The 56037-nt window shown below is 69.3% G+C and carries 58 protein-coding genes and 2 pseudogenes (1 of these 60 only partly in view); 24 read left to right on the forward strand and 36 right to left on the reverse strand.

Going from position 1 to position 56037, the window contains the following annotated elements; all coding sequences use genetic code 11:
• The coding region (locus CLM62_RS13980) for a PucR family transcriptional regulator ligand-binding domain-containing protein (protein WP_179382093.1) at positions 1-1156 on the reverse strand (1156 nt) is incomplete at its 3' end.
• Between the two features lie 102 nt (positions 1157-1258).
• Between CLM62_RS13980 and CLM62_RS13985 the strand changes: the two genes are divergently transcribed.
• The 4 genes from CLM62_RS13985 (at position 1259) to CLM62_RS14000 (ending at position 6111) form a co-directional block, all read left to right on the forward strand.
• Complete coding sequence (locus tag CLM62_RS13985) at positions 1259-2719, forward strand: sodium:solute symporter (protein WP_095750185.1); 1461 nt, start codon at positions 1259-1261, stop codon at positions 2717-2719.
• A gap of 75 nt (positions 2720-2794) precedes the next feature.
• A complete protein-coding gene (speB, locus tag CLM62_RS13990; RefSeq protein WP_095750186.1) occupies positions 2795-3811 on the forward strand; it encodes an agmatinase in 1017 nt (338 codons plus the stop codon).
• Positions 3808-5526 (forward strand): thiamine pyrophosphate-binding protein, encoded by a 1719-nt coding sequence (locus tag CLM62_RS13995; RefSeq protein WP_095750187.1) that lies wholly within the window; start codon positions 3808-3810, stop codon positions 5524-5526. The genes speB and CLM62_RS13995 overlap by 4 nt, the downstream gene beginning before the upstream one ends.
• 18 nt (positions 5527-5544) lie before the next feature.
• On the forward strand, positions 5545-6111 hold the full coding sequence (locus CLM62_RS14000) for a ClpP family protease (RefSeq protein WP_095750188.1): 567 nt from the start codon (positions 5545-5547) through the stop codon (positions 6109-6111).
• 48 nt (positions 6112-6159) lie between these two features.
• Here CLM62_RS14000 and CLM62_RS14005 read toward each other — a convergent pair whose 3' ends face one another.
• From CLM62_RS14005 to CLM62_RS14015, 3 genes are all read right to left on the reverse strand, one after another.
• Positions 6160-6771, reverse strand: coding sequence for a hypothetical protein (locus tag CLM62_RS14005; protein ID WP_095750266.1), 612 nt, complete (start codon positions 6769-6771; stop codon positions 6160-6162).
• Positions 6772-6938: 167 nt separating this feature from the next.
• The gene (locus CLM62_RS14010; protein WP_095750189.1) at positions 6939-7613 is read right to left on the reverse strand and encodes a nitroreductase family protein; all 675 of its coding nucleotides are present in this window, start codon (positions 7611-7613) and stop codon (positions 6939-6941) included.
• Positions 7614-7667: 54 nt separating this feature from the next.
• Positions 7668-9029, reverse strand: a complete 1362-nt coding sequence (locus CLM62_RS14015) for an MFS transporter (RefSeq protein ID WP_095750190.1) — start codon at positions 9027-9029, stop codon at positions 7668-7670.
• 148 nt (positions 9030-9177) lie between these two features.
• Here CLM62_RS14015 and CLM62_RS14020 point away from each other — a divergent pair, with 148 nt between their 5' ends.
• Entirely contained in the window at positions 9178-9639 is a 462-nt protein-coding gene (locus CLM62_RS14020) for a MarR family winged helix-turn-helix transcriptional regulator (RefSeq protein ID WP_095750191.1), read from the forward strand.
• A 743-nt stretch (positions 9640-10382) separates the two neighbouring features.
• Here the strand turns inward: CLM62_RS14020 and CLM62_RS14025 are convergent.
• The 4 genes from CLM62_RS14025 to CLM62_RS14040 form a co-directional block, all read right to left on the reverse strand.
• Complete coding sequence (locus CLM62_RS14025) at positions 10383-10643, reverse strand: hypothetical protein (protein WP_095750267.1); 261 nt, start codon at positions 10641-10643, stop codon at positions 10383-10385.
• 202 nt (positions 10644-10845) lie between these two features.
• Positions 10846-11298 (reverse strand): type II toxin-antitoxin system VapC family toxin, encoded by a 453-nt coding sequence (locus CLM62_RS14030; protein ID WP_095750192.1) that lies wholly within the window; start codon positions 11296-11298, stop codon positions 10846-10848.
• Positions 11295-11594 (reverse strand): hypothetical protein, encoded by a 300-nt coding sequence (locus tag CLM62_RS14035; RefSeq protein ID WP_143659067.1) that lies wholly within the window; start codon positions 11592-11594, stop codon positions 11295-11297. Before CLM62_RS14035 ends, CLM62_RS14030 begins: the two co-directional genes overlap by 4 nt.
• A gap of 9 nt (positions 11595-11603) precedes the next feature.
• Positions 11604-12047 (reverse strand): ATP-binding protein, encoded by a 444-nt coding sequence (locus CLM62_RS14040; RefSeq protein ID WP_306457907.1) that lies wholly within the window; start codon positions 12045-12047, stop codon positions 11604-11606.
• On the opposite strand from CLM62_RS14040, the gene CLM62_RS14045 reads away from it, so the two are divergent.
• Together CLM62_RS14045 and CLM62_RS14050 are read left to right on the forward strand one after the other, a co-directional pair.
• Positions 12046-12702 carry a GntR family transcriptional regulator gene (locus CLM62_RS14045; protein ID WP_095750194.1) on the forward strand — a complete coding sequence of 219 codons (657 nt, stop codon included), beginning with the start codon at positions 12046-12048 and terminating at the stop codon, positions 12700-12702. The two genes, CLM62_RS14040 and CLM62_RS14045, sit on opposite strands and share 2 nt — an antisense overlap.
• A gap of 355 nt (positions 12703-13057) precedes the next feature.
• Positions 13058-13267 carry a type II toxin-antitoxin system VapB family antitoxin gene (locus CLM62_RS14050; protein WP_095750195.1) on the forward strand — a complete coding sequence of 70 codons (210 nt, stop codon included), beginning with the start codon at positions 13058-13060 and terminating at the stop codon, positions 13265-13267.
• Positions 13268-13380: 113 nt separating this feature from the next.
• Here the strand turns inward: CLM62_RS14050 and CLM62_RS14055 are convergent, their stop codons facing one another.
• From CLM62_RS14055 to CLM62_RS14075, 5 genes are all read right to left on the reverse strand, one after another.
• A complete protein-coding gene (locus CLM62_RS14055) occupies positions 13381-14184 on the reverse strand; it encodes an endonuclease I family protein (protein ID WP_095750196.1) in 804 nt (267 codons plus the stop codon).
• Positions 14185-14460: 276 nt separating this feature from the next.
• Positions 14461-14895 carry a hypothetical protein gene (locus CLM62_RS14060; protein ID WP_257003838.1) on the reverse strand — a complete coding sequence of 145 codons (435 nt, stop codon included), beginning with the start codon at positions 14893-14895 and terminating at the stop codon, positions 14461-14463.
• A gap of 167 nt (positions 14896-15062) precedes the next feature.
• Complete coding sequence (locus CLM62_RS14065; RefSeq protein ID WP_095750198.1) at positions 15063-17246, reverse strand: glycosyltransferase family 39 protein; 2184 nt, start codon at positions 17244-17246, stop codon at positions 15063-15065.
• A 90-nt stretch (positions 17247-17336) separates the two neighbouring features.
• Positions 17337-17558, reverse strand: coding sequence for a DUF397 domain-containing protein (locus CLM62_RS14070; protein WP_095750199.1), 222 nt, complete (start codon positions 17556-17558; stop codon positions 17337-17339).
• Entirely contained in the window at positions 17555-17761 is a 207-nt protein-coding gene (locus CLM62_RS14075; protein WP_179382092.1) for a Scr1 family TA system antitoxin-like transcriptional regulator, read from the reverse strand. The genes CLM62_RS14070 and CLM62_RS14075 overlap by 4 nt, the downstream gene beginning before the upstream one ends.
• Positions 17762-17771: 10 nt before the next feature.
• Between CLM62_RS14075 and CLM62_RS14080 the strand changes: the two genes are divergently transcribed.
• From CLM62_RS14080 to CLM62_RS14110, 7 genes are all read left to right on the forward strand, one after another.
• The gene (locus tag CLM62_RS14080) at positions 17772-18023 is read left to right on the forward strand and encodes a hypothetical protein (RefSeq protein WP_373559139.1); all 252 of its coding nucleotides are present in this window, start codon (positions 17772-17774) and stop codon (positions 18021-18023) included.
• A 327-nt stretch (positions 18024-18350) separates the two neighbouring features.
• Positions 18351-18935 (forward strand): DinB family protein, encoded by a 585-nt coding sequence (locus CLM62_RS14085; protein ID WP_095750200.1) that lies wholly within the window; start codon positions 18351-18353, stop codon positions 18933-18935.
• Between the two features lie 434 nt (positions 18936-19369).
• Positions 19370-20221, forward strand: a complete 852-nt coding sequence (locus tag CLM62_RS14090) for a serine hydrolase (RefSeq protein WP_095750201.1) — start codon at positions 19370-19372, stop codon at positions 20219-20221.
• A gap of 102 nt (positions 20222-20323) precedes the next feature.
• Positions 20324-21340, forward strand: a complete 1017-nt coding sequence (locus tag CLM62_RS14095; protein WP_095750202.1) for an esterase-like activity of phytase family protein — start codon at positions 20324-20326, stop codon at positions 21338-21340.
• A 117-nt stretch (positions 21341-21457) separates the two neighbouring features.
• Entirely contained in the window at positions 21458-25183 is a 3726-nt protein-coding gene (locus CLM62_RS14100; protein WP_095750203.1) for an ABC transporter ATP-binding protein, read from the forward strand.
• A gap of 361 nt (positions 25184-25544) precedes the next feature.
• Positions 25545-25937 (forward strand): hypothetical protein, encoded by a 393-nt coding sequence (locus CLM62_RS14105; protein WP_095750204.1) that lies wholly within the window; start codon positions 25545-25547, stop codon positions 25935-25937.
• Positions 25938-26072: 135 nt separating this feature from the next.
• The gene (locus tag CLM62_RS14110; RefSeq protein WP_095750205.1) at positions 26073-27542 is read left to right on the forward strand and encodes a S28 family serine protease; all 1470 of its coding nucleotides are present in this window, start codon (positions 26073-26075) and stop codon (positions 27540-27542) included.
• A gap of 25 nt (positions 27543-27567) precedes the next feature.
• Here CLM62_RS14110 and CLM62_RS14115 read toward each other — a convergent pair whose 3' ends face one another.
• On the reverse strand, positions 27568-28212 hold the full coding sequence (locus tag CLM62_RS14115; protein WP_095750268.1) for a hypothetical protein: 645 nt from the start codon (positions 28210-28212) through the stop codon (positions 27568-27570).
• A 527-nt stretch (positions 28213-28739) separates the two neighbouring features.
• On the opposite strand from CLM62_RS14115, the gene CLM62_RS14125 reads away from it, so the two are divergent.
• Complete coding sequence (locus tag CLM62_RS14125; protein WP_095750207.1) at positions 28740-29369, forward strand: GNAT family N-acetyltransferase; 630 nt, start codon at positions 28740-28742, stop codon at positions 29367-29369.
• Between the two features lie 106 nt (positions 29370-29475).
• Here CLM62_RS14125 and CLM62_RS14130 read toward each other — a convergent pair whose 3' ends face one another.
• From CLM62_RS14130 to CLM62_RS14140, 3 genes are all read right to left on the reverse strand, one after another.
• Complete coding sequence (locus CLM62_RS14130; RefSeq protein ID WP_095750208.1) at positions 29476-30276, reverse strand: sugar phosphate isomerase/epimerase; 801 nt, start codon at positions 30274-30276, stop codon at positions 29476-29478.
• Positions 30277-30364: 88 nt separating this feature from the next.
• Positions 30365-31297, reverse strand: coding sequence for a helix-turn-helix domain-containing GNAT family N-acetyltransferase (locus tag CLM62_RS14135; protein ID WP_095750209.1), 933 nt, complete (start codon positions 31295-31297; stop codon positions 30365-30367).
• 218 nt (positions 31298-31515) lie between these two features.
• The gene (locus CLM62_RS14140; RefSeq protein ID WP_095750210.1) at positions 31516-32562 is read right to left on the reverse strand and encodes a LacI family DNA-binding transcriptional regulator; all 1047 of its coding nucleotides are present in this window, start codon (positions 32560-32562) and stop codon (positions 31516-31518) included.
• A 326-nt stretch (positions 32563-32888) separates the two neighbouring features.
• Here CLM62_RS14140 and CLM62_RS14145 point away from each other — a divergent pair, with 326 nt between their 5' ends.
• From CLM62_RS14145 to CLM62_RS14160, 4 genes are all read left to right on the forward strand, one after another.
• Positions 32889-34040: a Gfo/Idh/MocA family protein gene (locus tag CLM62_RS14145; protein WP_095750269.1), complete on the forward strand. Its 1152-nt coding sequence runs from the start codon at positions 32889-32891 to the stop codon at positions 34038-34040.
• Positions 34037-35206: a dihydrodipicolinate synthase family protein gene (locus CLM62_RS14150; protein ID WP_095750211.1), complete on the forward strand. Its 1170-nt coding sequence runs from the start codon at positions 34037-34039 to the stop codon at positions 35204-35206. Before CLM62_RS14145 ends, CLM62_RS14150 begins: the two co-directional genes overlap by 4 nt.
• Positions 35207-35241: 35 nt before the next feature.
• Positions 35242-36039 carry a sugar phosphate isomerase/epimerase family protein gene (locus CLM62_RS14155; protein WP_373559141.1) on the forward strand — a complete coding sequence of 266 codons (798 nt, stop codon included), beginning with the start codon at positions 35242-35244 and terminating at the stop codon, positions 36037-36039.
• Between the two features lie 331 nt (positions 36040-36370).
• Entirely contained in the window at positions 36371-36808 is a 438-nt protein-coding gene (locus tag CLM62_RS14160; protein ID WP_095750213.1) for a VOC family protein, read from the forward strand.
• A 20-nt stretch (positions 36809-36828) separates the two neighbouring features.
• On the opposite strand, the gene CLM62_RS14165 is transcribed toward CLM62_RS14160, so the two are convergent.
• On the reverse strand, positions 36829-37530 hold the full coding sequence (locus CLM62_RS14165) for a VWA domain-containing protein (RefSeq protein ID WP_095750214.1): 702 nt from the start codon (positions 37528-37530) through the stop codon (positions 36829-36831).
• A gap of 193 nt (positions 37531-37723) precedes the next feature.
• Between CLM62_RS14165 and CLM62_RS14170 the strand changes: the two genes are divergently transcribed.
• Positions 37724-38104 carry a hypothetical protein gene (locus CLM62_RS14170; RefSeq protein ID WP_095750215.1) on the forward strand — a complete coding sequence of 127 codons (381 nt, stop codon included), beginning with the start codon at positions 37724-37726 and terminating at the stop codon, positions 38102-38104.
• 7 nt (positions 38105-38111) lie between these two features.
• On the opposite strand, the gene CLM62_RS14175 is transcribed toward CLM62_RS14170, so the two are convergent.
• Entirely contained in the window at positions 38112-38312 is a 201-nt protein-coding gene (locus tag CLM62_RS14175) for a DUF397 domain-containing protein (RefSeq protein WP_095750216.1), read from the reverse strand.
• Entirely contained in the window at positions 38299-39123 is an 825-nt protein-coding gene (locus tag CLM62_RS14180) for a helix-turn-helix transcriptional regulator (RefSeq protein WP_095750217.1), read from the reverse strand. The genes CLM62_RS14175 and CLM62_RS14180 overlap by 14 nt, the downstream gene beginning before the upstream one ends.
• 281 nt (positions 39124-39404) lie before the next feature.
• Between CLM62_RS14180 and CLM62_RS50035 the strand changes: the two genes are divergently transcribed.
• Complete coding sequence (locus tag CLM62_RS50035) at positions 39405-39725, forward strand: hypothetical protein (RefSeq protein WP_095750218.1); 321 nt, start codon at positions 39405-39407, stop codon at positions 39723-39725.
• A gap of 8 nt (positions 39726-39733) precedes the next feature.
• Here CLM62_RS50035 and CLM62_RS53030 read toward each other — a convergent pair.
• Positions 39734-39973: pseudogene (locus CLM62_RS53030) on the reverse strand (hypothetical protein); the annotation flags it as partial.
• 252 nt (positions 39974-40225) lie between these two features.
• Here CLM62_RS53030 and CLM62_RS14195 point away from each other — a divergent pair.
• Entirely contained in the window at positions 40226-40663 is a 438-nt protein-coding gene (locus CLM62_RS14195; RefSeq protein ID WP_095750220.1) for an SUKH-4 family immunity protein, read from the forward strand.
• A 308-nt stretch (positions 40664-40971) separates the two neighbouring features.
• Here CLM62_RS14195 and CLM62_RS14200 read toward each other — a convergent pair whose 3' ends face one another.
• The 15 genes and pseudogenes from CLM62_RS14200 to CLM62_RS14270 all read right to left on the reverse strand — a co-directional run bounded on the left by CLM62_RS14200 (position 40972) and on the right by CLM62_RS14270 (position 52945).
• Complete coding sequence (locus CLM62_RS14200) at positions 40972-41376, reverse strand: gas vesicle protein K (protein ID WP_095750221.1); 405 nt, start codon at positions 41374-41376, stop codon at positions 40972-40974.
• Positions 41360-41623, reverse strand: coding sequence for a gas vesicle protein (locus CLM62_RS14205; RefSeq protein ID WP_095750222.1), 264 nt, complete (start codon positions 41621-41623; stop codon positions 41360-41362). Before CLM62_RS14205 ends, CLM62_RS14200 begins: the two co-directional genes overlap by 17 nt.
• Complete coding sequence (locus CLM62_RS14210; protein ID WP_095750223.1) at positions 41620-42435, reverse strand: GvpL/GvpF family gas vesicle protein; 816 nt, start codon at positions 42433-42435, stop codon at positions 41620-41622. Before CLM62_RS14210 ends, CLM62_RS14205 begins: the two co-directional genes overlap by 4 nt.
• Positions 42432-43001, reverse strand: a complete 570-nt coding sequence (locus CLM62_RS53035) for a gas vesicle protein (protein WP_373559140.1) — start codon at positions 42999-43001, stop codon at positions 42432-42434. The genes CLM62_RS14210 and CLM62_RS53035 overlap by 4 nt, the downstream gene beginning before the upstream one ends.
• A gap of 20 nt (positions 43002-43021) precedes the next feature.
• A complete protein-coding gene (locus CLM62_RS14220) occupies positions 43022-44185 on the reverse strand; it encodes an SRPBCC family protein (RefSeq protein WP_095750224.1) in 1164 nt (387 codons plus the stop codon).
• Positions 44178-44843: an ABC transporter substrate-binding protein gene (locus tag CLM62_RS14225; RefSeq protein WP_095750225.1), complete on the reverse strand. Its 666-nt coding sequence runs from the start codon at positions 44841-44843 to the stop codon at positions 44178-44180. Before CLM62_RS14225 ends, CLM62_RS14220 begins: the two co-directional genes overlap by 8 nt.
• A gap of 27 nt (positions 44844-44870) precedes the next feature.
• A complete protein-coding gene (locus CLM62_RS14230) occupies positions 44871-45134 on the reverse strand; it encodes a gas vesicle protein GvpG (protein WP_095750226.1) in 264 nt (87 codons plus the stop codon).
• 60 nt (positions 45135-45194) lie between these two features.
• Positions 45195-45908, reverse strand: a complete 714-nt coding sequence (locus CLM62_RS14235) for a GvpL/GvpF family gas vesicle protein (RefSeq protein WP_179382094.1) — start codon at positions 45906-45908, stop codon at positions 45195-45197.
• Between the two features lie 8 nt (positions 45909-45916).
• On the reverse strand, positions 45917-46372 hold the full coding sequence (gene gvpJ, locus CLM62_RS14240) for a gas vesicle protein GvpJ (RefSeq protein WP_095750228.1): 456 nt from the start codon (positions 46370-46372) through the stop codon (positions 45917-45919).
• Between the two features lie 40 nt (positions 46373-46412).
• A pseudogene (locus CLM62_RS14245) lies at positions 46413-46730 on the reverse strand (gas vesicle protein); the annotation flags it as partial.
• Between the two features lie 255 nt (positions 46731-46985).
• Positions 46986-47375: a D-ribose pyranase gene (gene rbsD, locus CLM62_RS14250; protein ID WP_095750230.1), complete on the reverse strand. Its 390-nt coding sequence runs from the start codon at positions 47373-47375 to the stop codon at positions 46986-46988.
• A complete protein-coding gene (locus tag CLM62_RS14255) occupies positions 47372-48274 on the reverse strand; it encodes a ribokinase (protein WP_095750231.1) in 903 nt (300 codons plus the stop codon). The genes rbsD and CLM62_RS14255 overlap by 4 nt, the downstream gene beginning before the upstream one ends.
• A gap of 129 nt (positions 48275-48403) precedes the next feature.
• Positions 48404-50353, reverse strand: a complete 1950-nt coding sequence (locus tag CLM62_RS14260) for a substrate-binding domain-containing protein (protein WP_095750232.1) — start codon at positions 50351-50353, stop codon at positions 48404-48406.
• Complete coding sequence (locus CLM62_RS14265; RefSeq protein ID WP_095750233.1) at positions 50343-51908, reverse strand: sugar ABC transporter ATP-binding protein; 1566 nt, start codon at positions 51906-51908, stop codon at positions 50343-50345. Before CLM62_RS14265 ends, CLM62_RS14260 begins: the two co-directional genes overlap by 11 nt.
• Positions 51905-52945, reverse strand: coding sequence for a LacI family DNA-binding transcriptional regulator (locus CLM62_RS14270; RefSeq protein WP_095750234.1), 1041 nt, complete (start codon positions 52943-52945; stop codon positions 51905-51907). The genes CLM62_RS14265 and CLM62_RS14270 overlap by 4 nt, the downstream gene beginning before the upstream one ends.
• A 325-nt stretch (positions 52946-53270) precedes the next feature.
• Here CLM62_RS14270 and CLM62_RS14275 point away from each other — a divergent pair, with 325 nt between their 5' ends.
• Entirely contained in the window at positions 53271-55511 is a 2241-nt protein-coding gene (locus CLM62_RS14275; protein ID WP_095750235.1) for an ATP-dependent RecD-like DNA helicase, read from the forward strand.
• Between the two features lie 286 nt (positions 55512-55797).
• On the forward strand, positions 55798-56037 hold the 5' end (the start) of the coding sequence (locus CLM62_RS14280; protein WP_095750236.1) for a citrate synthase. The gene runs 1050 nt beyond the window's last position; the window shows 240 of its 1290 coding nt (coding positions 1-240); it begins with the start codon at positions 55798-55800; its stop codon lies off the right edge, out of view.

Here is a 56037-nt window from a genome sequence, read left to right on the forward strand (position 1 = left end):
AGCCGGGCTGCGGGCCCGGTTCGCGCTCGGCCGGGGCGAGGACGCGTACGACGTCCTGCGCCAGGTCGACCAGCGGTGAGCCCAGCGCGGCCCCGAGCGCGGAGGCGGCGACGGCGTCGGGGGCCTGGGCGTCCGGCCGGGCGTGCACGACGACCCAGCGGTCTGCCCCACTCTCGCCTCCGCTCGAGCGAGGGGACCCCCATCCGAGAAGGGGGGCCACCTCTTCGGGCGCGGCACCCAGCAGCAGCCGTACCAGCGCGGAGGACCGGGCCGCGCCCGTACCGCTCTGGTGCTCGCCGGTGAGGAGGGAGAGCAGTACGGCGGCCACGGAGGCGATGGTGTGATCGCCGGGATCGCGGCGCGGGGCGGCCACCCCGAGCACGAAGCCCTGACCGGCGCCGAGGGCGTAGGCGGCGAGGTGGGTGCCGGCGACGGTGTCCGTGGCGGTGGAGGAGGAGCGGTCGGTGACCACCCGCGCCAGCCCCGCCAGCGCTCCCCGCACCTCATCCCCTTGCTCCCTCCCCGCCGCCGCGATCTTTGCCCCCTCCGGCCCGTACAGCACCGCCCGGCCGCCCACCCGCTGGGCGAGCTGCCGTAGGACCGCCGGGACCGGGTCGGGGCGGGAGGCCGCGGTGGCCAGGCTCTGCTGGGCCTCCGTGACGCGGCGCAGTTCCGTGTGCCGGGCCTGGGCCATCAGCTGCCAGACCGCGCGAGCCACACCCGAGAACGTGGTCTGCGGCGGCACCTCCAGCAGCGGCAGCTCGTACGCCTCGCAGGCCGCGACCAGCGCCCTCGGCACCGTGTCGTGCACGGGGGCGAGTCCGAAGCCGAGGGCGGCGCCGCCCGCCGCGACGATCCGCGACACGTAGTCGTCGAAGTACGTTCCGGAGCCCGCCGCCTCCGGAATGTGCACACCCGCCGTCAGCAGCAGCTCACCGCCCAGCAGGTACGGGTACGGGTCCGCCATCTCCGAGGTGTGCGCCCAGTGGATGACGAGGCCGGGGTCGGACGGCCCGGCGATCTGGCGCAGCGCCAGGTCGTCGCGGGCCAGGAGCGCCGAGAGGGGCACGGGCGGCGTGGGAGGGACGAACGGAGTGGGGGGAACGGACGGCGTGGGGGCAACGGCGGGGTCCGGCATGGTGGACGTTCCTTCCATCCAGCTCGGCTCGAATGGATGAAACGTACACTTCGCAGTCGCTTTCCGGCCACCTAGTGTCAGACCTCGTCACGCCACCGAGAGTGCGCGAAGGAGGCCCCCATGGCCGTCGACTACACCGTGATCGTCGTCTACCTGGCCGGCATGCTGGCGATGGGCTGGTGGGGCATGCGCCGCGCCAAGTCGAAGAGCGAGTTCCTGGTGGCCGGGCGGCGCCTCGGGCCCACCATGTACTCCGGCACCATGGCCGCCATCGTCCTCGGCGGCGCGTCCACCATCGGCGGCGTCGGCCTCGGCTACCAGTACGGCCTCTCCGGCGCCTGGATGGTCTTCACCATCGGCCTCGGCCTGCTCGCCCTGTCCGTCTTCTTCTCCGCCCGCATCGCCCGCCTCAAGGTCTACACCGTCTCCGAGATGCTCGACCTGCGGTACGGCGGCCGGGCCGGTGTGATCTCGGGCGTGGTCATGTGGGCGTACACGCTGATGCTCGCGGTGACGTCGACCATCGCGTACGCCACGATCTTCGACGTCCTGTTCGACATGAACCGCACCGTCGCGATCGTTCTCGGCGGCTCGATCGTCGTCGCCTACTCGACGCTCGGCGGCATGTGGTCGATCACGCTGACGGACATGGTGCAGTTCGTGGTGAAGACGATCGGGGTGCTGCTGCTCCTGCTGCCGATCGCCGTCGTCAAGGCGGGTGGCTTCGGCGCGATGAGGGACGAACTGCCGACCTCGTACTTCGATCCGCTGGGCATCGGCGGCGAGACGATCTTCACGTACGTGCTGATCTATACGTTCGGCATGCTCATCGGCCAGGACATTTGGCAGCGCGTCTTCACCGCCCGCAGCGACACGACCGCCAAGTGGGGCGGCACGGTCGCCGGGACGTACTGTCTCGTGTACGCCCTCGCCGGCGCCGTCATCGGTACGGCCGCCAAGGTCCTCTACCCGAAGCTGCCCAACGCGGACGACGCCTTCGCGACCGTCGTCAAGGACGAACTCCCCGTCGGCGTACGGGGCTTGGTGCTGGCCGCCGCCCTGGCAGCCGTGATGTCGACGTCGTCCGGCGCGCTCATCGCCTGCGCTACCGTCGCCAACAACGACATCTGGTCGCGGCTGCGGGGAGCAGTACGGCCCTCCACCGAGCAGCATGACGAGGTCAAGGGCAACCGCGCCTTCATCCTCATCATGGGCGTGGCGGTGATCTGCACGGCCATCGCGCTGAACAACGTCGTCGAGGCGCTGACCGTCGCCTACAACCTGCTCGTCGGCGGGCTCCTCGTCCCGATCCTCGGCGGGCTGCTGTGGAAACGCGGCACCGTGCAGGGCGCCCTCGCCTCCGTCGTGGTCGGCGGTCTCGCGGTCATCGGCCTGATGGCGGGCTACGGCATCCTCGCCAACGAGCCCGTCTACTACGGCCTGTTGTCCTCCCTGGCCGCGTACGTCGCCGTCTCCCTGGCGACCAGGCCCACCGACGCGGCGGTGCTCGCCGCCTGGCGCGAGCGGCTCGCCGGGCGGGTATCCGAACCTGTGTCCACTCCGGTCCCGGCTCCCCAGTAGAGTCGTACGACAAGTAGTGCATAGCAGTTCATACGCGATGAAGCGTATGAACCTCATGAAAGAAGGCATTACCCCATGAGCGGCAACGAGACGCCCCGCGGCCCCGTCGACTCCTCCCGCATACCGCGGTACGCCGGTCCCGCGACCTTCGCCCGGCTGCCGCGCCTCGACGAGGTCGGCCGCGCCGATGTCGCCGTGGTCGGCGTGCCGTTCGACTCGGGCGTCTCGTACCGGCCGGGCGCCCGCTTCGGCGGCAACGCGATCCGCGAGGCGTCGCGGCTCCTGCGCCCCTACAACCCGGCGCAGGACGCGTCACCCTTCGCACTCGCGCAGGTGGCGGACGGCGGCGACATAGCCGTCAACCCGTTCGACATCCACGAGGCCGTGGAGACGATCGAGGCGGCGGCGGACGAACTGCTGGGGACCGGGGCTCGCCTGATGACACTGGGCGGCGACCACACGATCGCGCTGCCTCTTCTGAGGTCGGTCGCCCGGAAACACGGCCCGGTGGCGCTGCTGCACTTCGACGCGCACCTCGACACCTGGGACACGTACTTCGGGGCGGAGTACACGCACGGGACGCCGTTCCGGCGGGCGGTGGAGGAGGGGATCCTCGACACGTCGGCGCTGTCCCACGTCGGTATCCGCGGCCCGCTGTACGGCAAGCAGGACCTGACCGACGACGAGAAGCTGGGCTTCGGCATCGTGACGTCGGCGGACGTGATGCGGCGCGGTGTCGACGAGGTGGCGGACCAGCTCCGGCAGCGCATCGGCGACCGCCCGCTCTACATCTCCATAGACATCGACTGCCTGGACCCGGCGCACGCACCCGGCACGGGCACGCCGGAGGCGGGCGGCATGACGTCGCGGGAGCTGCTGGAGATCCTGCGCGGCCTGGCGTCCTGCAACCTGGTCTCGGCGGACGTCGTCGAGGTGGCGCCCGCGTACGATCACGCGGAGATCACGTCGGTGTCGGCATCGCACACGGCGTACGAACTGACGACGATCATGTCCCGCCGGATCGCGCTGGAAAAGCAGGAAGTGCGGGAAAAGCAGGAAGCGCGGGAAGTGCAGGAGAAGGCAGCGAAGTGACCCACGACCACGACTTGGTGCTCCGCCCGACTCAGGCGCAGATCTCGGCTGCCCTGAACCCTCCCCCCGGCCGCAACGGCGGAGACCTGGTCGTGGAGACGCTGGCCGGGCTCGGCGCGACGACGGTCTTCGGCCTGCCCGGCCAGCACGCGTTGGGCATGTTCGACGCGTTGCGCCGCTCGGACCTGCGGTACATCGGCCTGCGGGTGGAGAACAACGCGGGCTTCGCGGCGGACGCGTACGGCAGGATCACGGGTGAGGCGGCGCCGCTGCTGCTGTCGACGGGGCCCGGCGCGCTGACGTCGCTTGCCGCTTTGCAAGAGGCGGCATCGGCCTCCGCCCCCGTCCTGGCGATCAGCAGCCAGATCCCGACGGCGGGTCTGGGCGGCGGCCGCCACGGCTACCTGCACGAACTCCCCGACCAGTCGGCCTCGTTCCGGGGCGTGGTGAAGTCGGTCCACACGGTCCGAAGCCAGTCCCAGATCCCGTCGGCGATCGCGGAGGCGTGGACGTCGGCGCTGTCCGCTCCGCACGGCCCGGTGTGGGTGGAGATCCCGCAGGACGTACTGCTGGCCGAGACGGCGATTCCGGTGGTGACGGGAGGCGACGCCTTCCCCGAGGAACTGCCCCCGCGCCCCGAACTGACCGCGGTGGCGGCGCACTTGCTGTCTCATGCCACCCGCCCGGCGATCATCGCGGGCGGCGGAGTGGTACGGGCGGACGCCTCGGGCAAACTCCGGAAACTCGCCGAACGCCTGAGCGCCCCCGTGGTCACGACGTACGGCGGAAAGGGCGCGTTCCCCTGGACGCACCCCCTGTCCCTCCAGTCCTGGCTGGAGGACCGCCACACGACGGACTTCCTGGAGGACGCGGACGTACTCCTCGTCGTCGGCTCGGGCCTCGGCGAACTCTCCTCCAACTACCACATGTTCAAGCCGCGCGGCCGAGTCATCCAGATCGAGGCGGACCTCGGCAAGCTGGAGTCCAACCACCCGGCGCTGGGCATCCACGCGGACGCGCGCCTCGCGCTTCAGGCGCTGCTGGAGACGGTGGAGCCGCGGGAGGACGAGACGGCTCCGGAGCGCGTACGGGAGTTGCTCGCCCGCGTTCGCGAGCGCATCGCCTCCCAGGAACTCACCCTGGAACAGGAGGTGCTGGCGTCGGTCCGCAAGGCACTGCCCGCCGACGCCCCGTCCTTCTGGGACATGACGATTCTGTCGTACTGGGCGTGGGCGGCCTTCGACGCCCGCCGCCCCAACACCATGCACTCGGCCCAGGGCGCCGGCGGCCTCGGCTACGCCTTCCCGGCGGCGCTGGGCGCGTCCGCCGCCGATCCCACCCGCCCGGTCCTGGCGGTCTCGGGCGACGGCGGCGCCCTGTACTCGATCGCCGAGCTGGCCACGGCCCGCCAGTACGCCCTGAACGTCACCTGGCTGATCATCGACGACGGTGGCTACGGCATCCTGCGCGAGTACATGACGGACGCGTTCGGCGAGACGATGGCGACGGCGACGGAACTGACCCGGCCGGACTATGTGGCGCTGGCGGAGTCGTTCGGGGTGCCGGGGGTCCGTACGTCCCCGGAGACCCTGTCGGACGACCTGGCGAAGGCGCTGGCGTCGCCGGGACCGTCGGTGGTCGTTCTTCCGGTGGTGTTGCGGATGTTCGCACCGACGCATCTGGGGTACGGGACCGGTCCCGAAGCGGCTGGTTAAAGTCGCCGCGTGCGCCGAATGAGCCCGCAGGAGCCTTCAAAGCGAATCATCACGCTTGATCAGGAAGTGAACGACGACGTAGCCAACCGCGTCACGGCGCAGTTGCTACGGCTTGCGGATGCCGATCCGGAAGCGGACATCCTGCTGTGCGTCGACTCTCCAGGCGGCTCGGTCACCGCTGGGATGGCCATCTACGACACGATGCAGTTTGTCAGTTGTGATGTGGCGACGTGCGTGACGGACCTTGCTGCGGGGGTGGGGCAGCTTCTGCTCTCGGCGGGCGCACAAGGCAAGCGCTACGCCATGCTGGGCGCCCGTATCGTGATGACGCGACCTCGCGAGGAGGGGGAAGGGGCGCGGGATGGCGACCCGCTCGCCCGGCTGCTTCGGAGGCTGGGGAAGCCGGCGGGAAGCCCGGCAATCCGCCATACGCAAAAGGTGGTTTCTGAACTGCTGGCCCGGCACACGGGAGGTGACCGATCGCGAATTCTTCGGGATTTGAACTCGGATCGGGAATTCGGTGCTGAAGAGGCGCGTATTTACGGACTCGTTGACACTGTTGTTCAACGGGGGCCTGGGCAGTGAGTCCTCCCCTGGTTCTTTCGTCCGTGGACATATGCGTGCGAGGCGGGATCAGTACAGGAAGCGGTGCAGCGGAGCGGACTCGGTCAGCAGCATGGTGACCCGGTGGGCGAGACGCTGCCACGCCTCATCCTGCGCGTATGTCAGCCTCACGTCCTCGCCGTCGGCTGCCTCCAGCGCCGCGAAGAGGGTGGCGGTATCAGCGTCGGGAGTGAGGTCCACCATCGAGAGCACGCGCGCCAGCGCACCGACCAGGCCGACCGCGGTCTCCTCAGCCGAAAGGACGCTGCCGCGGAGCGCGGCGGCGACGCCTGACGGGTCGGGAAGGTCCGGCGGTGCCACGAGGATCCCGGACAGCTCACGCAACAGCGCGTACAGCAAGTCGGTTTCTTTGGTAGGCAAGTTGGCGATGCGCAGGCCCTCGTGTTCCCAGCGACCGTTCGGCGTCCACACCCGCGGTCCCCGCGCCACCGCTTCGGCCAGTGTCTCCCGGATATGCCGGAAGGCCGCGAGCCCGTCCGCGAACAGCGCGTGATCACGCGCTCCACCGGCGGTTTCGGCCAAGGGCGCGAGCAAGTGTTGCTCTACCCGGTCGCACTGAGCATCGAGGTCGGGGTCCACGACAACGAGGCGAACTGACGTGCGCTGCTCCTGCTGCTCCATGTCGGACACTCTGCCAGTTGGCTCGGACAACCGTGAGTCGACTTGGCCTCGGACCTCGGCGCCGGCGTCAGCCCTCGCGGTCGCGGCCGTGTTCGGGCATAACGCCCGCGACCCACACCGTCCTGTCCTCGGATGTGTTGCTTGCGGCCAGCAGTTGCGGTGGTGTTCTACTGAGAGGGCCCAGCAGAGCTGTGCTTCCACTGGTCCCAGTGCAGGACCTGCTCGCTGGGAACTCGGCGGGCCGGCTTGAAGTCGGTGCCGATGGTGTAGGCCAGCGGGATGAACGCGGCCAGCATGATGTCTTCGTACGGCACGTTGAGAATCCCGGCGAGCTCCCGCTCCAGCGGTCCCTGGGCTGTAGTCCACACCGTTCCGAGGCCGCGTGCCCGGGCGGCCAGCATGAAACTCCACACGGCCGGCAGGATCGAGCCCCACGCCCCTGCCTGCACGGCCACCGGTGCGTGGTCGGTACGCCCTTCCACGCCGGGGATGACGAACGCGGGTACCCGGTGGATGTTCGCGGCCAGGTGGCGCAGGCCGTCGAAGACCCGCTCGGTAGAGCTGGAGTGGTAGTTCATGCGCCACACGTCGCGCTCGGTCAGGGGCTGGCCCGAGGCCAGGGGGAGGGCGCGCAGGAAGATGTCGGCCACGGCCCGCCGCTGGGTGGGTTCGGTGACGACGATGAAGTGCCAGCGCTGCCGGTTGCGGCCGGTCGGCGCTTGCGTGGCCAGGTCGACGCACTCTTCAATCAGGTAGTGCGGGACCGGGCGGTCCAGGTCGAGACGCTTGCGTACCGCGCGGGTCGTCGACAGGAGTTGGTCCGGGGTCAGGTCCAGGGTCACGGCTGCTTCCTCTGCATTGGATAGGTCGGACGGTGGGCGTCGCGAGGCGGCCGGTCAGGCGGGGGCCGGTGCCTCGCCGACCCGGGTGCGGTTGCGCAGGCCGAAGTGGGCCAGGGCGGCGCCGAGGAGGGAGAAGCAGCCGGCTGTGAGGAAGGCGATCCGGTAGCCGTCGATGCCGGACCCGGCCGTGGCCATGAGAGAGGCCAGTACGGCGACGCCGATTCCGGCCCCGATCTGAACGGCGGAGGTGATCAGCCCGGAGGCCAGGCCCTGCTGGTCCTCGGGAAGGGCGCCGACGGCTGCGATGTTGAGGCTGGGGAAGGACAGGCCGTTGCCCACACCGTGCACCACAAGCGCCGGCAGCAGCACACCGACGTAGTCTGCGTCTGCGCCGGCCCGCAGGAAGAGCAGGATCCCGGCGGCTTGGACCAGCATCCCCAGGGCTGCGGTCCGGCCCAGCCCCCACCGGCCGATCAGCCTTCCGGCCAGCTTGGCGGCCGCCATGATGGCGAGTCCCATGGGGGCGATGCCCAGGCCGGTCGTCAGCGCACCATAGCCGCGGACCTGCTGAAGGTAGAGGACCGCGGCGAACTGCCAGCCGATGGTCGCGCACGCCCAGGCCAGGGCGGCGAGGTTGGCGCCGGTCACAGCGCGCGACCGGAACACGTGCAACGGGACCAGCGGGAGCCGCTGCCGCGCTCGACAGCCACGAAGCCGACCAGGAGCACAGCGGCGGCCACGCCCGCAGGCCAGCTCGTCTCGGTGAGCGCGTACACCAGCGACAGCACCCCCGCGGTGACCGCGACCGCACCGACCGCGTCGAACTCCCGGGCCGCCCCGTCGGGTCGGCCGTCCCCCCGGCAGCGCCATCGGGGCGACGATCAGGACCAACAGGGCGATCGGCACCGGGAGGAAGAACACCAGCCGCCAGCTCACTTCGGTGAGCAGCCCGGAGGCAATGAGGCCGCCGCTGTAGCCGGAGGCGCCGGCCAGCGCGTAGACGCCGAGGGCACGGTTGCGCTGGGAGGCCTCGGTGAATGTCGTGGTGACCAGGGACAGGGCGGCCGGGGCGGTCAGCGCCGCGGCAAGCCCCTTGACCACCCGCGTGATGACGAGCAGCCATCCCTCCGACAGCAGCCCGCCGACCAGGCTCGCCGCGGCGAAGACAGCGAGGGAGAGCAGGAACATGCGACGGCGGCCTAAGAGATCCGCCAGTCGGCCGCCCAGCAGCAGGAAGCCGCCGTAAGTGACCGCGTACCCCGATACCAGCCACTGGAGCGTGCCTTCCGACAGTGAGAGGTCCCGTCCGATGGCAGGCAGGGCGACCCCCATCAGCGACAGGTCCATGGAGTCCAGGAACACCGCAGCACAGAGCAGCACCAGGGCCAGTTGCTTGTGGCCACCGGACTTGACCATGCCAGACCTCCATCTGAACCCAAACTATCTGCTTACAGATGATTGGCGAGCATACAAACCCAATGAGTGGCACGCAAACAATCTGCGTCCAGACGATTCTTGATAGGGTTGCCGGGTGACCGCAGCAAACGCGAAGGAGGTGGGCCGCATGTCGCCCAAGATCGCGGACCGCGAGGCCGTCTACTTCCCGAGGCTCGCTGCGGAGCGTCTGGACATCGCCCTGTGCCGGGCCTCGACCGCCGTCGCCCGCGCGGCAGAAGCCCGGGCGAACGAGTCGGGGATCGGCGTCGGGCAGCATCTGGTGCTCAAGATGCTCGCTGAGGTCGGCCCTTGTTCGCAGCGTGTCCTGAGTGACGAACTGCGTATCGACCGCAGCGTCATGGTGGGCATCTGCGACGGCCTGGAACGGGCGGGGCACGTACGACGCGAGCGGGACGCGGGCGATCGCCGCGCCTACGCCGTCACCCTCACCGACTCCGGCCGACGACTGCTCGCCCGCGCCGAGGAGGCCGTCCCCGGATTTCTCGACGACACCTTCAAGGACCTCACCTCAGCCGAACGCGAGCAACTCTCGGTGCTGCTCGGCAAGCTCCTACAGATCCATCCCTGAAGCAAGTGAGCCGTTTTCCAACCTCTCTAGCCGCTCGGCCAGTTGGGCTGACAAGCGAGTGAGCCCCTGGTAAATGGGTTTTCGACCAAGAAGACCCGTCTCCACCAGGGGCTTCGTGTGCTTGTCCACCCGTCCGGGCTCGACCTGTCCTGCTCTGCCCTGCGCTTAGGTCACAGCCAACGAACCGCATCTCTATGCGGTTACATCCCTTGCTACGACGTCGACCGGGACGCCTGCGTCGCGCGACTCCAACAAATGAGCCGGTCGGAGGTCTCTTCGTGAGGCTGGGTCCACAACCCGCACGCCCTGAGCAGCGGCAGCCGCCGCACGGACGCCCGTCCTCTGCGCCTCGTCCTTGTGACGAGAGGGCGGGCGGGTGACGGCCTTTGGGTGAATTCCGGGCTGCTGACCAGTACCGCGGGAGCGTCTGGTCATGTCCCGTCGGGCGGTGTAGCGACCTGGACTGGCGAACTCCGGATGGCCGGCACGAGGCCGACGACCGGGATCAAGGGGGAATTGGCAGATCTGTTCCACCCCCGCGAAGGAAAACCCCAGGTGAGGTGGCCGTGCCAGTGGAACAGATCTGCCAATTACTGGGTGAGCGTCCGGGCTCCCGCGCAGACGCGTCGTGCCCCGGGGCCGCGGCCTCGTGCAGCCGCCCGGACTCCGGCAGTCCAGATGGCTACACCACGCGGCGGGACGCCACCCAGCGTCTGGTCACTCTGGCTCTGAAACGGAGCGCGTCAGTCGCCGGACTGCTGCTCATGCCGATGGGTCCCACGGGCAAGCTCTTGCAGGATGTCGTGCTCAGTCTTCCCGGTCATCCGGGCCATCGTCCGCAGCAGCTGGGCGCACAGGGCCGCAGTGCCATCCATGAGGGTCTCGGTCGCCATGGGGTCCTCGCGTCGCCGTTCGGCGACGTACGCCGACAGCAGGTCGTCTCCGGACACGTAGGCGGTCATGAACTCGATGCCGGCGCGGATGCGGTCGTAGTCGCTACTCATGGGCCGAACGATCGCATAGAAGGCCGCCACGGTTGAGGAGTACCCCGCCGATGGGACCCCTCAGCGACGTCCGGTCAGCCGACCTTGGAGTCGGTGAGGCCGCCGCCGCGCCGCCCGCCCGGCGATTGTCGCGGGCAGGGGAGTACGGGCGGACGCCTCGGGCAGCTTCGGAACTCGCCGTCCTGCTCTGCTGGTCGGTGCACTACTCGCGAACCGGAAGCACGCTCAGTCTCTTCTCGGCCGTTTCCCGGGGAGCGATCACGTTTCGGTAGTGGTGATCCAAGGCCAGGATGACCGGCTGCGGCAATGCCCACGCCAAGGCGGCGTTGACCGCATCGGTCAAGCCGATGGCGTCGTGATCCGCGTACGTCCGCATCAGATGCTCGGCTTCGTCCAGGAGCGGCCACCCAACGGTGGCGAGCTTGAGTCGGTCCGTGCTCGCCCAGGCGCGCATACTGGCCAGAGCGTCCGCGGCGGCCTTACCGCTGATCTTCGTGGTGAGGTGGTAGTCCAGTTCGGCGAGGACGAACGGTGACACCACGAGACGGTCGACCAAGGAGAGTGCCTGAACGCAGGGCTCGTGGCGATCGTCCTTGCGGTTGTAGACGGCGAGGAGAACCGACGTGTCCGCCACGGCGAACGAGTGACGCTTCAACGGTCGCCTTCCTCGAACAGGTTCTTGCCGGAGGTGTCGGCCAAGTCGGAAGGACCGTCGAACATCGCGCGCTTCAGCGCTGCCATCGCTTCCGGGTCCTCGCCCAAGGCGGACGAGAAGGACAGCGGGATCCCGCGGGCGATGTGGTCCAGAGCAACCTGTTCCGGGGTACGCCCCTCCAGCAGCGCGAGGGTACGCAGGGTCTCAGCTTCGCTGCCGGTGTAGGTGAGGGTCACAGAGATGGCATCTTCCTGCGGGGCCGAGTGGTCGGGTGGGGGAGTGGAGGCGTCGGCCACGGGGTCTCCTCAGGTGCGCTGTTCGACGGGATGCGCGTAGATTCCGACAGTATCGCCGTAGTGCCTGGGCTCACCGACGCACAGCCAGTTCCGCCCAGGTCGCCTTACCGATTCCGTGAAGGCGCGGGCAGCATCCCCAGCGTTCAGCCAGAGCCTGTACGAGGGCGAGGCCGCGGCCATGGTGGCTGGGCGGAGCTCCGGACGAGCGTTACTCGCATCGGCCACCTCCACCCGCAGGCGTCCGTCGTAATGGGCGAAGCGCACGCCGATTTCCCGCCCGGCCGGAGACCGCGCGTGCTGGACAGAGTTGGCGACCAGTTCCGAGAGCAACAGTTCGGCGGTGTGGGCGACTTCGCCCTCGATCTTCCAGTCGGCGAGCTGTGTGCGCAGCAGCACGCGGGCGCGTCCGGCGCTGCGCGGGCTGCGGGCAAGCTGCCACTGAGCCTTCTGCATGGCAGGGTTTGCGGGCTGTCCGGGTGCGGTGTGGGCTGACACGGAGACCTCCACGGTAGAGAGCTGGAATCAGGCGGAGGGTGTCGTCGAAGCGCGCAAGGGCGCCGGGGTGTTCGTACGGGACTTCAAGCCCATCCGGCGCCGCGGCATCGAGCGCCTCGCTCATGCACAGTGGGGAGCGGGGCAGCCCATCTGGTCGGCCGATGTCGCCGGCCGTGAACTCGTCGTGGACTCGGTCGAGGTGACCGAGGAAGACGCTTCGGCGGTGATCGCCGGCGTCCTGGGTCTGGCGGAAGGGGCGCGGGTCTGTGTGCGTCGGCGCCGCTACACCCTTGACGGCAAGCCGGTTCTTCTCGCCACGTCGTATCTGGCGGCAGACCTCGTCACCGGCACGCCGATCACGCAACCCGACACGGGACCCGGTGGCCTCTACGCCAGGCTGGAGGAACTCGGGCGCAAGCCGGTCCGCTTCCGTGAGGAGATCCGCTCCCGCATGCCGAGCGGAGACGAGGCCGAGCGGCTGGCGTTGCCGTCCGGTGTGCCCGTGGTGCTGATCGCCAGGACCGCTTTCGATGCCCAGGGCGCTGCCGTCGAGGTGAACGACATGGTGTTGGACTCGGCCGCGTACGTACTGGAGTACGGCTTCGAGGCGTGAGCTGCTGGAGCGCCCACCGCGGCAGTCTGCTTACACCGACCGAGAAGCGCCGGCGTCAGTGGACGGCCCATTCATCGGTTGGCGCTCAGTCAGCGTTGTAGCCCGGTCCTGGAACGACAGAGAACGCGCACGACAGGAGGACGTCCCCGACTCGTTGCGCCGGGGGTCCGGGGGCCCGTACGACCCCTGAGACCTTGGAGCAGGATCTTGCGAAGACGCTGGGCGTCACCGGGAGCGTCGGTGGTCGTTCTTCCGGTGGTGTTGCGGATGTTCGCGCCGACGCATCTGAGGTGACGGGCTGCGGCATCAAGCCCCCAGCATGCTCGGTCTGCAGTTGGCACAGGGAGGATCCGGCATGGCGAACCTTTACCTGGAGATCGACGACGAAGTCCTCAGCGAGGCCGCGGAGGTACTGGGTACCAAGACCAAGCAGGACACCATCAATGCGGCCCTGCTCGATGTGGCCAAGCGCCACCGCAGACTGAAGGCGCTGGAGGAGCTGGCGACAATGGGCGAGGGTGGCGACTTCGACATCCTTCTCGACAAGGACAACTACCGTCGATGAGCCTGATGACGTCCGAGCTGTAGGTGCATTACGACGCGGACTTCGAGACGGTGGCGAAGGTGACGGGCCGGTCCGCACGCTGCGCCGGCCCGGCACCTTGGTGCACGAGCTCCCTACCAGATCGCCTCGACCCACTCCGGGTGGTCGATGAACGGGTTGCGGTTCTTCTGGTAGGTGTCGTAGATGAGCTGGTTGCGGCGTTCCTCGAAGGCGTCCGGCGGGTCCTCGTCGTTCCACTGCTTCAGGACCGAGAGGCGGCCGTGGAGGGGGACGCTGCCGTTGGTGACGGCGTCGTTGGGCTCGAGGTCGGGCCAGCTGTCGTCGCCCTCGTAGCGGACCGCCATGTAGAGGATCATGCGGGCCACGTCGCCCTTGACGGCGTCGCGGGGCTCGAAGGAGTTGGAGTCGGTGAGGCTGCCGCCGGAGTTGGTGAAGCTGCTGCCGCCGTTGTCGAAGTCCTTGTTGCCGCGGATGCTGTTGACCTGCACGTCCTCGGGGCGCAGGTGGTGCAGGTCCGTGCCGGGGCCGGCCGAGGTGCCGAAGTCGCCGTGGGACTGGGCCCACACGTGCTCGCGGTTCCAGTTGCCGGTGTTGCCGCCGTTCAGGGACTTGCTGCGAGAGATCCCGGAGTAGAGCAGCTTGACGTTGTTGCTGTTGTTCGGGTCCTGGTCGGTCGCCTTCAGCGCTTCCCAGACGGCCGAGTACGAGAGCTTCGTCTGGGGGGTGATGATCGTGTGCAGGGCCGACTTCAGGCTGGTACCCGTCTTGCCGATCGCGTTCTTGTAGTACGTCGAGTCGTACGCGGTGGTCGTGGCCACGGCCGGGGTTGCGGTCAGGGCCGGGGCGGTCAGGCCGACCAGTACGGCGGCGGTGGTCAGCGCCACGGGCTTCCAGCGGCGTATGCGTGTCGCCAGCATGTGGGGTGTCCCATCTACGCGGGTTGAATGGAGGCGGCAAACGGGAGAGTGACATGGACATGTGGCCGTGTCCATGGATGCTGCATGTCGATCAGGTGACCGGAAGTGGCAAATCGCCTCTTGTCTACGCGAGTTGACACGCCGAAACGGCCCCCGGCGAAGGCCGGGGGCCGTTGTGCGTGGAGCCGGTCCGGTGTCAGCCGAGAGCCTGGCTACCGCCAGTCTCGGAAACCTTTCGACAGGTATGCAGACGGCTCTCAGTTGGCCACACCTCGTCTACGCCTGGATCCACCGCCTCAGCGCCTCGACCGTGTCATCCGGCGTCGCGTTGAAGCACAACCGGATCCCGGGCGCCGCCTCGGTGAGGAGGTTGACCAGCCGCTCGAACAGCAGGGTGTTCTCCGGCAGCATCCGTACGCCACCGCCGATCATCGCCAAGCCGAACGCGTGCTCCTGGAGCTGCTCCCGGACGGTCGCCTCGGCGCGGTCCGGAGAGATGTCGATCAGGCACGGAACAGCATCGAACCCCGCTTCGCGCAGCGCCGCGTTCGCCGCCTCGATCCGGGCAGTGAGCACCGCCTCGTCGACACCGTCGGGCATCCGGCTGTAGTCGAGCGCACTCGGATGCAGACCGATGGACAGTACCTTCGTGTCGCCCGGCAACGGAGTCGAGGTCGACGGTCGGCCCATGGACGGTTCCTCTCTGCTCATGTCACGCTGATCTCCCCGGTGTATCACGGAAGTTGGGCAGAGGGTGCTCGGTTCGAGATCGGCAGATGATCTCGGCCTGCGCCCCCGGCACCCCGGCGCCAACGACCCGCTGGTGTGTGGACGGCTCCCGAGCGCAGCTCAGATCCACAGATCTTGACAATTACTCGTCAGCCGACGTCCGAAGCGTCCAGGCGGTAGATCGTCGACTGGTCGCTCTGCGAGGAGGAGGCCGAGTCGGAGCTCGCGCCGGCGCTGTACTCGCTCTCCTTCACCGCCGTCCCGTTCTTCTGCACCCACTCCGTGACCTCGGAGCTGACGTCGGACCCGCCGCCGGGACCGCCGCCCATGCCGCCCCCACCGATCTGGATGTAGTGCAGCTCGCCCTTCTTCACCAGCTCCTTCAGCTTGGCCAGGGTCATCGCCTTGTCGCTGCCGGACCAGCCCCACATGGAGATGACGGGCTCGCCGCTGCTCAGGATCAGCTGCGCCGCGCTCTGCGAACTCGACACCGCCAGCAGCCACTTGGCGCCGTCCTGGTGCTTCTCGAGGTACGAGACGAGCTCGCTGCTCGCGCCGCCCATGCCCCCGCCGAAGCCGCCACCATTGCCGCCACCCACGCCGCTGGGCTGCCCACCGGTGCCGCTCTGGTCTTCGGGCAGCTCGCCGTTGCCACCGCCGGGCACCATCTGACCGCCGCCCGGCGTCTCGCCGTTCTGCCCCTGCTGCCCTCCCGGGAAGCCGCCCGCCTGACCGGCCTGCGTACCCCCCGGCATCTCACCGCCCCCGAAGCCACCCCGGCCGCCGCCCCCACCGCCCGGGCCACCGAAGCCGCCCCCCGTAGAAGGCCCGGCCGTCGGGTTCGTACCGCCCATGCCGCCTCCGCCCCCCGAACCGGACGGCACCGACCAGGCGTACGCCGTCGGCCCCGCGACCGCCGCGACGATCGCCGCCGCCACCGAAGCCGCCAGCAGCCGCGCCCGATTGCCGGAGCGGAAGACCAACAGCCCCACGATCGCCAGCGCCATGACCGCCGCGATCGTCGGCCACAGCCAGGTGTACCAGCCGGAAGCGCGGCGCAGGAGTACGACGGCCCAGAGCGCCGTCACCGCCAGGCCCGCCGGCAGCACCCACGCCCACCGCCCGTCCGTCCGGAACGCACGCAGCAGCATCACTCCACCCCCACCGCACAGCGCCGCGATACCGGGCGCGAGCGCGGTCGTGTAGTACGGGTGCATCGTGCCCTCGGCCATGGCGAAGGTCAGGTAGTGCAGGACCGTCCAGCCGCCCCACAGCACCAGCGCGGCGCGCGTCAGGTCCGTACGCGGAGCGCGCCCGCACAGCACCAGACCGCCGACGCACGCGATCGCCGCGAAGGGGATCAGCCAGGAGATCTGGCCGCCGAGGATGTCGTTGAAGAGCCGGCCCAGGCCCGCCGTGCCGGAGAAGCCGCCGCCTCCGCCACCACCGCCCCCGCCGTTGCCCTCGCCGCCGAAGATCCGGCCCAGGCCGTTGTAGCCCATGATCAGGTTCCAGGCGGTGCCGTCCGTCGAGCCGCCGATGTACGGCCGCTCGGAGGCGGGCACGAGGGAGACCGCAGCCGCCCACCAGAAGCTGGAGACCGCGAGCGCGACGGCCGCGATCAGCAGGTTCACGATCCGCCTCGCCGGCTTGGGTTTGGCCGCGTACAGGTAGACGGCGAAGACGGCCGGCAGCGCGATGTACCCCTGCAGCATCTTGGTGTTGAACGCCAGCCCGAAGCACACCGCTGAGCCGACCAGCGGCAGCAACCTGCCGTTGTGGACCGCCCGCAGGGCCAGCGCCGCACCGCCGACCATCAGCAGGACCAGCAGCGTGTCGGGGTTGTTGTCGCGGTTGATGGCGACCGTGATCGGGGTCAGGGCGAGGACCAGCGCGGCGACGGCCGCGGCCGCGTGCCCGAACACCCGCTTCACGGACGAGTGCAGGATCCAGATCGTGCCGAGCGCGGCCACGATCATCGGCGCCATCATCTGCCAGGTGCCGTACCCGAAGATCCGGCACGACAGGCCCATGACCATCAGCGCGAGCGGTGGCTTGTCGACGGTGAGGAAGTTGCCCGCGTCGAGCGAGCCGAAGAACCAGGCCTTCCAGCTCTGCGTGCCGCTCAGCACAGCCGCGCTGTAGAAGCTGTTGAGGCTGGAGGAGGACAGGTTCCAGGAGTAGAGCACCGCCGCCAGGATCAGGATCGCGATCAGGGCGGGGAGGGACCAGCGTGGTGCCTTGTCCGGGGGCACCGCAGGTGGAGCCGCCGACGGCACGTCGGGGGTCGGGGGCACGGTCGTGTGGGGATGGGGATCGGTGGCTGATGTCACCCGGGCATCGTGTGCGGCGGGGGTGGGTGCGGGCTGTGCCGGGCCTGGCGCTTTCCTGTGGATTCTCAAAGGAGTCCGCAAAGTGGGTGCTCAGGTGGGGAAGTCGCCGTCCTTGATGGCTGTGACGAAGGCCGACCAGTCGGCGGCGGGGAAGATCAGTGCCGGGCCGTGCGGGGTCTTGGAGTCGCGGACGGGGACGCCTGTGGGGTAGTCGTCCAGCACCTCTACGCAGCTGCCTGACTCGTTGCCGCTGTGCGACGACTTGCGCCAGCCGCTCACCGTGGATGCGTCCCGAATGATGCGCTCAGTCATGGTGTCCGTATTCCTTCGCAATCGCCCTCATGAGGGCGACGGGACTCCTTCTGCGACAGCGCGTCGCCCAGTGCGAGATCGTAGACGCCCTGGAGCCGCTCGACCACGGCCGGGGAATCGTGGACTTTGCCGATGGACATGCCCTCGCTGTACGCGGCCGGGGGCTGGTCCTCGAACCACCACAACGAGAGCATGCTCTGCATGATCGGATGGATGCCCACGCCGAACGAGAGCGTGCAGCTCGGTATGGCCGGCGAACTCCTCGACCACGCGGCCGACATGCTCGCCGACCACAAGGCCACCTCCGTACAACTCCGCTTCCTGGCAGCCCGTATGAGCGAGGCGCTGCGCGACGTTCACCGCATCGCGGAGAGCCGGGGCGCGCGCCTTGCCGTACTCGCCTCCGACGGGCCTGACGGCATTGACAGCGGGGATCGGGTGATGAGAGCGGATTCGATGACCTGATTCCGCGAGTCTGAGCCGCCCGCCCCGCGTAGATCGCCCCGGACTGAATAGAGCGCGCCGCCGAGCCGGGGGTGTATCCGCACAGCTCGCTACGCCCCCATCGGCGCGTGGGGTCGGCGGGAGATTGGCCGATGGCATTCATGGCAACCCTGCCACCGTAGCTTTCCCGGCTGGCACTACGCGGCGACCACAAGCAGCCATGTGGGTCAGAAGGGCAGGCCCCGCAGGTCCGCGCTGATGGTTGGATGAGGCAGGCTGGCCAGGTCGTAGATTGGACCACGTACGTGATCTTGAGACCACTAGCAGCCCATGGCAGGCTCATGCCGCATGATCGATGAGTTCGCGAAAGACAACCTGCACGGGAGACTGCGGCGGGACCGCGAGGCGCTGCTCTGGAAACTCGACGGCTTGTCCGAATACGACGCCCGCCGACCTTTGACAGCGACCGGGACCAACCTCCTCGGCCTGGTCAAACACGTGGCCACCGTCGAGGCCAGGTACTTCGGCGAGGTCTTCGACCGCCCTTCCCCGGAACCGCTGCCCCGGTGGCAGGACTACAACGGCAGCGATCTGTGGGCGACCGAGGACGAGACCCGCGATCAGATCATCGGGTTCTACCGGCGCACGTGGGAACACTCGGACGCGACGATCAACGAGCTTCCCCTCGACGCCCCCGGCCACGTGCCGTGGTGGCCGGAGCCTTATGCCGACACGAACCTGTTCGCCATCATGGTCCATGTCCTCGGCGAGTCCATCCGGCATGCCGGGCACGCCGATATCCTGCGCGAGGGCCTCGACGGCCGGACCGGGTTGCGCGCCGAACACGAGAAGCAGATCGACGAGGAAGCCCGTGCAGCCTACTGCGCGAAGATCGAGCAGGCCGCCAGGTCGGCCGCACCAATCAAGGCTTAGAGGTTGTCTCACGTGACTTGATGTTCGTGCGGCATGATGCCGCTCGTGGGCGCTGACCTATCGAAGCGTCTGGTTCCTGATGAACTCTGGGAGCTGGCTGCCCCGTTGCTGCCGTCGTTCGCTGCTCGTTCGCTGATTGGCAGATCTGTTCCACCGGCACGGTCACCTCACCTGGGGTTTTCCTTCGCAGGGGTGGAACAGATCTGCCAATCACCCTCGATCCCGGTCGTCGGCCTCGTGCCGGCCAAGACGATCCTCTCGACTCCCAACGGGAGAAGGCCAAGGCGGCCACGGTGAAGGCGCGCATGGCGCCGGTTCACGGCCCACAGCCAGCTGGTGTCTGTTCCCCCACAGGGACACCCCTTCTGTGAGAAGGCCGAGGAGAAGTAACGGCACGTACAACCTTTCCCCTGGGCGTGTGAGTCAACTGGGGCATGACTCCAGCGATATCCCGCCGTACGAGACTCCTGGCGGCCGGCACCGCCGTCGGCGCGCTCATACCCGTCCTGGCCGCCGCCGCGCCCGCCGCCGCGGCCACACCGACCGTCAGCTGTACGTCCGCCAAGGCCGGCCTCGCCACCAAGCTGAAGAAGGACATCACGGCCGCCCTCACCAACCGCAGGGGCACGGTCGCCGTCGGTCTCTACGACCGCTCCACCAAGACCACCTGCACCCTGCGCCCCTCAACGGCCTTCGACTCGGCCAGCGTTGTGAAGGTCACCGTGCTCGCCACGCTGCTGTGGGACGCCAAGAAGCACAACCGGTACCTCACCGACCGCGAGGCCTCCCTCGCCAAGGCCATGATCACCAAGTCGGACAACGCCGCGACCAGCACGCTCTGGAAGCAGCTGGGCATGACGAAGATCAAGGGCTTCCTCGCCGCCGCCGGCATGACGCAGACCAAGCCGGGCGCGAACGGCTACTGGGGCCTGACCCAGATCACCGTCACCGACGAGCAGAAGCTGCTCAAGCTGGTCACCGCGAAGAACACCGTCCTGAGCGACAACGCCCGCGCCTACATCCTCAAGCTGATGGGCCAGGTCGTCTCCTCGCAGCGCTGGGGAACGCCGTACGGAGTGCCGTCCGGGGTCTCCGTGGCCGTCAAGAACGGCTGGCTGCAGCGGGCCACGAACGGCTGGCGGGTGCACAGCGTCGGCGCGTTCAAGGGCGGCGGCCACGACTACATGATCACCGTCCTCACGCACGGCAACAGCACGATGAACTACGGCATCACGACCATTCAGGGCGTGGCCAAGGTCATCCACAGGGACCTCGCCGCGAGCTGACGCCCCTCGACCCCCCGATCCCTTGACCCCTCGCCCCCTCCACCCCTCGACCCTTCATGAGCCGGTCTCCCGTCCGTCACCGACCCGCCCTACGGTGACGCCATGCGCCTGAGAACCGTACTCGCGACCACCACAGCGGCCCTGGCGGCGGCCACCTGTCTGTCCGCCGCCACGCCCGCCACCGCACAGGAAAGCCACGCCTGTTCGCCCGCCGTCTCCATCGACCGCTTCTCCGACGCGCTCGACAAGACGACGTACGACTCCACCTTCGTCGGCAACTTCTCCGCGCTCGCGGTGGACAAGGACGGCTCCCTGGCGGCCCTCTCCGACCGTTCCTCGCTCTTCGCGCTGGACGCGAAGACCCTCCAGCCCCAGGGCGTGGTCCCGCTCGCCGACGAGAAGGGTGCCGCGCTCGACTCCGAGGGGCTGGTGATCGACCGGGACGGCACACGGCTGATCACCTCCGAGACCGAGCCGTCGGTACGCCGCTACAGCCCGCAGGGCAAGATCCTGGACCGCCTCCCGGTGCCGCCCTCCCTCCAGGTCGCCCCGGCCGGCCGTGCCGTCTCCAACGGCACCTTCGAGGGGCTGACCATGCTGCCCGGCGGCCGCACCCTGCTCGCGTCGATGGAGTACGCCCTCTCCGGCGACAGCGCGGGCATCGTCCGCTTCCAGACCTGGGAGCGGCATCGCAAGGGCTTCGAGCTCGGCGCCCAGTACGCCTACCGCACGGACGCCGGCCTCGGCGTCCCCGAGGTCCAGGCCACCCCCGACGGGCGCCTCCTCGTCCTGGAACGTGGCTTCACCTCCGGCGTCGGCAACACCGTCCGGCTCTACCTGGCCGACCCGCGCCGCGCGACGGACACGAGCGGCATCGAGAACCTGACGGGCCAGGACGGCGTACGGCTGATCAAGAAGACCCTCCTCGCCGACATCGCCGCCTGCCCGACCCTGGGCGCCACGGCGAAGCAGCCCCAGCCGAACCCGCTGCTGGACAACATCGAGGGGATGGCGATCACGGGCGCGAGCAAGGGCGCCCTGCGGGTGCTCCTGGTGAGCGACGACAACCAGAACGCGGTACAAACGACCCGGTTCTACTACCTCCGGGTCCGTCTCTGAGCTCTGCCGCCCTCCGACCTTGGTCCTAGGACTATTGCGGAGGGATGAAATCCGCTTATTTTCGCGTTGGTGTCTTCCGGAAGATCAGGTCGATCAGGTCGAACGGAAGGCACCCGCGTGGCAGCGCAACAGGGGGAGACACAAGGCTGGGCGCGCAGACTGGCCGGTTACGCGTGGCGTCATCCCAAGGACGTCATCCTGGCCCTCGGCTCCTCCCTCGGCGGCATGGCCGTCATGGCGCTGGTCCCGATGATCACCAAGGTGATCATCGACGACGTGATCGGCGACCACAGCCGCGACATGGCCCCCTGGGCGGGTGCCCTGATCGGCGCGGCCCTCGTCGTCTACGTCCTCACCTACATCCGCCGCTACTACGGCGGCCGTCTCGCCCTCGATGTCCAGCACGACCTGCGCACCGAGATGTTCGGGACGATCACCCGCCTCGACGGCCGCCGCCAGGGCGAGCTGTCCACCGGGCAGGTCGTCGGCCGCGCCACCAGCGACCTCCAGCTGATCCAGGGCCTGCTCTTCATGCTCCCGATGACCATCGGGAACTTCATGCTCTTCCTGATCTCCCTGGTGATCATGGCGTGGCTGTCCGTGCCGCTCACGCTGGTCGCATTGGCCGTCGCCCCGGCCATCTGGTGGATCGCGAAGCGCTCCCGCGTCAAGCTGCACCCCGCCACCTGGTACGCCCAGGCCCAGGCCGCCGCCGTCGCGGGCGTGGTCGACGGCGCGGTCAGCGGCGTACGCGTGGTGAAGGGCTTCGGGCAGGAGGACCAGGAGACCGGGAAGCTGCGGGAGGTCGGCCGGCGGCTCTTCGCGGGCCGGCTGCGCACCATCCGCTTCAACTCCAGGTACACCCCGGCCCTCCAGGCCGTCCCCGCCCTCGGCCAGGTCGCCATGCTCGCGCTCGGCGGCTGGCTCGCGGTGCGCGGGCACATCACGCTGGGCACGTTCGTCGCCTTCTCCACCTACCTCGCCCAGCTCGTCGGCCCGGTCCGCATGCTCGCCATGGTCCTCACGGTCGGCCAGCAGGCCCGGGCGGGAACCGAGCGCGTCCTGGAGCTGATCGACACCGAGCCGTCGATGACCGACGGCACCAAGGAGCTCCCGGCCGACGCCCCGGCGACGGTCGAGTTCGACGACGTCACCTTCGGCTACGACAACGAGCGCCCCGTACTCGATGGCCTCACCTTCGAGATCCGCCCCGGCGAGACCCTCGCCGTCGTCGGTTCCTCCGGCTCCGGAAAGTCCACGGTCTCCCTTCTGCTCCCGCGTTTCTACGACGTGACACGCGGCGCCGTCCTCATCGGCGGCCACGACGTGCGCGAGCTCACCCTCGACTCGCTCAGGGCCGCGATCGGGCTGGTCCCCGAGGACTCCTTCCTCTTCTCGGACACGGTCCGCAACAACATCGCGTACGGCCGCCCGGACGCGACCCAGGAGGAGATCGAGAAGGCCGCCCGGGCCGCCCAGGCGGACGGCTTCATCAGGGAGCTCCCCGACGGCTACGACACCACGGTCGGCGAGCACGGCCTCACTCTCTCCGGCGGCCAGCGCCAGCGCGTCGCGCTCGCCCGCGCGATCCTCACCGACCCGCGGCTGCTGGTCCTCGACGACGCCACCTCCGCCGTGGACGCCCGCGTCGAGCACGAGATCCACGAGGCGCTGAAGCACGTCATGGAGGGCCGCACCACCCTCCTCATCGCCCACCGCCGCTCCACCCTCAACCTCGCGGACCGCATCGCCGTCCTCGACGGCGGCCGGCTCGCCGACATCGGCACCCACGAGGAACTCCAGCAGCGGTCCGCCCTCTATCGTCGCCTCCTCACCGACCCCGACGAACTCGGCGGCGTCTCACCCGGCCACGCCCAGCCCGCCTGCCCCCACGAGGACACCTCCGTACGGGACGAGCTGGACGCCGAGTTCGACGCCGAGCGTGGCATCACGCCCCGGCTCTGGGTGGGGGAGCGCGAGCGACGGGACCTCGCGATGGACGAAAGCCCGGCCACCCCCGAACTCCTCGCTCAGGTCGACGCGCTGCCCCCTGCGACCGACACCCCGGACATCGACGAAGCGCGGGCGGTCACCCCCGAGGAGTCCTACGGCCTACGACGGCTCCTGCGCGGCTTCGGCCTGCCTCTCCTCGTCAGCCTGGGCCTGGTCGCCGTGGACGCGGGGATGGGTCTCCTCCTCCCCGTCATGATCCGGCACGGCATCGACGACGGCGTCTCGCAGGTGGCGTTGGGCGCCGTCTGGGCGGCCTCCCTCCTCGCCCTGCTCTTCGTCCTCGTCCAGTGGGCGGCGCAGACCGGCGAGATCCGGATGACCGGCCGCACCGGCGAACGGGTCCTGTACTCCCTGCGCCTGAAGATCTTCGCCCAGCTCCAGCGGCTCGGACTCGACTACTACGAGCGCGAGTTGACCGGCCGGATCATGACGAGGATGACGACGGACGTCGACGCGCTGTCGACGTTCCTCCAGACGGGCCTGGTCACGGCGTTCGTCTCGGTCGTCACCTTCTTCGGCATCATGGTCGCCCTGCTGGTGATCGACGTACAGCTCGCGCTCGTCGTCTTCGCGACCCTGCCCCCGCTGATCATCGCCACGTTCTTCTTCCGCCGGGCGAGCGTGAAGGCGTACGAACTGGCCCGTGAGCGGGTGTCCTTGGTCAACGCCGACCTCCAGGAGTCGGTGTCCGGGCTGCGGATCGTGCAGGCGTTCCGGCGCGAGCGGGACGGCGGGGCGCGGTTCGCGGAGCGCAGCGACAGCTACCGCAAGGCCCGTATCCGTGGCCAGTGGCTGATCTCGATCTACTTCCCCTTCGTGCAGTTCCTGTCGTCGGTCGCCGCGGCGGCGGTGCTCATCGTGGGCGGCGCCCGGGTCGACGACGCCACGCTGACGACCGGCGCCCTGGTGGCGTACCTGCTCTACATCGACCTGTTCTTCGCCCCCGTCCAGCAGCTCTCCCAGGTCTTCGACGGCTACCAGCAGGCGACCGTCTCGCTGGGCCGCATCCAGGAACTCCTCCAGGAGCCGACGTCGACCAAGGACGCGGACGAGCCGCTGGAGGTGCTGTCCCTGCGGGGCGAGATCGCCTTCGAGGACGTGCACTTCAAGTACGGTCCGACCGACGAACCCGAAGAGGCCCTGACCGGCATCGACCTGCGCGTCCCCGCCGGGCAGACGGTCGCCTTCGTCGGCGAGACCGGCGCGGGCAAGTCGACCCTGGTCAAGCTGGTGGCCCGCTTCTACGACCCGACGGGCGGCCGGGTCACCGTCGACGGCACGGACCTGCGGTCCCTCGACATCACGTCGTACCGCCACCGCCTGGGCGTCGTCCCGCAGGAGGCGTACCTCTTCCAGGGCACCGTCCGCGACGCCATCGCCTACGGCCGCCCGGACGCCACGGACGCCGAGGTGGAGGCGGCCGCCCGCGCGGTCGGCGCCCACGAGATGATCGCCACGCTGGAGGGCGGCTACCTCCACGAGGTCGCCGAACGCGGCCGCAACCTCTCCGCCGGACAGCGCCAGCTGATCGCGTTGTCCCGCGCCGAGCTGGTCGATCCGGACGTCCTCCTCCTCGACGAGGCGACGGCGGCCCTGGACCTGGCCACGGAAGCCCAGGTCAACCAGGCGACGGATCGCCTGACAGGCCGCCGTACGACACTCGTCGTCGCCCACCGCCTGACCACGGCCGCCCGCGCGGACCGGGTGGTGGTGATGGACCACGGGCGGGTCGTCGAGGACGGCACGCACGAGGAGTTGCTGGCCCGGGGCGGGCGGTACGCCGAGTTGTGGCGGACGTTCGTGGGGGAGGATGCGCCTGCGGCGGCCTGATCGTTCTCGGCGGGGCGGCGGGGGAGACCGGTCTACGGCCACATGGGGTGCCGGACGGAGTCCGGCCAGTCGTCTCGAAGCCCGGGAGGCCCGTCAGGGCCGAGCGGTGCGAGAGCGACATCGGGAGGTTCTGCCCACGGGCGGGTCGTCGAGGACGGCACGCACGAGGAGTTGCTGGCCCGGGGCGGGCGGTACGCCGAGTTGTGGCGGACGTTCGTGGGGGAGGACGCGCCTGCGGCGGCCTGATCGGTTCTCGCGGGAGGAGCCGGTCGGCCGTCTCAGTGACGGTCGTGCAACCATTCGACATACGTCATGCGTCCGTACACCCGTACGCACATCGTCGCGGTACGGGAGGCCGACAGTGAGCTGTGGTGCGATACGGCGGCGCCTCGCGCTCGGCATGGCCGTGCTGATCACGTCCGGACTGCTCGCCGTCGCCGCGCCGACCGACGCGCGGGCCGCCGGCGCGTCCTGCGCCGGACGCAAGGTCAAGACGCTCTCGTTCTCCACCGGTTCCGTGCAGATCTACAAGCGGCGCGGCTACGTCTGCGCGATCACCCTCCCCAAGAGGCCCGGCACCAAGCGGCACATGATGGTCAGCGTGAAGGTGTGGGCCTTCCGCCCGGTCGTCGACCAGGGGCGGTACGCGTACCGCGCCGGGCCGGTGACCGTGCACGCCGGCCGCCGGTATGTGTGGGTGGAGGGCGCGGTGGGCCGGGCGTCGGTCGACTCTGGGCGCTGGATGCGCTTCTGAACCACAGGCACCTGAGTCACAGGCCCTGTGGCTTTTGCTACAGGGTTTTCCCCATCGAGTTGTCATGTCCCCTGGTGCTGAAGGGAGTTGATCCGCTAGCTTCCGGCGCACATCTGTACTCACAGGGGAGGGTGCATGCGCAAGGCGCTCAGATGGCTGCTCGCGCTCACAGTGCTCATAGGCACGTTGAGCACGGCGGGCGCGGCCACCGCCGCCGAGCCGGAGGCCACAGGCACCACCGGCATCACTGGCATCACTGGCACAACCGCGACCACGGACATCAAAGAACGGCTGCTCTCCATACCGGGGATGAGCCTGATGGAGGAGAAGCCCTACACCGGGTACCGCTTCTTCGTCCTCAGCTACACGCAGCCGGTGGACCACCGGCATCCGTCCAAGGGCACGTTCCAGCAGCGGATCACCCTGCTGCACAAGGACGTCAGCCGCCCGACGGTCTTCTTCACCAGCGGCTACAACGTCTCCACCACGCCCCGCCGCAGCGAGCCGACCCAGATCGTGGACGGCAACCAGGTCTCCATGGAGTACCGCTTCTTCACCCCGTCCAGGCCCGACCCGGCCGACTGGACCAAGCTGGACATCTGGCAGGCGGCCAGCGACCAGCACCGCATCTTCAAGGCCCTGAAGTCGATTTACGCCAAGAAGTGGCTCTCCACCGGCGGCTCGAAGGGCGGCATGACCGCCACCTACTACGAGCGCTTCTACCCGCGTGACATGGACGGCGTCGTCGCCTACGTCGCCCCCAACGACGTGGTGAACAAGGAGGACTCCGCCTACGACCGCTTCTTCGCCACCGTCGGCACCAAGGAGTGCCGCGACCGGCTGAACGGCGTGCAGCGGGAGGCGCTGGTGCGCCGGGAGCCGCTGGAGAAGAGGTACGCGGCGTACGCGGCGGAGAACGAGTACACCTTCGACACCGTCGGCAGCCTGGACAAGGCGTACGAGGCCACGGTGCTGGACTACGTCTGGGGCTTCTGGCAGTACAGCCTGCTCTCCGACTGCGCCTCGATCCCGGCCGACGCGAAGAACGCGACCGACCAGGAGATCTGGGACTCCATCGACACCATCGCCGGGTTCTCCTTCTACACCGACCAGGGCCTGTCGCCGTACACGCCGTACTACTACCAGGCGGGCACGCAGCTCGGCGCGCCGACGATCCAGTTCCCGCACATCGAGAAGAAGTACATCCGCTACGGCTACCTGCCGCCCCGCTACTTCGTCCCGCGCTCGATCCCGATGAAGTTCCAGCCGTTCGCGATGCATGACGTGGACTCCTGGGTGCGGCACAACGCCCGGCAGATGCTCTTCGTCTACGGCGAGAACGACCCGTGGGGCGCGGAGCCCTTCCGCCTCGGCAAGGGCGCGAAGGACAGTTACGTCTTCACCGCCCCCGGCCTGAACCACGGCGCGAACGTGGCCGGTCTGGTGCCGGATCAGAAGGCGCTCGCCACGGCCAGGATCCTCGACTGGGCGGGCGTGGCCCCGTCCGCCGTCCAGGCCGACCCGTCGGCGGCCAAGCCGCTGGCGAAGTTCGACGCGAAGCTGGACAAGCGGAACGGCGAACGCGAGATGACTCTGCGGCCGTAAGTCCCTTGCTGTGCCCGGCCGTTGGTCACACCGGCCGGGCACAGCCCACCGGCTGCTCGCCGCCGAGCTGGACGTACAGGGCGGTCGACAGCGGGCACTCGGCGCGCTTGTCGACCGCCTTCGTCACCTCGTACTCCGGCCTCTTCCCGCCCTTGCCGTCGCACGCCGTCTCCCGGACCTGGCCCTCGCCCAGGTCGTAGACACAGTCGCCGACGATGGTGCGCGGCCCGCCCCCGCCGCCCGGATCGCCCGGATGCGGCGGCTCCAGGTTGCGCATGCAGGCATAGCCCTGCGCCACCGCCCCGTCGCCGTCCTCGTCCGACGCCGGGCTCTGCGCGCTGATGTGCAGCACGAAGTCCGTGGTCGCCGGACACGGCGGCCCGTCGCCCACCGTGCCGTCGCGCCGCGCCACGACCCGCGCCGCCGCCCGCTCACTGGTGCACGCGACCTCGGTGAAGCTGGTCGTACCGAAGGAACTGCACTCGTCGACCGCGAGGAACACCGCGCCGTACCCGGAGGTCCGCGTCGGCGACGGCGTCACCGCACCACCCCGCCGGCCGTCCTCCTCGCCGCCGCCCGTACCGGACGCCGACCCCGAACATCCCGTGAGCAGGGCGGCGAGCAGCGCCAGCAGTGCGCACACCACCCCAACGGAGCCTCTCTCGCGCATCGCCATCCCCCCGGTACCCGCGTCCAGCGTGACCCGCCGCAGCGGGCGGACGCCAGACATTCGAGGGGCTTTGCGCCTTTTGGGGGTGGTGCGCCGGTTGTGTGGCGTACGTCTAGTACGACAGCCCGTAGCCGACCGGATACAACACCCGCGTGGGCTCGTCCGCCAGGGTGATGGAGAGGGGCCGCCATCGGCGCTGTTGGAGGGGGGCGCGCCGATGGCGGCGTGCTGCCGGCCGCGGCACGGCGGAGAGGGTTGGTCAGCGATCGCAGCCAGCAGCGAGGGCCGACACCGCACCACGGTGACTCTCCGGCAGCTTGCGGGTTGGACGAGCGGGGGCGGGGCGGGGTTCCCGGCTCCGGCTGGATTCACCGAAGTTGGTGGGGGTGGGGGTGGTGGGTTCGGAGGGTCACCGGGCTGCGGGTGCCCGGTATTTCGTTCGACGACCCCGGTCGCGTACGGAAGACTCTCCCGGGTTTCCACGAGGAGTTCGGGGCGCTGCGCGCACGGGGTGAGGGACGGCGAGGGTGAGCTTCAAGCTGGAGGGGCCGGTTCTGGAGGGCGCGTTGGTGCGCCTGGAGCCGCTGGAGCACCGGCACGCCGCTGAGCTGGCGGTGGCGGCGGAGGAGGACCGGGGGACGTACGCGTACACGTGGGTGCCGAGGGCCGACGAGGTGGGGTCGTACGTCGACCAGCAGTTGGCCCGTGCGGCGACGGGACGGCTGGCGCCGTACGTGCAGGTGTCGGTCGCCACTGGGCGGGCGGTGGGCGCCACCTCGTACTGGGAGCCACGTTCCTGGCTGACGGACGATCGACTCGACGCCGTCGAGGTCGGATTCACCTGGCTCGCCCGCTCCGCCCAAGGGACGGGGATCAACGCCGAGGCGAAGCTCCTTCTCTTCCGGCACGCCTTCGAGGAGTGGGGCGTCTCCAGGGTCGACCTGAAGACGGACGCCCGCAACGAGCGCTCGCGCGCGGCGATCCAGAGCGTCGGCGCCCGCTTCGAGGGCGTGCTGCGCAACTGGTCCCGCTCCTGGGCACCGGGCGAGGACGGACGCCTGCGCGACTCCGCGATCTTCTCGATCACGGCGGCGGAGTGGCCGGAGCGCAGGGCGCGGCTGGAGGAGCGGGTGGCGAGGCGGTGTGAAGTGGGGTAATTGGCAGATCTGTTCCAGCCCGCGAGGGGAAAACCGCAGGTCACGTGGCAGTGCCGGTGGAACAGATCTGCCAATCGCTGGTTGCGTCAGCTCCGCGGCCGGGTGGTTACGCGGAGTCGTTTAGGAGGCGGGAGAGGTGGTCGCGGCCTGCGGACAGTAGGTCGGGGAGGGGGGCGGCCGCCTCGTACCAGCGCTTCTCGTACTCCCAGCAGAGCCAGCCGTCCCACTCGTGGCGGGAGAGGACGTCCACGCACTCGGTGAGCGGCAGGACGCCGGTGCCCAGCGGCAGCGGGGTCGTGTCGTCGGCCGAGGCGATGTCCTTGACCTGGACGTATCCGAGGTAGGGCGAGAGCGCCGCGTACGTCTCCGAGGGCTGCTCGCCGCCCAGCCAGGTGTGCATGACGTCCCAGAGCGAGCCGACCTGGCGGTGGCCCACCAGGCCGAGGACGCGGATCGCGTCGGCGCCGGTGCGGTGCGAGTCGTGGGTTTCGAGCAGGATGCGTACGCCGCAGTCGGTGGCGTACTCCGCGGCCGTGCCGAGCCTCCGGGCGGCCGTGGCGTCGGCCTCCTCCTGGCTCTGTTCGGGGGCGGCGCCGGGGAAGACGCGGACGAAGGGCGCGCCCAGGTCGTGGGCGAGCTCGAGCAGGCGGTGGATCTCCTCTATCACGGGCTCGTCGTCGCCCGGCGCGGCCACGCGCGCGTACCCCGCGAGTCCGAGGAGCTCCACTCCCGCCGCCTTGAATGCGGCCGCCGTAGCGGTACGTCCGGTCAGGTCGAGGCCGGTGTGCACCGGCTCCTCCGGATGCGTGCGCAGTTCGACGCCGTGGTAGCCGTGCGTGGTCGCGAGCCGCAGCACTTCCGGGAGGGGGAGGCCGGGGACGCCGAGGGTGGAGAACGCCAGTTTCATGGTCCCTACTCTCACTCGCCGGTGTGCTCGGGTCCAGACGGGGGGTCGTCTCCCGCCGGATCCGCCCGTTTCCGCCCGGTTCCGGCTGTCACTCTCCCGCGCCGTGCAGCTCCAGACGCCAGTCCTGGCCGGTGAGGTCCTTGCCGAAGGAGCGGTGGGGTTTCTCCGCGACGAGGACGAAGCCGTGGCGCTGGTAGATGCGGCGGGCGGACGTGAGGACGTCGTTGGTCCACAGGACGAGATCGCGGTAGCCGACCCCGCGGGCGAAGTCGATGACGGCCCGCACGAGCCGGTCGCCGATGCCGAGGCCGCGGGCGTCGGGCTCGACGAGCAGGACCCGCAGGCGGGCGGTGGCGGGCGCCTCGTCCCGTACGCACATCACAGACCCCACCGGACGCCCGTCCAGCTCGGCGATCCACACCCGCTCCAGGTGCGGATCGTGATCCTCGGCGAAGTCGGCGACGATCCTCGCGACCAGCCCCTCGTAGTCGGTGTTCCAGCCGTACTCGGCGGCGTACAGGGCGGCGTGGCGCTGCACGATCCAGCCGAGGTCGCCGGGGCGCGTTTCCCGCAGGACGGCGTCCTCGCGGCGGGGTGGGCGGCCGTCGGAGAGGATCTCGCGGACGGTCCGCATCGCCTCGGACAGGCGGGGCCGGTCGGCGGACGGGACGGTGGCGAGCAGCGCGCCGACGCTGTCGTTCGCGCGCTCGGCGAGCAGGTCGGCGGTCTCGCGCCCGCGCGCGGTGAGTGTGATGCGGCGACGGCGGGGGTCGCGCCGGGAGGGGGTGCGCTCGACGAGCCCGTCCTGCTCGAACTTGTTCAGGATGCGGCTCAGGTACCCGGCGTCGAGGGAGAGCTCGGTGCGCAGATCGGCCGCGTCCGTACGCGGGGAGTGCGCGAGCTCGTAGAGGACGCGGGACTCGGTGAGGGTGTAGGGGGCGTAGAGGTGGCGGCTGTAGTCGAGGGCGCCGATGACGTTCGTGTAGAAGCGGTTGAAGGCGCGGATGTCCTGGACGGTCATGGTCGTCGACCCCAGTGGTAGTCCTGGCTACGTTCTGGCTACGTTTCCGGATGGTTGACTCAGTCAGAGATACCGTTGGGTCGAGGGTAGGCGGCGGGGCGGGGTGCGTCCATGGCTTTACGGCGGCCCGATGCCGGATGGGTGGTCGGGGGGTCTGGGGGCGGAGCCCCCAGCGAGGCCCGCGTCAACGCCGGTCATCCCTCAAAGCAACGGCACGATCAATCCCGCGGAAACCCGGAGGACCCCCGCACCATCAGCTCCCCCCGAACCGTCGCGATCCCCCCGGGCGGCGGCTCCTCCCGCCCCATCGCGATGCGACCGGCCCGCGCCCCCGCCTCCGCCAGCGGCAACCTCACCGTCGTGAGCGAAGGCACCGCGTCGATGCTGAACGGCAGGTCGTCGAAGCCCGCGACCGACACGTCCTCCGGAATCCGCAGCCCGGAGTCCCGCAGCGCCGCGCACGCCCCCAGCGCGACGGAGTCGTTCGCCGCGACCACGGCTGTCAGGGACGGGTCCCGGCGCAGCAGCTCCAGCGTGGCCTCGTAGCCGGACTGCCGGTCGTACCGCCCGTGCACGGTCCAGCGCGGGTCCTCCGCGATCCCGTGGGCCTCCAGCGCCGCCCGGTGCCCCTCCAGCCGGTGGCGGGTGGTCGTACGCTCCTCGGGACCCGCGATGTAGCCGAGCCGCCGGTGCCCGAGTCCGATCAGGTGTTCCGTCAGCTCCCGCCCGCCCCCGCGGTTGTCGAAGGTCAGCGCGATCGCCCGGGTGTCCGGCGCCGGCGGCCGCCCGCACAGCACCACCCGCGTCCCCGCGTCCTCCAGCCTCCGCAGCTTCGCCGACATCGCCGCCTTGTGCGCCGCGTCCTCGATGGCACCGCCGGTCAGCACGACCGCCGCCGCCCGCTGCCGCTGGAGCAGCGTCAAGTACGTCAGTTCCCGCTCGGGAGAGCCCCCGGTGTTGCACACCACCGCCAGCCGTTCCCCGCCGGCCCGCCCGCCCGGTCCCCCGATCTCCGACTGGATCGCGCCGGCCATGATCCCGAAGAACGGGTCGGCGATGTCGTTCACCAGGATCCCGACCAGGTCGGACGTGGCCGCGGCCAGCGAGCTCGCCGGGCCGTTCAGTACGTAGTCCAGCTCGTCCACGGCCCGTAGCACGCGCTCACGGGTCGAGGCGGCAACGGGGTAGTTCCCGTTCAGTACGCGCGACACCGTCGCGGGGGAGACCTGGGCGCGGGCCGCCACGTCCGCCAGGGTCACCGTCATCTCGTCGTCCTCCGGTCGCGCATCTCGTCGTACCTCGTCGTCCTCGTCGTACCTCGTCGTACACGGGCCAACGGCCCCCACCGGTTCCTTCGCCCATGCCCTTACCCACGGCATCACCCACGGCGTCGAGCAGACCTTAAAGCCCCCGACCCCCGTTGTTCGCCCCCTCGAACAACTCAACACCGTCACGGTCTTGTCCAGACCGCTGGTCAGAGGCTAGCTTCTCAGTGGATAGAAAGCGCTTGCTGCAACGCTCATCAGTAGGGGCGTACGCGGCGCACACACTCGCGTACGACGCTGCGTACGACGCCTACGAAGGGAACGACGTGACACGCAAGACGGTGCGTATCGCCATGAACGGTGTGACCGGGCGCATGGGCTACCGCCAGCACCTGGTCCGCTCCATCCTGGCCCTCCGCGAGCAGGGCGGCCTCGACCTCGGCGACGGCACCGTGCTGTGGCCGGAGCCGATCCTGGTCGGCCGCCGCGAGCACGCCCTGAGGGCACTCGCCGAGCAGCACGGTCTGGAGCACGTCTCGACGGACGTGGACGCGGTCCTCGCCGACCCGACGGTCGAGATCTACTTCGACGCCCAGGTGACTTCGGCGCGCGAGGAGGCGATCAAGAAGGCGATCGCCGCCGGCAAGCACATCTACACCGAGAAGCCCACGGCCACGGGCCTGGAGGGCGCCCTGGAACTCGCCCGCCTCGCTGCCGACGCCGGCATCAAACACGGTGTAGTCCAGGACAAGCTCTTCCTCCCGGGCCTGCTCAAGCTCAAGCGCCTCATCGACGGCGGCTTCTTCGGCCGCATCCTGTCCATCCGCGGCGAGTTCGGCTACTGGGTCTTCGAGGGCGACTGGCAGGCGGCCCAGCGCCCCTCCTGGAACTACCGCTCCGAGGACGGCGGTGGCATCGTTGTCGACATGTTCCCGCACTGGGAGTACGTGCTCCACGAGCTGTTCGGCCGTGTGAAGTCCGTCCAGGCCATCGCCACCACCCACATCCCGCAGCGCTGGGACGAGAACGGCAAGCCCTACGACGCCACCGCCGACGACGCCGCCTACGGCATCTTCGAGCTCGAGGGCGGCGCCATCGCCCAGATCAACTCCTCCTGGGCGGTCCGCGTCAACCGCGACGAGCTGGTGGAGTTCCAGGTGGACGGAACCGAGGGCTCCGCGGTCGCCGGCCTGCGCAACTGCCGCGTCCAGCACCGCTCGGCCACCCCCAAGCCGGTCTGGAACCCCGACATCCCCGCCACCGAGGTCTTCCGCGACCAGTGGCAGGAAGTGCCCGACAACGCCGAGTTCGACAACGGCTTCAAGGCCCAGTGGGAGCTGTTCCTCAGGCACGTCTACGCCGACGCCCCCTACCACTGGGACCTGCTCGCCGGCGCCCGCGGCGTCCAGCTCGCCGAGCTGGGCCTGGCCTCGTCGGCCGAGGGCCGCCGTATCGACGTACCGGAGATCGCGCTGTGACCATCCAACTGCCGGGCGCCGACGGGGTGTTGAGGTCCTACACCCCGCGCACCGAACCGCTCGCCCTCACCACGGGCGCCCCCTTCACCTCCCGTACGGTCTTCTCCGCCGCCCACGTCGTGGCCGACCCGTACGCCGACGTGTCCCCCGACTCGCCCGCCGCCGTCGACTGGGACGCCACCCTCGCCTTCCGCCGCCACCTGTGGTCGCACGGGCTGGGCGTGGCGGAGGCCATGGACACCGCCCAGCGCGGGATGGGCCTGGACTGGGCGGGCGCGGCCGAGCTGATCCGCCGCAGCGCCGCCGAGGCGAAGGCGGTCGGCGGCCGGATCGCCTGCGGCGTGGGCACGGACCAGCTGGCCGCCACGGAGATCGGCTACCCGTACAGCCTCGACGAGATCCGGGCCGGGTACGAGGAGCAGCTCGCGGTGGTCGAGGAGTCGGGCTCCCAGGCCATCCTCATGGCCTCCCGGGCCCTGGCCGCCGTGGCCAAGAGCCCCGAGGACTACATGGAGGTCTACGGCCATCTCCTGCGCCAGGCCTCCGAGCCGGTGATCCTGCACTGGCTGGGCCCGATGTTCGACCCGGCGCTGGAGGGCTACTGGGGTTCGACCGACCTGGACGCGGCCACGAACACCTTCCTGGAGGTCATCGCCGCCCACCCCGACAAGGTCGACGGCATCAAGGTCTCCCTCCTGGACGCCCAGCGCGAGATCGACCTGCGCCGCAAGCTGCCGGACGGCGTCCGCTGCTACACGGGCGACGACTTCAACTACCCCGAGCTGATCGCGGGCGACGACCAGGGCTTCAGCCACGCGCTGCTCGGCATCTTCGACCCGCTGGGGCCGCTGGCGGCCGAGGCGGTCCGTGTCCTGGACACGGGGAATGTGGCGGCTTTCCGGGAGCTGCTCGACCCCACCGTCGAACTGTCCCGCCACCTCTTCCAGACCCCCACCCGCTTCTACAAGACCGGCGTGGTGTTCCTGGCGTGGCTGGCCGGCCACCAGTCGCACTTCACGATGGTCGGCGGCCTCCAGTCGGCCCGCTCCCTCCCGCACTTCGCCCGCGCCTACGAACTCGCCGACGGCCTGGGCCTGTTCCCGGACCCGAAGCTGGCGGAGGAGCGGATGAAGAACCTGCTGAACCTGTACGGGGTGAACCAGTGACCGACGATCGGCTGTCCCGCTTCTCCATCAACCAGATGACGGTCAAGCAGCTGTCGATGCCCGAACTGGTCGAGGCTTGCGGCGAGTTGGGCGTACCGGGGGTCGGCCTCTGGCGGGAACCGGTCCAGTCGTACGGCCTGGAGGCGACGGCCAAGCTGGTCCGCGACGCGGGCCTGACCGTCACGACCCTCTGCCGCGGTGGCTTCTTCACGGCGATCGACTCGGCCGAGCGCGCCAAGGCACTGGACGACAACCGCCGGGCGGTCGACGAGGCGGCCACCCTCGGCACCGATGTGCTGGTCCTGGTCTCGGGCGGTCTGCCGGCCGGCTCGAAGGACCTGCACGGGGCGCGGGAGCGGATCGCGGACGCGTTGGGGGAGCTGGGTCCGTACGCGGAGCAGCACGGCGTGAAGCTGGCCATCGAGCCGCTGCACCCCATGTACGCCGCGGACCGTTGCGTGGTCTCCACCCTCACCCAGGCCCTCGACCTCGCGGAACGCTTCCCCGCCCAGCAGGTCGGCGTCACGGTGGACACGTACCACATCTGGTGGGACGACAACGCGCCCGAGCAGATCGCCCGGGCGGGCGTGGGCGGGCGTATTCACACCTTCCAACTCGCCGACTGGACGACCCCGCTGCCCGAGGGCGTCCTCAACGGCCGCGGTCAGATCGGCGACGGCTCGATCGACATGCGGGAGTGGCAGGGCTACGTCGAGGCCGCCGGGTACACCGGCGCCATCGAGGTTGAGCTGTTCAACGACGGGTTGTGGGCGCGGGACGGGCGGGAGGTGCTGGCGGAGACGGCGGCGCGGTTCGTGGAGCACACGGGGTAACCGCTGCGCGTCCAGGAGGGTAAGTCCCGCTCGCTGTTCTCCCGATGACGGCGGGCGGGGCTTTCAGCCGCCGATGCGTCCCTCCTTCACCGCGCCGACGAACAGGGCCACACCGCCCGCGGAGAAGACCAGTGCGGGCCGGTGACGGCTTTTCCGTTGCGGGGCCATCCGGTCCGCACGGTCCGAGGTGCGTAACCGGGTCTGATCGCTGGCGGGCAATCACGCTCCGGACGCCGGTGGACAGGTCACGGTCGACCTCGACGGTGCCCTGGTACTCGGCTGCGTCCTTGCCGGAAGGACCCGATCGGCCCGGCTCGGTAGCATGCAACGCATGGCCATCAAACTTGAGAACGTAGGCATCGCCGTTCGCGACCTCGAAGCAACGATCTCCTTTTTCACCGACCTCGGCCTCACGGTCGTCGGCCGTGACACGGTCAGTGGTGAGTGGACCGACACCGCCGTCGGCCTTGATGGCAATCACGCCAACATTGCGATGCTCCAGACGCCAGACGGTCACGGTCGCCTTGAGCTCTTCGAGTACATCCACCCCGAAGCGATCGAGTCGAAGCCCACTCTTCCCAACGAGATTGGCATGCATCGCGTCGCCTTCTCAGTCGACGACATCGACAAAGCCCTTGAGACAGCCGCAAAGCACGGATGCCGTCCGCTTCGCGGTGTGGCGACCTATGAGGACGTCTACAAGCTCACGTACGTCCGCGGTCCCAGCGGCATCCTTGTGATGCTCGCCGAGGAGCTGAAGAAGAACTGACGGCTGATCGGGTCAATTAGCTAAGCGATCTCCCTCACCCATCGGGAGAAGGGCTTGAGTAGCTCTCTGTAATGGAATACATCCGTCGCTACCTCAGTGTGATCGGAGATCCAGGCACTGTAGAGACTGGCGTTCCTTATCGCTGGCCTCTCCCGGCGAACATCGTCCAGGCGACGGAGAATTGAGTCATAATTCCCGACGTCGGCGGGATCGAAAAACTGCCAGAATACACGCCTCTCCGAAGCACCTTCAAGCAGTCGACTGATTGCTCTGTTCTCATTTTCGGGTATCGAGGTGTGGAAGAGAATGAGTGTCGGCAGCCGCGAATCTCCATATTCGGTCACGAGCCTTTTCATGGCGCCAGAGATGCTCTCGCCCGAGAAGAGTCCGTAGTCCTGTGCCCGTTGTTCCAGCAAATTTTGCCGACTTCGATCACCCGAGAAAAACTGGGCTTTCGGCAGCACGCACCAGTCCGCTATCCATGTATCAACCCGGCCTGCTTCGACGGTGGGCAACCGATGGCAGCCTGAAGCGTATATCCAAACTTGCAATTCTTCTGACTCGTCCAGATACCCGGCGATTCTCGCAGCCCGTCGCAACACGCCTGCGGCCCGGCCGCTTTCGAAATCCCCCCGACTGCCACCTGCAAGCGCGAGCACAACTCTGGATTTTCGCTTCTGAAGACGGCTCAGGCGAGCAGCCAAGCCTATACCAAAATGCATATCCGAAGAGTATCCACAGCACGGCACGCACGCAATGACTGGAACAGACGGCTGAACTGCAGGCGCTGCAGCCGTCGCGCGTGTTCGGCGCGAGGAAGAATCTGAAGCCGCACAAGACGGGCACCTTCAAGATTTCCAAGGCATCAGGAATCTGTTCGCCGCCCTCAGCGTCGGCGAGGTCGTCGGCGAGCGCTTGCAGACCTCGAGTCGGCCGGCCTTCGAAGTCCTGGGCACCGGCCAGTACACGGCCCTGTCGCCCCAAGGCCAGGCGAGCATCGAGGTCTTCGGGCTCAACCGGGGCTCACTGGTCAAGGGCCGCCACGACGCCTACCTCGCGGCGATACCCTTCCTCGCGCAGTGGCGTGCCGCCACGGACAGGGAGCAGAGCCGGAAGGCGCGAGACACGGTGCGCATCGCTTGGGACCGCCCCCTCGCCGACGTCCTCGCGTCTATGTTCCACCAGTCGTCGCTGCCCGCCGCAGAGATCCTGTTCGCGGAGGAGGACGACGTACTTTCCCTCCTCCGCGATCCAGAATTACGCACCGGATTCCTGGACGTGGAGGACCGGACGTGACGGCACCTCAGCCGCCGATGCGGCCGTCCTTGACGGCGGTGACGAACGACGTCCAGCCGCCCCCCGAGAAGACCAGCGCCGGGCCGGTGGGGGCCTTGCTGTCGCGGACGGGTACGTCGGCGTGACCGCGGGCGACTTCGAGGCAGTCGCCCTGATCGCCGCCGCTGTAGCTGGACTTGTACCAGCCGGTGTACTCACTGCTGACCATGCGCGTGTTCCTCCGCTGCCGCCCTGACGAGGGCCAGTGACTCCTGCTGCGACAACGCGTCGCTCAGCGCAAGAGCGTAGGCGGTCTGACTGGCGGCCACCAGCGCCGGGTCATCCATCAAGTGGCCGGTGAGAAAGGCTTCGACATAGGCCACCGGTGCGGAGTCGTCGAAGCTCATGAGCGTGAGGTAGCTCTGCTGGAGAGCGTGTGCCCCGACACCGTATGGCAGTACGTGCAGCCGCAGTCGCCCCGTCTCGGCCAAGTCGGCGATCTTGTGCAGCTGTTCGGTCATGATCTGCGGGCCGCCGACGCAGCGCCGCAGCACTGATTCGTCGAGGAGCGTCCAGATGACCGGCTTCAACGGCCCGTCGAGAATCCGGGCACGCTTTGTTCGAATGACAACGGCTTCGTCAAGTTCCTCCGCCGTGTGGTTCGGCCGGTACGCGCGGAACAGGGCACGCGCGTAGCCGTCGGTCTGGAGCACGCCTGGTACGAGCGAGAGCGCGAACTGCTGGATCAACGTGGCCTGTTGCTCCAGTTCAGCCACGGCCGCGAAGTGGTCGGCGTACTTCGACTCCAGGTCCTCCAGCCAGCGGACGAAGAACCCGTCCGTTCCCAGCGCCCGGTCGATCCGTTGCGCGTCATCAGGCTTCGGCAGCCGTCTCCCGGCCTCGAAGTGGCTGATCAGCGTGGGCGAGCATACGACCTGATCACCCAGTTCCTCCTGGGTGAGCCCGGCTGCCGCCCGTCGCAGCCTCAGTTCCTCTCCGTACTTCTGTCGTTGCGTCCGAGGCTTGCGAGTCTCGCTCATGAGGCCAACTCCCGTTCCTGACAGAGGTGATGTCAAGTCCCCACCTCTGGCAGCGTATCCACCGCCGACCCCATTCTGTGAGTGATTCGCAACAGAACGCAGTCACCGCAGGTGGGAAAGCAGGTCGACGTGGCAAACCGCATCACCCGGCTCTTCGAGCCGTTCCTGCGCCTCCTCTCTCCGGCACGCAGACGCCGCCTCCCGGCACCTCCCAGCACTCCGCCGATGCAGGGATCCGGAGGCCTCGGCTCGATGGTGATCGGCCGAGAGGGGAGGATCCGGTGAGCAGTGCGGGCCACGAGCAGTCGACCGCCCGCCTGTTGCCCTGGACGGGGCAGGAGGGCAAACCCTGCTATGTCGTGGGCGACGGCACGGGGTATGTCTCGCGTCTCGCCGACGAGACGGAACGCGTCCAACTCGGCATGGCCAGCGATCTCCTCGGCCACGCCGCCGAACTCCTTGCACAGGCAGACACGACCCGAGGGGAACTGCACTACCTCGCCAGTCGGCTCAGCGAGTCCCTCCTGGACGTCAAGCGCGTCGCGGAGAGCAGGGGAGCGCGGTTGAGGTGGGCGGGGTCCATCTCGGACGACACGGCCTGAAAGAGCGGTCAGACAGTGTGGGTAGCCCGGCGGACTGGCCCTGGAGGGCTCCGAGACCGCTTCGCGTAGCGATGCGTCCATTCCCGGCTCCAATCTGTAACCGGCAAGGCCGCGAGCCGTTGCGGGGCGGTCCAGGGCCAGTGCTTCGAGAGGCGGAGGACGCGGCGGTGTCCGGTGGTGACGAGCTGGGCGGTCGCGGAGAACAGCCGCAACCACCACGACGAGTTCGACGCCTGTTCCAGGAGCGGGGTGGCGGTCGAGTGCCAGAGATCGTGAAAGCGGATGCGTCGGGGTCCAGTCCTGTCGAGGAAGCTGTGGAAGGGGAGACGGCACCACTCAGGGACAGATCGGCCAGGAATCTCGCGGTGGAGATAAAGAAACTGTTCGGTCGCTAGAGTACGGCGTCGGATCCTCTAGATGCTGCAGGCCGATATGTTCTGATAGTGCGGCCCGGTGCGCGAGTAGCGGGCCGCACCCCTTCGTCCTCAGGGAGGCCCCATATGGAAGTTTCGTATGTCAATGTCCCCTTGGAGGATGGCGTCTTGGAGTTGACTGTCCCCAGCGAGTTCTTTTCCTATCGCCCGCTTACTCAAGCGGAGAGAGTGTCTTCCGGGACACGCAGTTCACTGATCAAGTTCGGCGCCATCGGACGAGCCACTTCCGTTTACCTTGACCGGGACTCCGGTGAAGTCCTTTCCGGGGTGGAGCCAGGCGACGTGGCGCTGATTAATACATCGATGGGTAAGTTTTTTGACTGCATCTCCAGGCTGGCAGAGATTTATCCTTACTACCCGGCTGAGTCAGAACATGAAGATTGGGAGGCGGCTGCGCAAAGGGTTCAGGATATTGTCTGCGAAGTCGACGCGACTGCATATCAGGAAGGGCTGTTCTGGTATGAGTTCAGATGGGATGTTTCGATGGGTGACTTTCACGACTGAGAACCAGGCCGAGGTGGCGGGGCAGGGCGCTGCTACCCAATGACGACGTGCGCGACGGGGTTGATGACGACGGCAGGAGAGCCGGTCGTGTCCACCGGCGTCCTCGGTAGGACCACGGAGATCCGTTCAGGGTCGTAGCCGGCGAGCGCCGTCGCGCTACGAGGACCCCCTGGAACCCTCGCCGGTCCAGTCCAGGCTCTGGCTCGTGGTGGAGCCGCCTTCTCGAACGCGGCGCTGTAGCCCGTGCGTCCGAGGTTGTGCGCCCCATCCCGCGACGTGCGCCACGCTGCCCGGTGGCTCCGGGCAGCTCAGGGCGGCAGCAGCGTGCCCAGCGGCCCCAGGTCCAGGTTGAGGTCCTCCATGGTCAGGCCGTAGCGGTCGCACAGCTCGGTCATCCGGTCGTGGAGGATCATCAGGGTGAGGCCGAGGCGTTCTTCCTGTTCCTCGGTCAGGTTGCCCTGGTCGACGCGGTGCAGGGCCTGGCGTTCCATCAGTTGGCGCAGCAGTTCGACGATGGTGAGGACCAGTTTGACGAGGTCGCGCTCCACCGTGTCGGGATCGGTCCGCAGGCGACGCATGGCGGGCCGGCCGTGCTCGGTGGGAGGCGGGGCCACGTCGTCCGGCCGGGCGGGCAGCAGGGAGAAGGCGCGGGTCGCGGCGTCGGCCACTTCCCGCAGTCGGTCGGGGTGCGGAAGGTCAGGTGGGTTCGTCATCGGGGCCGCCGTGTCCCGGCGTCAGGGCCCGTGCCGGAAGGACCGGTGCCCACTGTTCGTCCATCTGCTCGCGGATCGCGACCACGACCGCACGCAGCGAGATCCGCACCAGGTCGATTTCGGCGACCGACAGGACGAGGTCGCCGGTGAGCACGACGCCGCCGCTCAGCAGCCGGTCGAGGAGGTCGATCAATGCCACCTGGGGACCACTGACCGGGCGGGTGTCGTAGTCGCCGTACTCGCTCACTGTCGTACTGCCCCTCCCCGCTCGTCGGGTGCCGGGAGCGTGGCGAAGGAGTACGGGGCCCACGGGCCGGTGACGTCCACGCGGACGCCGGGGAGGCCGTCGGCGGCATGCAGCATCCGGCTGCGGAACTCGTCGGCCAGGTGGCGCGGGACGAGGTAGGCGTCGTTGGCGACGTTCTCGCCGGGTACCCGGGCGAGGTTCCCCTGCTGCGGCCGGTGGCGGGCGCGTTCCACCGCCAGGCCGCGGGCCTGCGTCTCCGTCCGCCGTACGGCCTCCTCGGCGGCCCGCCACGTGTCCTCGCGGGTCTGGCGTTGACGCCTGCGGGCGCGCAGGTACGTGCGTCCCGGGCTCTGCTCGTCCGCCTCCACGGCCGGGCCGACCGGACCGGCCGACGGAGGCGGGGGCGGCTCGGCGTAGACCTTGACGCCCCACTCCAGGTGGTCGGCGAGCCGGTCCAGCAGCGCGGTGAAGGCCTCCTCCCGCTCGCTCAGCATCTCCCGGACCCGGTCGTCGTCGAGGTACACGGTGGCCAGCCGCAGGGGAAGGACCGTGGTGTGCGCGGCCAGGGTCTCGATGACGAGGTGGTGGGCCCGCGCCGTCCTCTCCAGCCACTCCAGGTCCTCCAGCCCGACCTTCAGCGCCGCCTCCGAGAACTCGTCCCGGGGTACGGCACTGACCGCGGCGGCCACCGCGCCCGAGTGGACCAGCGTGACCGGGGCGCCCACCACGCCACGGACACCGGCGAGCGCGGTCCGCTCCAGCGCGGGGGAGGGCCGCAGCACGGTGTATGCGTAGGTCAGCTGCCCGTTCACGGTCGTCGGCTCCGGTCCTCGTCGCCCTCGTCGTCCTCGATGTCCTCGGCGTCCTCGGTCTTCCGCCGCTTGCGTCGCGGCTCGGCGCGCGGCTCACCCTGTGGCTCCGCGCGGCGCTCCCTACGGGGCTCTGTGCGTCGCTCCGCGCGTGACTCGGTACGGGGCTCCCGCTCGGCGTCATGCGATCGGCGGCGCTCGCCCGACCTGCTCTCGGACAACTCCGCCGGGGACTCGGCGACACGCCTGCGCAGCTCCTTCACCTCGGCGCGCAGGCGCTCGTTCTGCTCCTCGAGGGAGCGCCGGCCGTCGGCACGGGACGACAGGGCCGGATCGTGCTCCCACCAGTCGATGCCGATCTCCTTAGCCTTGTCGACCGAAGCCACCAGGAGGCGGAGCTTGATGGTGAGCAGCTCGATGTCGAGCAGGTTGATCTTGATGTCGCCGACGATGACGATGCCCTTGTCGAGCACGCGTTCAAGGATGTCGGCAAGGTTCGCGCCGGGCTGGCCGCCGTACGGGGAGAGGGCCCGTGACGGCGTGGGGACGGGGGAGTCGGACTGGCTCACGGCACACTCGACCTCGTTTTCTAGCCGTGGCGGCGACCCTTCTCGGGCGCCTCTTCCTCGGCGTCGTCGTAACGGTCGTCGGGCTCCGGTCCTTCGTCCTCGTCCTCCTCGTCCTCCTCCTCATCCTCGTCGAATCGCTCCTCGGGCTCTTCTTCCTCTTCCTCTTCCTCTTCCTCCTCGTCCTCGTAGCGCTCTTCGGGCTCCTCCTCTTCGGGCTCCTTCTCCGCGCGCTCCTCTTCCTCCTCTTCGGGCTCCTCTTCCTCGGAGCGGCCCTCGGCCTCCTCCTCGCGGCCCTCCTCGGCCTCGGCCTCCTCGACCTCCTCCGGCGTCCGGACCACCTTGCCCTCGCGGATCTCCCCGCGCCATCCCCCGGTGGCCTCTCCGCGCATCATGACGAACGTGCGGTAGAGCTTCAGATCCAGCCGTGCGCGGCGGCCCTGGGCCCGCCACAGGCTCCCGGTCTTCTCGACCACACCTTTGGGGAAGTACTCCAGTACAAGGAGCACCTTGGTGAGGTTCTCGCCGAGCGGGTGGAAGGTGACGACGCCCTTGGTGGTGGCCTTGTCCCCCTCGGTCGTCCAGGCGATCCGCTCGTCGGGCACCTGTTCCGTGATGTCGCCGCGCCAGCGGCGGCTCGCCTTGGCGACCTTCACCTCCCACTGGGTGGTGGTGTCGTCCTTCTGCTCGACGTCGACCACGCCCTTGGCGAACCGTTCGAAATCCTGGAACTGCGTCCACTGGTTGTACGCTTCGCGCACCGGGACGCCCACGTCGATGTCCTCGATGATGGTGAGCCCCCGGCCGGTGCCGCCTCCAGGGCCTCTCCCGTGCTTCTTCCCGGGCAGTACGTCCTTCGCCTTGTCCACCACTGCGTCCTTGGCGTGGGACGCGGTCGAGGTCAGGACCTCCGCGCCCGACGGCAGCTGCTCGCCGAGCTTCTTGGCGCCCTTGCCCACGGTCTTGGCCAGCCCACCAGGACTCATGTGTGCTTCGGCCAGCCGGCGCGCTCCGGCGCCCAGCCGGTGGCCCACCCCCTCCAGCATCAGCTCCACGCGGGCCTGGATGTAGCGCTCCAGCTCTTCCTTCAGCCGGTCGGCGCCCGGGGTCTGTTGTGCCTGCTCCCGGACCTTGGTGAGGGTCCCGGCATCCGCCGAGCCGCGTTCCGCCGCCTTGCCCTCAGCCATCGCCCTGCCTCCTCGACCGTGAGGTGCCGCTCTTCGGGCGGCTCTGTTCGGCGGCTGCCTTCCTCTTGCGCGGCTCGCTCCCCTCGTCCGACCCGCGGTGCCGCGTTTTCTCGCGCCCCTCGCCCCGACGCGCCGGGGCTCGCCGCGCCCGGCTCTGCCGCTCTTCGCTCCTCCGCTCCTCGTGGCGTCCTTCGGCTTCGCGTCCTTCGGCTTCGCGTCCTTCGTCCTCGCGGCCCTTGGCCCGGTCCTCTTCCTCCCGGTCCTCTTCGTCCCGGTCCTCTTCGTCCTCACGCTCTTCTTCGGCCCGGGGTTCGTCCTCCCGGCCGCTCTCGCCCTCGTCCTTTTCGCCCTCCGGTTCGCCCTCCGGGTGTGCCTTTTCCTGCAGGCCCACGGTGCGTGCGTGCAAGGCGTCGGCCAGATTCTCCGCCTTCGCCGTCAGTACGGAGGTCGCCGCGGCCTTGCTCGCGTCCGTTAGCTCGGTGCGCACCTGGTGGCGGACGTCGCTGAGGAAGGACGTGTCGAGGGCCTTGGCGAGCTGCCCGGGCCTGACCCGCGATCCGGCCAGCAGCGCACCGAGGCTGATGGCCAGCTTGGCCTTCTTCGTCCGGCCCAGCACATAACCACCTACGACAGCAGCGCCGATCTTGGCGTTGTTCATGATCCTGTCTTCTTTCCTGCCCACGCGTCACAGTCCGGGCTGCCCGCCCCGCTGGAGCCGGTAGACCCTGATCTCCTCCAGGCGGCGCAGCAACTCCTCCTCGCGCCGTGCGAATGTCTCCTCGTCGATGCGGCCCTCGTCCCGCGCCCGCTGCAGGTTCACGAGGGCTTCCTGCACGGGAGCGGGGTCGTAGAACTCGTTCTCCGCTGTCTTGACGACCTTGTCGAGCACCCAGCCGATGCCCCGCACGGGGGCGAACGGCAGGGTCAGGATCCCCGTGACCAGTCCCACATCGCCTCCTCGGGCTGTCGCTTCTCGTGCTGTCCGGACGGTCGGTCGGACCAAGGCCGGTCAGACGAAGCTGTACGGCGGCAAGGGGCCCCGCAGCCGCAGCTCGATCCCCTCTCCGAAACGCTCGGCCAGCTCGCTGCCGGCGTCGGCGAATTCCTTGGACCGTTCGTCCTCAACCAGGAAGGACACGTTCACGAAGTACTGCTGGGACGGCGGAGCGAGCCTCTCGGACACCACGAACGGACGCAGGGCGGCGAGGACCTCTTCGGCGAGCGCCTGCTGTCGGCTCTGCACCTCCTGGGCCACGAGCTGGCCGAGCGCCAGCCGGTCCTCGTACGTCCCGCCGCCCTCGCGGGTCGCCTCGCTCAACGCACGGGCCTGCTCGGACTCCTCCAGGATCGCGCGCAGCACCGTGTCCTCGTCCTGCAATCCCTTGACGTTGAACTCCACCCGCCCGGTGAGCTCGTCGAGGCGCTGTGTGAACGCCTCGCCCCGCTCCTCCAGAATGGCGTGTACGGCGTTCTCGTCCGGGGCGACGAAGCCGAAGCTCAACGGCAGAGTGGTGCCGTCGGCCCACAGATGCTCCTGGACCTCGTGATGCGCCTCCACGTCCCGGCGTGCGATCGAAAGGTGCTCAGGGGCCTCGCTGACGACGGCGCACAGTTCACCGTCGCGGACCGCGTGCAACTCCGCGGGCGGCTCTCCGACGCCCTTGAGGCCCCCGAGGTTCAATGGATGCGACGCCTTGGTGATCGCGTACACGTACAGGGACATCGGCTCGCTCACTCCTCCCGGTCCCTCGAGGAACGACGGCCGGAGCCGCGATCGGTGTGCTCGTGTTGCTTCTCCCGCCTGGGCTCGCGCTCACGGTCGTCCCCGCGCCCCTTCTGGAGCGACTCGGTGACCGCCTCGACCGCGCCGGTCAGCGCCCCCTTGCTCTTGCCCCGGGAGCCCGACTCGACCGTGCCCTGGACCATGTCCGACAGCTGTGCGGGGGCCTTGCGGCCTGCCTCCAGGTCCAGCCGGTTGCACGCCTCGGCGAAGCGCAGATACGTGTCGACGCTGGCGACGACGACGCGGGCGTCCACCTTCGCGATCTCGATGCCCACCAGCGACACCCGTGCGAACACGTCGATGACCAACCCCCGGTCGAGGACGAGTTCCAGTACGTCGTAGAGGGTCCCCGTACCGCCACCCGCGACGCCGGCAACGGCGCCGCCCTCGCCCTGCGGCACCACAGTCACGATGTTCTTCCCTTCCTGCCAAGGGCAGCCGCACTCAGCGGCGGCTGTCTCTGTCGACTTGTGCGCGCGTGTACCGGCGCCCGCGCTCGTACTCCAGCAAATTGCCCGCCGGGTCGAGAACCACCTGGTAGCTGGCCATCACGCTGCTCGTCTCCGGTATGCGCTCCAACTCCAGGACCTCGATCTGGGCCTCCCAGCCCTCGTCGACGGGTTTCAGCGCGGAAACCGACTCGGGAGCCCGTCCCAGCAGCTCGGTGAGCTGCCGGGTCGCGCTCCGCATGGCCTCGGACGCGGAGACCCGTTCCCCGGCGGACGCCTTCGGCGACGAGCTGGGGGCCTTCTTCGAATCACGATCAGTCGTGACAAATCACCTTCTTGCCTGATTCAATCTTCAACCCACTCCGACGTGAGCGCCAGTCCTAAAAAATCCGCGGAGACAGGGCAACCCTCCCCCCACCCCGCGGGTCGTACTTGGCATCAGGACTTCTCGGAGGGGGATCTGGGGGGATCGCGGGGGTTCTGACGGGGAGGGAAAACCCGAGGGAGCCCGGTCGGTGGATCGGGCTCCCTCGAAGCATGTCCGGGTCATTTCCGGGTCATTTCCGGGTCAGAAGAACACTCCGCACCGCAGCAGCACATTCGCGTACGGCCGCGCCTCCCCGGTGCGTACGACCAGACGCGCGCCCCCCGACAACGCCTTGAGCCTCTCGTGCGGGACCAGGGTCAGCTCGGGAACCCGAGCGGACAGCAGGTTCGAAGCCGCCGGATTGGTGTGCCGTACCTCCTCCGCCGCCGTCCCGCCCTCCACCACCAGCTCGGCCAGCAGACCCTCCAGCACCTCGGCGAAGGACGGCACCCCGGCCCGGAAGGCGAGGTCCACGACCCGCGGGCCGTCGGGTATCGGCATGCCGGCGTCGCACACCAGCACCCCGTCCCCGTGGCCCAACTCGGCGAGCGCGCCGGACAGATGGCGGTTCAGGATTCCGGCCTTCTTCACGGCGCCTCGATCTCCTCCGCCGTGGGGAAGGAGTCCTGCGCACCCTGTTTCGTGACGGCCGCCGCCCCGACCCGGGCCGCGTACGCCGCCGCCTCCGCCAGGGACGAGCCCGCCCCCAGCCGCCAGGCCAGCGCCGCGGTGAACGCGTCGCCCGCGCCCGTCGTGTCCACGGCGTCCACCCGCACGGACGGGACCCGGGTCACCCCCTCGGAGGAGGCCACCAGCGCGCCCTCAGGGCCCAGCGTCACCACCACCGATCGCGGCCCGCGCGCGAGCAGGACCCGCGCCCAGTCTTCAGGGGCCTCGCCCACCCGCGCCTCGCCAAGGATCACCTTCGCCTCGTGCTCGTTGACGATCAGCGGGTCGCAGGCCGCCAGCACCTCCGGGGGCAGAGGCCGCGGCGGCGACGGGTTCAGCACGAAGCGGCTGTCCGGCGCCAGGTTCCGTACGACCTCCACGACCGTCTCCAGCGGGATCTCCAGCTGCGTCGAGACCACCCGGGAGGCGTGGAAGAGGCTGCCCACCGCCCGCACGTCCTCGGGCCTCAGCCGACCGTTCGCCCCTGGCGAGACCACGATGCTGTTGTCCCCCGACGGGTCCACCGTGATCAGCGCGACCCCGGTCGGCGCCCCGCCGACCAGCACCCCCACCGTGTCCACGCCGGCCGCCCGCTGCGAGTCGAGCAGCAGCCGGCCGTACGCGTCGTCGCCGACCCGGGCCAGCAGGGCCGTACGGGCCCCGAGCCGGGCGGCCGCGACCGCCTGGTTCGCGCCCTTGCCGCCCGGGTGGACGGCCAGGTCGGAGCCGAGCACGGTCTCCCCGGCCTCCGGCCGGCGCTCGACACCGATCACCAGGTCGGCGTTGGCCGACCCTACGACCAGGAGGTCGTAGTCGTACATGAGATGTCTCCCCGAATAGATGGATTGCAGCGGACGGCTGGATGGATTGGGACGGACGGCCTCGGCCGGGTCAGCGGCCCACTGCGTACCCCTGCATGCCCGAAGTGACCGCCCGTCCGCTCCCCGATGTCAGCCGCTGAACCCGGCCACGTTCGCCTCCGTGACCACCTTCACCGGCACCTTCACCGTCTGCTCGACCTTCTCGCCCTGGAGCGCCTTCAGCGCGTTGTCCACGGCGATCTTCCCGAGCTGGGTCGGCTGCTGTGCCACGGACGCGTACAGCGTGCCGTCCTTGACCGCGTTCAGGCCGTCGGGCGTGCCGTCGAAGCCGACCACGGAGACCGACTTGCCGGCCTTGGAGCCCAGCGCCTTGATCGCGCCGAGGGCCATCTCGTCGTTGGCGGCGATGACGCCCTGGACGTCCGGGTGGGCCTGGAGCAGGTTCGACATCACGTCGAGGCCCTTGGTGCGGTCGAAGTCGGCCGGCTGCTGGGCCACGACCTGGATACCCGGGTAGGCCTTCAGGCCCTTGGCGAAGCCCTCGGCGCGCTCGCGGGCGGCGGAGGTGCCCGCCTGGCCCTGGAGGATCACGATCTTGCCCTTGCCGCCGAGCCGGTCCGCGATCGTCTTGGCGGCGAGCTCACCGCCGGCGACGTTGTCGGAGGCGACCAGCGCTTCCGTGGTGGCCTCGTTGACGACCCGGTCGACGGCGATGACCGGGATCTTCGCCTTGTCGGCGGCCCGCACCGACGGGCCCGCCGCGTCCGAGTCCACCGGGTTGACGATGATCGCGCCGAAGCCCGAACTGGTGAAGTTCTGCAGCTGGTTGGCCTGCTGGGAGGCGTCGTTCTGGGCGTCCGTGACGGTGAGGTCCACGCCCTGCTTCTTCGCCTCGGCCTGGGCGCCTGCCCTGATCTGCACGAAGAACGGGTTGTTGAGGGTGGACAGGGACAGGCCGACCTTCGGCGTCGACGCGGACGAGGAGCCGTTGTGCAGGAAGGAGGTCGCGCCGACGATCGCCACGGTGACCACAGCCGCCAGCGCGTACGTCGTCGCCTGCTTGCCCATGCCCCCGCCGGACCAGCCACCCGTGCCCGCGGCCACCGGGGTCGCCCCGGCCTTGCGGCGCAGGGTGTCGAGCAGCACCGCCAGCGCGATCACGACACCGATGACGACCTGCTGCCAGAAGGCGGAAACCGACAGGAGGTTGAGCCCGTTCCTCAGCACCGCCAGGATCAGCGCGCCGATCAGCGTGCCGGACGCCTTTCCGGTGCCGCCCGCGAGCGAGGCGCCGCCGATGACGACCGCGGCGATCGCGTCCAGCTCGTAGCCGTCGGCGGCCTGCGGCTGCGCGGAGGACAGCCGGGAGGCGAGCACGATGCCCGCTGCGGCGGCGAAGACGCCGGACAGGGCGTAGATGGCGAGCTTCTGCTTCTTCACCCGCAGGCCGGACAGGCGGGCGGCCTCCTCGTTGCCGCCGATCGCGTACATGGAGCGGCCGATGTACGTCCGGCCGAGCACGAACGCGGCGATCAGACCCATCACGATCATCACGAGCACCGGCACCGGCAGCCAGCCGCCGAGCGTGTCCCCGAGGTGCGAGACGGAGTCGGGGAAGGCGATCGGCGAGCCCTCGGAGATCACCAGCGACAGACCGCGGGCCACCGACAGCATGGCGAGTGTCGCGATGAACGGCGGCAGCTTGCCGTAGGCGATGAGGAAGCCGTTGACCAGGCCGGCCGCGATGCCGGTGGCGACGGCCAGGACGACCGCTATGACGACCGGGACGCCGTGCGAAGTGGCGCTCCAGGCGAGCACGGTGGCCGACAGGGCCGCCACCGAGCCGACCGACAGGTCGATGCCCGCCGAGACGATCACGAAGGTCACGCCGAAGGCGAGGATCGCGGTTACGGCCGCCTGGACGCCCACGTTCAGGAGGTTGTCGGTGGTCAGGAAGTCCCCGGACAGCGCCGACATGGCGACGACGAGGACGATCAGCGCCGTGAGCGCGCCGTTGTCGAGGAGCAGACGGCGGACCGCCGCGGCGCCAGATGTGCTCTTGAGCGTGTCAGCGGCCACGGCCGGCCTCCAGTTCAGTGGTGGTGGGGTTGCTTACCGCTTCGGTGGGGTTGCTCACCGCTTCAGTGGGGTTGCTCACCGCGAGTGCCATGACCGCGTCCTGCGTGGCCTCGTCCGCGGACAGCTCGCCCGCGATCCGGCCCTGCGCCATCACCAGCACCCGGTCGCTCATGCCGAGCACCTCGGGCAGATCGCTGGAGATCATCAGGACGGCGGCGCCGGCGGCCGTCAGTGCGTTGATGAGCTGGTAGATCTCGACCTTGGCGCCGACGTCGATCCCGCGCGTCGGCTCGTCGAGGATCAGCACCTTGGTGTCGGCCAGAAGCCACTTGCCGATGACGACCTTCTGCTGGTTGCCGCCGGAGAGGGTCCGCACGTACTGGCCGAGTCCGGCCATCCGCACGCCCAGCTGCTCGGCGATCCGCGCGGCCGACTCGCGCTGGCTCTTGAGGTCCACGAGCCCCGCGCGGGTCGCGGCGCGCATGGTCACCAGCCCGAGGTTCTCCTCGACGGAGGCGTCGAGCACCAGCCCCTGGCCCTTGCGGTCCTCGGGTACCAGACCGATGCCCGCGGTCATCGCCGCGTTGACGTCGTACCTGGGGACCGAGGCGCCGGAGACCTTCACGGCCCCCTTGTCGTACGGATCCGCCCCGAACACGGCCCGTACGACCTCCGTACGACCGGCCCCGACGAGCCCCGCGATGCCGACGACCTCGCCCGCGTGCACCTCGAAGGTGACGTCGTGGAAGACGCCGTCCCGGGTCAGCCCCTCGACGGTGAGCAACGCGGCCCCGGCGTCGACCCGTTCGCGCGGGTACTGCTGCTCGATCGACCGCCCCACCATGAGCCGTACGAGCTCGTCTTCGGGCGTGTTCGCGGGGACCTGCCCGACGCTCCTGCCGTCGCGGATGACGGTCACGCGGTCACCCAGGGCGGCGATCTCCTCCAGGTGGTGCGTGATGAAGACGATCCCGACCCCGTCCTCGCGCAGCTTGCGCACGATCGCGAAGAGCTTGTCCACCTCCTCGGAGGTGAGCACGGCGGTCGGCTCGTCCATGATCAGCACGCGCGTGTTCAGGCTCAGCGCCTTGGCGATCTCGACCATCTGCAGGCGCGCGATGCCGAGTTCACGCACACGCGCGCGTGGAGACACGTTCACGCCGACCCGCTCCAGCAGGACGGCGGCATCGGCCTCCATCTTCTTCCGGTCGATCATCCCCAGGCGGCGCGGCTGCCGCCCCAGGAAGATGTTCTCGGCGACCGTCAGATCGGGAACGAGGTTGAACTCCTGGTAGATGGTGGCGATCCCGAGGCGCTCGGAGTCCTGCGCACCGTGGATGCGCACCTCCTCGCCGCCGGCCAGGATCCGCCCGGCGTCGGGCGTGTAGGCGCCGGAGAGCATCTTGATGAGGGTGCTCTTGCCCGCGCCGTTCTCACCGAGGAGCACATGCACCTCGCCCCGGCGCAGGTCGAAGTCGACGCCGTCGAGCGCGATCACGCCCGGGAAGGCCTTGCGTATGCCCTCGATGCGCAGCAACTCGTCCTGGTTGCTCACGGCTTGCTCCTTCGTACGGGGGACTGTGCGGGCTTTGCTCGAACGGCCGGCTCGCCGCACGAGCGGCGTACGACGAGACGGGCGGGGAGGGTGACGGAGGCGGGGGGCCGTCCCTCGATGCGGTCGACGAGCGCGCGCACGGCGGCGCGCCCCAGCTCGCCCGTGGGCTGGGCGATCGCGGTGATCGGCGGATCGGTGTGCACGAACCACGGGATGTCGTCGAAGGCGGCCAGCGCGATGTCGTCCGGAACACGCATCCCACGCGCGCGTACGGCGTCCAGCGCACCCAGTGCCATCAGGTTGTCGGCCGCGAACACGACCTCGGGCGGCTCGGGCAGGTCGAGGAACCCCTCGGTGACCCGCCGCCCGCTCTCGGCCTGGAAGTCGCCCTGGCCTATGTAGGCGTCGGGGAGGGGGATGCCGTACTCGGCCAGGGCCTCTCGGAAGGCGTCGACGCGCTCGCTGCCGGTGGTGGTGGCCGCCGGACCCGCGATGATCGCGAGCCGCCGGTGCCCCAGCCCGTGCAGATGGGCGACGAGGTCCCGTACGGCGGCCCGCCCGTCCGCCCGTACCACCGGCACGTCCACGCCCGGGATCCACCGGTCCACGAAGACCATCGGCGTCCCCGCGCGCGCGGCGCCCAGCATCAGCGGCGAGCCGCCGTCGGTGGGGGAGACCAGCAGCCCGTCGATACGGCGGTCCAGCAGGTTCCGTACGTGGTGGTCCTGCAGCTCGGGCCGCTCGTCGGCGTTGCCGATGATGACGCTGTAGCCCAGCGCGCGGGCCTCCTCCTCGACGGAGCGGGCCAGCTCGGTGAAGTAGGGGTTCATCACGTCGCTGATGACCAGGCCGAGGGTGTGGGTCTGGTCGGTGCGCAGCGAACGGGCGACGGCGTTCGGGCGGTAGCCCAGCGTCTCGACGGCGGCCAGCACGCGCGTGCGTGCGTCCGCGCTGACGGACGGATGGTCGTTCAGGACGCGCGACACCGTGGCGACGGAGACTCCCGCCTCGGTGGCGACGTCCTTGATGCTCGCCATCGCCGTTCCACCTCCTCGTGGATCGTCGTGGATCGTCGTGGATCGTCGTGGAATCGATTACATCGACGTGTACGGGGATTGGAATCGATTACACGGGGGTTAATCAAGACCCGGACCGGATGCCGAGACCGGATCGTGATGTTCCGCGCCCGGATGAGCGCGGTCGTATGCACGGGCGGGGCTGGGCGGTTCACGCTGGAGGTACGGGGTCGTTTCCTCAAGGCCTGAGGGGCCGGAGCGGAGGAGTAAGGACTTCAAGAAGGTGATCGACCACGTGGTGGCCCAGGCCGGATGAGCTGTCGGTGCCGGGCGGTACCGTCGGATCATGGCCCAACAAGCGAGCGAGGAGCGGCGACTGGCCGTGCTCGAAGGCGTCCTGGAGCGGATCACGTACGCCAACGAGGAGAACGGCTACACGGTCGCGCGCGTCGACACCGGCCGAGGCGGCGGCGACCTCCTCACGGTCGTCGGCGCGCTGCTCGGCGCGCAGGTCGGCGAGTCCCTGCGCATGGAGGGCCGCTGGGGCTCCCACCCGCAGTACGGCAAGCAGTTCACCGTCGAGAACTACACGACCGTCCTCCCGGCCACCGTCCAGGGCATCCGCCGCTACCTCGGCTCCGGCCTGGTCAAGGGCATCGGCCCGGTCTTCGCCGACCGCATCACCCAGCACTTCGGCCTGGACACCCTGCGGATCATCGAGGAGGAGCCGAAGCGGCTGATCGAGGTCCCCGGCCTCGGCCCCAAGCGCACCAAGAAGATCGCCGACGCCTGGGAGGAGCAGAAGGCGATCAAGGAGGTCATGCTCTTCCTCCAGACCGTCGAGGTGTCCACGTCGATCGCGGTGCGCATCTACAAGAAGTACGGCGACGCCTCGATCTCGGTAGTCAAGAACCAGCCCTACCGCCTGGCCGCCGACGTCTGGGGCATCGGCTTCCTCACCGCCGACAAGATCGCCCAGTCCGTCGGCATCCCGCACGACAGCCCGGAGCGCGTCAAGGCGGGCCTGCAGTACGCCCTGTCGCAGGCCACCGACCAGGGCAACTGCTACCTCCCCGAGGAGCAGCTGATCGCGGACGCGGTGAAGCTGCTCCAGGTCGACACCGGGCTCGTCATCGAGTGTCTCGCCGAGCTCGCGGCGCCTGCGGAGGAGGGGGAGGACCCCGGTGTCGTACGGGAGAAGGTCCCCGGGCCGGACGGCGACCCTGTCACGGCCGTCTACCTCGTCCCCTTTCACCGGGCCGAACTCTCCCTCTCCGCCCAGCTGGTGCGCCTGCTGCGCACCGACCAGGACCGGATGCCCGGCTTCCGGGACGTGGTCTGGGACAAGGCGCTGGGCTGGCTGAAGGGTCGGACGGGCGTCGACCTCGCCCCCGAGCAGGAGGCCGCCGTCAAGCTGGCGCTGACCAAGAAGGTCGCCGTCCTCACCGGCGGTCCCGGCTGCGGCAAGTCCTTCACCGTCCGCTCGATCGTGGAGCTGGCCCGCGCCAAGAAGGCCAAGGTCGTCCTCGCCGCCCCCACCGGCCGCGCCGCCAAGCGCCTGTCGGAGCTCACCGGCGCCGAGGCCTCCACCGTCCACCGCCTGCTGGAGCTGAAGCCCGGCGGCGACGCGGCCTACGACAAGGACCGCCCCCTGGACGCCGACCTGGTGGTGGTCGACGAGGCGTCCATGCTGGACCTGCTGCTCGCCAACAAGCTGGTGAAGGCCGTACCCCCGGGCGCCCATCTCCTCTTCGTCGGTGACGTGGACCAGCTGCCCAGCGTCGGCGCCGGCGAGGTCCTGCGCGACCTGCTCGCCGACGGCGGCCCGATCCCGGCCGTGCGCCTCACGCGCGTGTTCCGCCAGGCCCAGCAGTCGGGGGTGGTGACCAACGCGCACCGGATCAACTCCGGGCAGCACCCGGTCACCGACGGCATGAAGGACTTCTTCCTCTTCGTCGAGGACGACACGGAGGAGGTCGGCCGGCTCACGGTGGATGTGGCGGCCCGGCGGATTCCGGCCAAGTTCGGCCTCGACCCGCGCCGGGACGTGCAGGTGCTCGCGCCCATGCACCGGGGGCCGGCCGGCGCCGGCAACCTCAACGGCCTGCTCCAGCAGGCCATCACCCCGGGCCGCCCGGACCTGTCGGAGAAGCGGTTCGGCGGCCGGGTCTTCCGCGTCGGCGACAAGGTCACCCAGATTCGCAACAATTACGAGAAAGGGAAGAACGGTGTCTTCAACGGCACCGTGGGCGTGGTCACCTCGCTCGACCCGGTCGACCAGCGCCTGACGGTGCTGACGGACGAGGACGAGGAGGTGCCGTACGAATTCGACGAGCTGGACGAACTGGCCCACGCGTACGCGGTGACGATCCACCGTTCACAGGGAAGTGAATATCCAGCGGTGGTGATCCCCGTCACCACCAGCGCCTGGATGATGCTTCAGCGCAACCTGTTGTATACGGCGGTCACCCGCGCCAAGAAGCTGGTCGTGCTCGTCGGTTCACGCAAGGCGATCGGCCAGGCGGTGCGCACGGTGTCGGCGGGACGACGCTGTACGGCCCTGGACTTCCGGCTCTCGGGCGCCTGACCAGACGGCTTCCGGCGCCTGACCAGACGGCTTCCGGCGCCTGACCCGACGGCTTCCGGCCACTTCGGGCAGACATCACAAAAAATGATCGATCAAATGAGTCGTGAAGGTCACAGAGGCCTTCCAGTTGGGGAACAGAGGGGGCAGGATGAGGTAGTTGGCGGCACTGAGTGCCGCCGATAAGCCCAATGGCCGACCCCGAGTGCACTCTCCTGCGCCAAATGGGGGATGGTAGAGACAGTCAGGGCAACCTCGAAGATGAGGCACAACGTCGGTGAGGGAAGACGTGAGCGACAACTCTGTAGTACTGCGGTACGGCGACGGCGAGTACACCTACCCGGTGATCGACAGCACCGTCGGCGACAAGGGCTTCGACATCGGCAAGCTCCGCGCCCAGACCGGTCTGGTGACGCTGGACAGCGGCTACGGCAACACCGCCGCCTATAAATCCTCCATTACCTACCTCGACGGCGAGGCCGGCATCCTCCGGTACCGCGGTTACCCGATCGAGCAGCTGGCGGAGCGC

This window comes from Streptomyces sp. SA15 (assembly GCF_002291145.1).
In the GTDB taxonomy this organism is placed as follows: domain Bacteria; phylum Actinomycetota; class Actinomycetes; order Streptomycetales; family Streptomycetaceae; genus Streptomyces.

Excerpts from the sequence above, each read along its gene's own strand:
- CLM62_RS13985 (WP_095750185.1), top strand. The coding sequence starts at position 1,259 with ATGGCCGTCGACTACACCGTGATCGTCGTCTACCTGGCCGGCATGCTG.
- speB (WP_095750186.1), top strand. The coding sequence starts at position 2,795 with ATGAGCGGCAACGAGACGCCCCGCGGCCCCGTCGACTCCTCCCGCATA.
- CLM62_RS14000 (WP_095750188.1), top strand. The coding sequence starts at position 5,545 with ATGAGCCCGCAGGAGCCTTCAAAGCGAATCATCACGCTTGATCAGGAA.
- CLM62_RS14005 (WP_095750266.1), bottom strand. The coding sequence starts at position 6,771 with ATGGAGCAGCAGGAGCAGCGCACGTCAGTTCGCCTCGTTGTCGTGGAC.
- CLM62_RS14015 (WP_095750190.1), bottom strand. The coding sequence starts at position 9,029 with ATGGTCAAGTCCGGTGGCCACAAGCAACTGGCCCTGGTGCTGCTCTGT.
- CLM62_RS14020 (WP_095750191.1), top strand. The coding sequence starts at position 9,178 with ATGTCGCCCAAGATCGCGGACCGCGAGGCCGTCTACTTCCCGAGGCTC.
- CLM62_RS14025 (WP_095750267.1), bottom strand. The coding sequence starts at position 10,643 with ATGAGTAGCGACTACGACCGCATCCGCGCCGGCATCGAGTTCATGACC.
- CLM62_RS14045 (WP_095750194.1), top strand. The coding sequence starts at position 12,046 with ATGGCAGGGTTTGCGGGCTGTCCGGGTGCGGTGTGGGCTGACACGGAG.
- CLM62_RS14040 (WP_306457907.1), bottom strand. The coding sequence starts at position 12,047 with ATGCAGAAGGCTCAGTGGCAGCTTGCCCGCAGCCCGCGCAGCGCCGGA.
- CLM62_RS14050 (WP_095750195.1), top strand. The coding sequence starts at position 13,058 with ATGGCGAACCTTTACCTGGAGATCGACGACGAAGTCCTCAGCGAGGCC.
- CLM62_RS14055 (WP_095750196.1), bottom strand. The coding sequence starts at position 14,184 with ATGCTGGCGACACGCATACGCCGCTGGAAGCCCGTGGCGCTGACCACC.
- CLM62_RS14060 (WP_257003838.1), bottom strand. The coding sequence starts at position 14,895 with ATGAGCAGAGAGGAACCGTCCATGGGCCGACCGTCGACCTCGACTCCG.
- CLM62_RS14070 (WP_095750199.1), bottom strand. The coding sequence starts at position 17,558 with ATGACTGAGCGCATCATTCGGGACGCATCCACGGTGAGCGGCTGGCGC.
- CLM62_RS14075 (WP_179382092.1), bottom strand. The coding sequence starts at position 17,761 with ATGCAGAGCATGCTCTCGTTGTGGTGGTTCGAGGACCAGCCCCCGGCC.
- CLM62_RS14080 (WP_373559139.1), top strand. The coding sequence starts at position 17,772 with ATGCCCACGCCGAACGAGAGCGTGCAGCTCGGTATGGCCGGCGAACTC.
- CLM62_RS14085 (WP_095750200.1), top strand. The coding sequence starts at position 18,351 with ATGATCGATGAGTTCGCGAAAGACAACCTGCACGGGAGACTGCGGCGG.
- CLM62_RS14090 (WP_095750201.1), top strand. The coding sequence starts at position 19,370 with ATGACTCCAGCGATATCCCGCCGTACGAGACTCCTGGCGGCCGGCACC.
- CLM62_RS14095 (WP_095750202.1), top strand. The coding sequence starts at position 20,324 with ATGCGCCTGAGAACCGTACTCGCGACCACCACAGCGGCCCTGGCGGCG.
- CLM62_RS14110 (WP_095750205.1), top strand. The coding sequence starts at position 26,073 with ATGCGCAAGGCGCTCAGATGGCTGCTCGCGCTCACAGTGCTCATAGGC.
- CLM62_RS14115 (WP_095750268.1), bottom strand. The coding sequence starts at position 28,212 with ATGCGCGAGAGAGGCTCCGTTGGGGTGGTGTGCGCACTGCTGGCGCTG.
- CLM62_RS14130 (WP_095750208.1), bottom strand. The coding sequence starts at position 30,276 with ATGAAACTGGCGTTCTCCACCCTCGGCGTCCCCGGCCTCCCCCTCCCG.
- CLM62_RS14135 (WP_095750209.1), bottom strand. The coding sequence starts at position 31,297 with ATGACCGTCCAGGACATCCGCGCCTTCAACCGCTTCTACACGAACGTC.
- CLM62_RS14140 (WP_095750210.1), bottom strand. The coding sequence starts at position 32,562 with ATGACGGTGACCCTGGCGGACGTGGCGGCCCGCGCCCAGGTCTCCCCC.
- CLM62_RS14155 (WP_373559141.1), top strand. The coding sequence starts at position 35,242 with ATGACGGTCAAGCAGCTGTCGATGCCCGAACTGGTCGAGGCTTGCGGC.
- CLM62_RS14160 (WP_095750213.1), top strand. The coding sequence starts at position 36,371 with ATGGCCATCAAACTTGAGAACGTAGGCATCGCCGTTCGCGACCTCGAA.
- CLM62_RS14165 (WP_095750214.1), bottom strand. The coding sequence starts at position 37,530 with ATGCATTTTGGTATAGGCTTGGCTGCTCGCCTGAGCCGTCTTCAGAAG.
- CLM62_RS14175 (WP_095750216.1), bottom strand. The coding sequence starts at position 38,312 with ATGGTCAGCAGTGAGTACACCGGCTGGTACAAGTCCAGCTACAGCGGC.
- CLM62_RS14180 (WP_095750217.1), bottom strand. The coding sequence starts at position 39,123 with ATGAGCGAGACTCGCAAGCCTCGGACGCAACGACAGAAGTACGGAGAG.
- CLM62_RS14195 (WP_095750220.1), top strand. The coding sequence starts at position 40,226 with ATGGAAGTTTCGTATGTCAATGTCCCCTTGGAGGATGGCGTCTTGGAG.
- CLM62_RS14200 (WP_095750221.1), bottom strand. The coding sequence starts at position 41,376 with ATGACGAACCCACCTGACCTTCCGCACCCCGACCGACTGCGGGAAGTG.
- CLM62_RS14220 (WP_095750224.1), bottom strand. The coding sequence starts at position 44,185 with ATGGCTGAGGGCAAGGCGGCGGAACGCGGCTCGGCGGATGCCGGGACC.
- CLM62_RS14225 (WP_095750225.1), bottom strand. The coding sequence starts at position 44,843 with ATGAACAACGCCAAGATCGGCGCTGCTGTCGTAGGTGGTTATGTGCTG.
- CLM62_RS14235 (WP_179382094.1), bottom strand. The coding sequence starts at position 45,908 with ATGTCCCTGTACGTGTACGCGATCACCAAGGCGTCGCATCCATTGAAC.
- CLM62_RS14255 (WP_095750231.1), bottom strand. The coding sequence starts at position 48,274 with ATGTACGACTACGACCTCCTGGTCGTAGGGTCGGCCAACGCCGACCTG.
- CLM62_RS14270 (WP_095750234.1), bottom strand. The coding sequence starts at position 52,945 with ATGGCGAGCATCAAGGACGTCGCCACCGAGGCGGGAGTCTCCGTCGCC.
- CLM62_RS14275 (WP_095750235.1), top strand. The coding sequence starts at position 53,271 with ATGGCCCAACAAGCGAGCGAGGAGCGGCGACTGGCCGTGCTCGAAGGC.